At 69.3% G+C, this 56,816-nt stretch carries 52 protein-coding genes, 1 pseudogene and 1 riboswitch (2 of these 54 only partly in view); of the genes and pseudogenes, 30 read left to right on the forward strand and 23 right to left on the reverse strand.

The window, feature by feature from the left end; genetic code table 11:
• On the forward strand, nucleotides 1-139 hold the 3' portion of the coding sequence (locus tag AB0I77_RS24470; RefSeq protein ID WP_363284796.1) for a PP2C family protein-serine/threonine phosphatase. It extends 1,493 nt beyond the left edge of the window; 139 of the gene's 1,632 nt are visible here — the last part of the coding sequence; its start codon lies off the left edge, out of view; the stop codon is at nucleotides 137-139.
• 127 nt (nucleotides 140-266) lie between these two features.
• The gene (locus tag AB0I77_RS24475; RefSeq protein ID WP_363284797.1) at nucleotides 267-1,763 is read left to right on the forward strand and encodes an aminopeptidase P family protein; all 1,497 of its coding nucleotides are present in this window, start codon (nucleotides 267-269) and stop codon (nucleotides 1,761-1,763) included.
• A 223-nt stretch (nucleotides 1,764-1,986) separates the two neighbouring features.
• Here the strand turns inward: AB0I77_RS24475 and AB0I77_RS24480 are convergent.
• A pseudogene (locus AB0I77_RS24480) lies at nucleotides 1,987-2,780 on the reverse strand (triphosphoribosyl-dephospho-CoA synthase).
• A 199-nt stretch (nucleotides 2,781-2,979) separates the two neighbouring features.
• A complete protein-coding gene (locus AB0I77_RS24485; RefSeq protein ID WP_363284798.1) occupies nucleotides 2,980-3,435 on the reverse strand; it encodes an ATP-binding protein in 456 nt (151 codons plus the stop codon).
• A gap of 240 nt (nucleotides 3,436-3,675) precedes the next feature.
• Between AB0I77_RS24485 and AB0I77_RS24490 the strand changes: the two genes are divergently transcribed.
• The 9 genes from AB0I77_RS24490 to AB0I77_RS24530 all read left to right on the forward strand — a co-directional run bounded on the left by AB0I77_RS24490 (nucleotide 3,676) and on the right by AB0I77_RS24530 (nucleotide 13,637).
• Nucleotides 3,676-4,548: a hypothetical protein gene (locus tag AB0I77_RS24490; protein ID WP_363284951.1), complete on the forward strand. Its 873-nt coding sequence runs from the start codon at nucleotides 3,676-3,678 to the stop codon at nucleotides 4,546-4,548.
• A 186-nt stretch (nucleotides 4,549-4,734) separates the two neighbouring features.
• On the forward strand, nucleotides 4,735-5,475 hold the full coding sequence (locus AB0I77_RS24495) for a YcnI family protein (RefSeq protein WP_363284799.1): 741 nt from the start codon (nucleotides 4,735-4,737) through the stop codon (nucleotides 5,473-5,475).
• Nucleotides 5,476-5,578: 103 nt separating this feature from the next.
• On the forward strand, nucleotides 5,579-6,232 hold the full coding sequence (locus AB0I77_RS24500; protein WP_363284800.1) for an SCO family protein: 654 nt from the start codon (nucleotides 5,579-5,581) through the stop codon (nucleotides 6,230-6,232).
• On the forward strand, nucleotides 6,229-6,687 hold the full coding sequence (locus tag AB0I77_RS24505; protein ID WP_363284801.1) for a copper chaperone PCu(A)C: 459 nt from the start codon (nucleotides 6,229-6,231) through the stop codon (nucleotides 6,685-6,687). Before AB0I77_RS24500 ends, AB0I77_RS24505 begins: the two co-directional genes overlap by 4 nt.
• Before the next feature lie 12 nt (nucleotides 6,688-6,699).
• Complete coding sequence (locus AB0I77_RS24510; protein ID WP_363284802.1) at nucleotides 6,700-8,688, forward strand: copper resistance protein CopC; 1,989 nt, start codon at nucleotides 6,700-6,702, stop codon at nucleotides 8,686-8,688.
• Between the two features lie 9 nt (nucleotides 8,689-8,697).
• Entirely contained in the window at nucleotides 8,698-10,014 is a 1,317-nt protein-coding gene (gene efeB / locus AB0I77_RS24515) for an iron uptake transporter deferrochelatase/peroxidase subunit (protein WP_363284803.1), read from the forward strand.
• 72 nt (nucleotides 10,015-10,086) lie between these two features.
• Nucleotides 10,087-11,019 (forward strand): prephenate dehydratase, encoded by a 933-nt coding sequence (gene pheA / locus AB0I77_RS24520; protein WP_363284804.1) that lies wholly within the window; start codon nucleotides 10,087-10,089, stop codon nucleotides 11,017-11,019.
• A gap of 540 nt (nucleotides 11,020-11,559) precedes the next feature.
• Entirely contained in the window at nucleotides 11,560-12,837 is a 1,278-nt protein-coding gene (gene serS, locus AB0I77_RS24525) for a serine--tRNA ligase (RefSeq protein WP_363284805.1), read from the forward strand.
• Entirely contained in the window at nucleotides 12,834-13,637 is an 804-nt protein-coding gene (locus tag AB0I77_RS24530; protein WP_363284806.1) for an HAD family hydrolase, read from the forward strand. Before serS ends, AB0I77_RS24530 begins: the two co-directional genes overlap by 4 nt.
• 387 nt (nucleotides 13,638-14,024) lie before the next feature.
• On the opposite strand, the gene AB0I77_RS24535 is transcribed toward AB0I77_RS24530, so the two are convergent.
• The 5 genes from AB0I77_RS24535 to AB0I77_RS24555 form a co-directional block, all read right to left on the reverse strand.
• Nucleotides 14,025-14,264, reverse strand: coding sequence for a hypothetical protein (locus AB0I77_RS24535; RefSeq protein WP_363284807.1), 240 nt, complete (start codon nucleotides 14,262-14,264; stop codon nucleotides 14,025-14,027).
• Between the two features lie 113 nt (nucleotides 14,265-14,377).
• Nucleotides 14,378-15,097 (reverse strand): ABC transporter permease, encoded by a 720-nt coding sequence (locus AB0I77_RS24540; protein WP_363284808.1) that lies wholly within the window; start codon nucleotides 15,095-15,097, stop codon nucleotides 14,378-14,380.
• 10 nt (nucleotides 15,098-15,107) lie between these two features.
• On the reverse strand, nucleotides 15,108-16,019 hold the full coding sequence (locus AB0I77_RS24545) for an ABC transporter ATP-binding protein (RefSeq protein WP_363284809.1): 912 nt from the start codon (nucleotides 16,017-16,019) through the stop codon (nucleotides 15,108-15,110).
• The gene (locus tag AB0I77_RS24550) at nucleotides 16,016-16,924 is read right to left on the reverse strand and encodes an ABC transporter permease (RefSeq protein ID WP_363284810.1); all 909 of its coding nucleotides are present in this window, start codon (nucleotides 16,922-16,924) and stop codon (nucleotides 16,016-16,018) included. Before AB0I77_RS24550 ends, AB0I77_RS24545 begins: the two co-directional genes overlap by 4 nt.
• On the reverse strand, nucleotides 16,914-17,891 hold the full coding sequence (locus AB0I77_RS24555; RefSeq protein ID WP_363284811.1) for an ABC transporter ATP-binding protein: 978 nt from the start codon (nucleotides 17,889-17,891) through the stop codon (nucleotides 16,914-16,916). The genes AB0I77_RS24550 and AB0I77_RS24555 overlap by 11 nt, the downstream gene beginning before the upstream one ends.
• 276 nt (nucleotides 17,892-18,167) lie before the next feature.
• Here AB0I77_RS24555 and AB0I77_RS24560 point away from each other — a divergent pair, with 276 nt between their 5' ends.
• From AB0I77_RS24560 to AB0I77_RS24585, 6 genes are all read left to right on the forward strand, one after another.
• Complete coding sequence (locus AB0I77_RS24560; protein ID WP_363284952.1) at nucleotides 18,168-18,836, forward strand: M24 family metallopeptidase; 669 nt, start codon at nucleotides 18,168-18,170, stop codon at nucleotides 18,834-18,836.
• Nucleotides 18,770-20,605 (forward strand): SDR family oxidoreductase, encoded by a 1,836-nt coding sequence (locus AB0I77_RS24565; protein ID WP_363284812.1) that lies wholly within the window; start codon nucleotides 18,770-18,772, stop codon nucleotides 20,603-20,605. The genes AB0I77_RS24560 and AB0I77_RS24565 overlap by 67 nt, the downstream gene beginning before the upstream one ends.
• The gene (locus AB0I77_RS24570) at nucleotides 20,602-21,363 is read left to right on the forward strand and encodes a metal-dependent hydrolase (protein WP_363284813.1); all 762 of its coding nucleotides are present in this window, start codon (nucleotides 20,602-20,604) and stop codon (nucleotides 21,361-21,363) included. Before AB0I77_RS24565 ends, AB0I77_RS24570 begins: the two co-directional genes overlap by 4 nt.
• Nucleotides 21,360-22,316 (forward strand): MerR family transcriptional regulator, encoded by a 957-nt coding sequence (locus AB0I77_RS24575; protein WP_363284814.1) that lies wholly within the window; start codon nucleotides 21,360-21,362, stop codon nucleotides 22,314-22,316. Before AB0I77_RS24570 ends, AB0I77_RS24575 begins: the two co-directional genes overlap by 4 nt.
• A gap of 352 nt (nucleotides 22,317-22,668) precedes the next feature.
• Complete coding sequence (locus tag AB0I77_RS24580) at nucleotides 22,669-23,571, forward strand: LLM class flavin-dependent oxidoreductase (RefSeq protein WP_363284815.1); 903 nt, start codon at nucleotides 22,669-22,671, stop codon at nucleotides 23,569-23,571.
• Nucleotides 23,572-23,649: 78 nt separating this feature from the next.
• The gene (locus AB0I77_RS24585; RefSeq protein WP_363284816.1) at nucleotides 23,650-24,519 is read left to right on the forward strand and encodes a Cof-type HAD-IIB family hydrolase; all 870 of its coding nucleotides are present in this window, start codon (nucleotides 23,650-23,652) and stop codon (nucleotides 24,517-24,519) included.
• A gap of 21 nt (nucleotides 24,520-24,540) precedes the next feature.
• On the opposite strand, the gene AB0I77_RS24590 is transcribed toward AB0I77_RS24585, so the two are convergent.
• The 5 genes from AB0I77_RS24590 to hisC all read right to left on the reverse strand — a co-directional run bounded on the left by AB0I77_RS24590 (nucleotide 24,541) and on the right by hisC (nucleotide 33,183).
• Nucleotides 24,541-25,614, reverse strand: a complete 1,074-nt coding sequence (locus AB0I77_RS24590) for a M23 family metallopeptidase (RefSeq protein ID WP_363284817.1) — start codon at nucleotides 25,612-25,614, stop codon at nucleotides 24,541-24,543.
• Between the two features lie 186 nt (nucleotides 25,615-25,800).
• On the reverse strand, nucleotides 25,801-29,301 hold the full coding sequence (cydD, locus tag AB0I77_RS24595; RefSeq protein ID WP_363284818.1) for a thiol reductant ABC exporter subunit CydD: 3,501 nt from the start codon (nucleotides 29,299-29,301) through the stop codon (nucleotides 25,801-25,803).
• 70 nt (nucleotides 29,302-29,371) lie between these two features.
• On the reverse strand, nucleotides 29,372-30,379 hold the full coding sequence (gene cydB / locus AB0I77_RS24600) for a cytochrome d ubiquinol oxidase subunit II (protein ID WP_363284819.1): 1,008 nt from the start codon (nucleotides 30,377-30,379) through the stop codon (nucleotides 29,372-29,374).
• Nucleotides 30,380-30,399: 20 nt separating this feature from the next.
• Nucleotides 30,400-31,908 carry a cytochrome ubiquinol oxidase subunit I gene (locus tag AB0I77_RS24605; RefSeq protein WP_363284820.1) on the reverse strand — a complete coding sequence of 503 codons (1,509 nt, stop codon included), beginning with the start codon at nucleotides 31,906-31,908 and terminating at the stop codon, nucleotides 30,400-30,402.
• 192 nt (nucleotides 31,909-32,100) lie between these two features.
• Complete coding sequence (gene hisC, locus AB0I77_RS24610) at nucleotides 32,101-33,183, reverse strand: histidinol-phosphate transaminase (protein WP_363284821.1); 1,083 nt, start codon at nucleotides 33,181-33,183, stop codon at nucleotides 32,101-32,103.
• Between the two features lie 451 nt (nucleotides 33,184-33,634).
• On the opposite strand from hisC, the gene AB0I77_RS24615 reads away from it, so the two are divergent.
• The 3 genes from AB0I77_RS24615 (at nucleotide 33,635) to AB0I77_RS24625 (ending at nucleotide 37,131) form a co-directional block, all read left to right on the forward strand.
• Nucleotides 33,635-34,747, forward strand: coding sequence for a LacI family DNA-binding transcriptional regulator (locus tag AB0I77_RS24615; protein WP_363284822.1), 1,113 nt, complete (start codon nucleotides 33,635-33,637; stop codon nucleotides 34,745-34,747).
• Nucleotides 34,748-34,991: 244 nt separating this feature from the next.
• Nucleotides 34,992-36,074, forward strand: a complete 1,083-nt coding sequence (locus tag AB0I77_RS24620; RefSeq protein WP_363284823.1) for a metallophosphoesterase — start codon at nucleotides 34,992-34,994, stop codon at nucleotides 36,072-36,074.
• Between the two features lie 193 nt (nucleotides 36,075-36,267).
• A complete protein-coding gene (locus AB0I77_RS24625; protein ID WP_363284824.1) occupies nucleotides 36,268-37,131 on the forward strand; it encodes a hypothetical protein in 864 nt (287 codons plus the stop codon).
• A gap of 210 nt (nucleotides 37,132-37,341) precedes the next feature.
• Here AB0I77_RS24625 and thiC read toward each other — a convergent pair whose 3' ends face one another.
• Nucleotides 37,342-39,150 (reverse strand): phosphomethylpyrimidine synthase ThiC, encoded by a 1,809-nt coding sequence (gene thiC / locus AB0I77_RS24630; RefSeq protein WP_363284825.1) that lies wholly within the window; start codon nucleotides 39,148-39,150, stop codon nucleotides 37,342-37,344.
• Nucleotides 39,143-39,332, reverse strand: a riboswitch (TPP riboswitch). (Overlaps the previous gene by 8 nt.)
• Before the next feature lie 71 nt (nucleotides 39,333-39,403).
• Between thiC and AB0I77_RS24635 the strand changes: the two genes are divergently transcribed.
• Nucleotides 39,404-40,999, forward strand: coding sequence for a YibE/F family protein (locus AB0I77_RS24635; protein ID WP_363284826.1), 1,596 nt, complete (start codon nucleotides 39,404-39,406; stop codon nucleotides 40,997-40,999).
• A 258-nt stretch (nucleotides 41,000-41,257) separates the two neighbouring features.
• Here AB0I77_RS24635 and AB0I77_RS24640 read toward each other — a convergent pair whose 3' ends face one another.
• From AB0I77_RS24640 to AB0I77_RS24655, 4 genes are all read right to left on the reverse strand, one after another.
• Nucleotides 41,258-41,695: an SsgA family sporulation/cell division regulator gene (locus AB0I77_RS24640; RefSeq protein WP_363284827.1), complete on the reverse strand. Its 438-nt coding sequence runs from the start codon at nucleotides 41,693-41,695 to the stop codon at nucleotides 41,258-41,260.
• 98 nt (nucleotides 41,696-41,793) lie between these two features.
• Entirely contained in the window at nucleotides 41,794-42,528 is a 735-nt protein-coding gene (locus AB0I77_RS24645) for an IclR family transcriptional regulator C-terminal domain-containing protein (protein WP_363284953.1), read from the reverse strand.
• A 416-nt stretch (nucleotides 42,529-42,944) separates the two neighbouring features.
• On the reverse strand, nucleotides 42,945-43,157 hold the full coding sequence (locus AB0I77_RS24650; protein WP_363284828.1) for a DUF5326 family protein: 213 nt from the start codon (nucleotides 43,155-43,157) through the stop codon (nucleotides 42,945-42,947).
• 209 nt (nucleotides 43,158-43,366) lie between these two features.
• Complete coding sequence (locus AB0I77_RS24655; RefSeq protein WP_363284954.1) at nucleotides 43,367-43,684, reverse strand: cupin domain-containing protein; 318 nt, start codon at nucleotides 43,682-43,684, stop codon at nucleotides 43,367-43,369.
• Nucleotides 43,685-43,742: 58 nt separating this feature from the next.
• On the opposite strand from AB0I77_RS24655, the gene AB0I77_RS24660 reads away from it, so the two are divergent.
• From AB0I77_RS24660 to AB0I77_RS24680, 5 genes are all read left to right on the forward strand, one after another.
• Nucleotides 43,743-44,120: a phage holin family protein gene (locus tag AB0I77_RS24660; protein WP_030665982.1), complete on the forward strand. Its 378-nt coding sequence runs from the start codon at nucleotides 43,743-43,745 to the stop codon at nucleotides 44,118-44,120.
• Nucleotides 44,121-44,125: 5 nt separating this feature from the next.
• Nucleotides 44,126-44,620: a low molecular weight protein-tyrosine-phosphatase gene (locus tag AB0I77_RS24665; protein WP_363284829.1), complete on the forward strand. Its 495-nt coding sequence runs from the start codon at nucleotides 44,126-44,128 to the stop codon at nucleotides 44,618-44,620.
• A complete protein-coding gene (locus AB0I77_RS24670) occupies nucleotides 44,617-45,771 on the forward strand; it encodes a cystathionine gamma-lyase (RefSeq protein ID WP_363284830.1) in 1,155 nt (384 codons plus the stop codon). The genes AB0I77_RS24665 and AB0I77_RS24670 overlap by 4 nt, the downstream gene beginning before the upstream one ends.
• Before the next feature lie 229 nt (nucleotides 45,772-46,000).
• A complete protein-coding gene (locus AB0I77_RS24675; protein WP_363284831.1) occupies nucleotides 46,001-47,014 on the forward strand; it encodes a LysR family transcriptional regulator in 1,014 nt (337 codons plus the stop codon).
• A 134-nt stretch (nucleotides 47,015-47,148) separates the two neighbouring features.
• A complete protein-coding gene (locus tag AB0I77_RS24680; RefSeq protein WP_363284832.1) occupies nucleotides 47,149-47,631 on the forward strand; it encodes an NUDIX hydrolase in 483 nt (160 codons plus the stop codon).
• Nucleotides 47,632-47,645: 14 nt separating this feature from the next.
• Here the strand turns inward: AB0I77_RS24680 and AB0I77_RS24685 are convergent, their stop codons facing one another.
• Together AB0I77_RS24685 and AB0I77_RS24690 are read right to left on the reverse strand one after the other, a co-directional pair.
• On the reverse strand, nucleotides 47,646-49,262 hold the full coding sequence (locus AB0I77_RS24685) for a globin domain-containing protein (RefSeq protein ID WP_363284833.1): 1,617 nt from the start codon (nucleotides 49,260-49,262) through the stop codon (nucleotides 47,646-47,648).
• 420 nt (nucleotides 49,263-49,682) lie between these two features.
• The gene (locus tag AB0I77_RS24690; RefSeq protein WP_363284834.1) at nucleotides 49,683-50,315 is read right to left on the reverse strand and encodes an HAD-IB family phosphatase; all 633 of its coding nucleotides are present in this window, start codon (nucleotides 50,313-50,315) and stop codon (nucleotides 49,683-49,685) included.
• 196 nt (nucleotides 50,316-50,511) lie between these two features.
• Here AB0I77_RS24690 and AB0I77_RS24695 point away from each other — a divergent pair, with 196 nt between their 5' ends.
• Together AB0I77_RS24695 and AB0I77_RS24700 are read left to right on the forward strand one after the other, a co-directional pair.
• The gene (locus AB0I77_RS24695; protein ID WP_363284835.1) at nucleotides 50,512-51,378 is read left to right on the forward strand and encodes a GNAT family N-acetyltransferase; all 867 of its coding nucleotides are present in this window, start codon (nucleotides 50,512-50,514) and stop codon (nucleotides 51,376-51,378) included.
• Nucleotides 51,378-51,830, forward strand: a complete 453-nt coding sequence (locus AB0I77_RS24700; protein WP_363284836.1) for a GNAT family N-acetyltransferase — start codon at nucleotides 51,378-51,380, stop codon at nucleotides 51,828-51,830. Before AB0I77_RS24695 ends, AB0I77_RS24700 begins: the two co-directional genes overlap by 1 nt.
• Before the next feature lie 91 nt (nucleotides 51,831-51,921).
• Here the strand turns inward: AB0I77_RS24700 and AB0I77_RS24705 are convergent, their stop codons facing one another.
• Nucleotides 51,922-53,307 carry a serine hydrolase domain-containing protein gene (locus AB0I77_RS24705; protein ID WP_363284837.1) on the reverse strand — a complete coding sequence of 462 codons (1,386 nt, stop codon included), beginning with the start codon at nucleotides 53,305-53,307 and terminating at the stop codon, nucleotides 51,922-51,924.
• 294 nt (nucleotides 53,308-53,601) lie between these two features.
• On the opposite strand from AB0I77_RS24705, the gene AB0I77_RS24710 reads away from it, so the two are divergent.
• Complete coding sequence (locus tag AB0I77_RS24710) at nucleotides 53,602-54,165, forward strand: dihydrofolate reductase family protein (RefSeq protein ID WP_363284838.1); 564 nt, start codon at nucleotides 53,602-53,604, stop codon at nucleotides 54,163-54,165.
• Nucleotides 54,166-54,422: 257 nt separating this feature from the next.
• On the forward strand, nucleotides 54,423-55,127 hold the full coding sequence (locus AB0I77_RS24715) for a hypothetical protein (protein WP_363284839.1): 705 nt from the start codon (nucleotides 54,423-54,425) through the stop codon (nucleotides 55,125-55,127).
• Between the two features lie 231 nt (nucleotides 55,128-55,358).
• Here AB0I77_RS24715 and AB0I77_RS24720 read toward each other — a convergent pair whose 3' ends face one another.
• The 3 genes from AB0I77_RS24720 to dnaB form a co-directional block, all read right to left on the reverse strand.
• Nucleotides 55,359-55,709 carry a hypothetical protein gene (locus AB0I77_RS24720; RefSeq protein WP_363284840.1) on the reverse strand — a complete coding sequence of 117 codons (351 nt, stop codon included), beginning with the start codon at nucleotides 55,707-55,709 and terminating at the stop codon, nucleotides 55,359-55,361.
• A 6-nt stretch (nucleotides 55,710-55,715) separates the two neighbouring features.
• Entirely contained in the window at nucleotides 55,716-56,075 is a 360-nt protein-coding gene (locus AB0I77_RS24725) for a hypothetical protein (protein ID WP_363284841.1), read from the reverse strand.
• Between the two features lie 210 nt (nucleotides 56,076-56,285).
• Nucleotides 56,286-56,816 carry the 3' end of a replicative DNA helicase gene (gene dnaB / locus AB0I77_RS24730; RefSeq protein WP_363284842.1) on the reverse strand. 948 nt of this gene lie beyond the right edge of the window, so the window shows 531 of its 1,479 coding nt (coding positions 949-1,479); its start codon lies off the right edge, out of view; the stop codon is at nucleotides 56,286-56,288.

The raw sequence follows: 56,816 nt of genomic DNA on the forward strand, positions 1-56,816 counted from the left end.
GGCGGCCGGCGTGCCGAAGGCGGTCCGCCGCGACCCGGACGCCGTCGTCGACCACGTCCTGCGGACCGTGCTGCCCGACGGGCTGGACGCGGCGGACTCCGCGGAGGACGTCGTGCTTCTCGCGGCTCACTTCGAGTAGCCGCTCACTCGAGTAGCGGCTCACTTCGAGTAGCGGTCGGCGAGGCTGTCGGTAACAGACCTTCCGGCCCTGGGCCCCCTTCCGTACGACCGTACGATGGAGGAGGTCCAGTGCCGTATCGAGGAGGATGACCGTGGCCGACGAGCTCAATCCGGCAGCATCTGATGATGCTGCCACCGCAGCGGGCCCGGAAGCCGAGTCCGAAGCGCCCATCAAGAAGCGGAAGAACGGACTGTACCCGGGCGTGTCCGACGAGCTGGCCGAGAACATGAAGTCCGGCTGGGCCGACACGGAACTGCGCGACCTGGAGCCGATCGAGCAGGCCGCCGAGACCGCCGCCCGCCGGGCCGAGCTCTCCGCGCGCTTCCCCGGCGACCGCCTGGTGATCCCCGCGGGCAACCTGAAGACCCGCTCGAACGACACCGAGTACGCCTTCCGGGCGTCGGTCGAGTACGCGTACCTCACCGGCAACCAGACTGAGGACGGCGTACTCGTCCTGGAGCCCACCGCCGACGGCCACAAGGCGACGATCTACCTCCTGCCGCGCTCCGACCGCGAGAACGGAGAGTTCTGGCTCTCCGGACAGGGCGAGCTGTGGGTCGGCCGCCGGCACTCCCTCACCGAGGCCGAGAAGCTGTACGGCATCCCCGCCTCCGACGTGCGCGAGCTGCCCGGCCAACTGCGCGAGGCCGCCGGACCGGTGCGGGTCGTGCGCGGGTACGACGCCGACGTCGAGGCCGCGCTGACCGACAAGGTCACCGCCGAACGCGACGAGGAACTGCGGGTCTTCCTGTCCGAGGCGCGACTGGTCAAGGACGAGTTCGAGATCGGCGAGCTCCAGAAGGCGGTCGACTCGACCGTGCGCGGCTTCGAGGACGTCGTACGCGTTCTGGACAAGGCCGAGGCCACCTCCGAGCGGTACATCGAGGGCACGTTCTTCCTCCGCGCGCGCGTGGAGGGCAACGACGTCGGCTACGGCACCATCGCCGCCGCCGGACCGCACGCCTGCACCCTGCACTGGGTGCGCAACGACGGGCCGGTGCGGTCCGGTGAGCTGCTGCTGCTCGACGCGGGCGTCGAGACGCACACGTACTACACCGCCGACGTCACGCGCACACTGCCGGTCAACGGCCGCTTCAGCGAGATCCAGAAGCAGATCTACGACGCCGTGTACGAGGCCCAGGAGGCCGGTATCGCGGCGGTGAAGCCGGGCGCGAAGTACCGGGACTTCCATGACGCCGCCCAGCGTGTGCTGGCCGAGAAGCTCGTGGAGTGGGGGCTGGTCGAGGGGCCGGTCGAGCGGGTGCTGGAGCTGGGGTTGCAGCGCCGGTGGACGCTGCACGGCACGGGTCACATGCTGGGCATGGACGTCCATGACTGCGCTGCCGCGCGCGTGGAGTCGTACGTGGATGGGGTTCTCGAGCCCGGCATGGTGCTGACCGTTGAGCCGGGGTTGTACTTCCAGGCCGACGATCTGACGGTGCCGGAGGAGTACCGGGGGATCGGTGTGCGGATCGAGGACGACATTCTGGTGACGGAGGGTGGGAACCGGAATCTGTCCGACGGGTTGCCTCGTCGGTCGGATGAGGTCGAGGTGTGGATGGCGTCTGTGAAGGCCGGCTGATCATTCGTCTGCTGATCATTCGTCTGCGGGTGATCCGTTGCGGGTGATCCGTGGCTGATCGCTCCCACGCGGCGGAGCCGCATATGTCACCGATGTCACCGGGCCGGCGTCGGACACGCGCGCGGTGCGGCGATGGGGATGCCGGCGGCGTGCGCGGTGTTCGCGTCGGCGGCGCCCTACGCGATGGGCCCGGCGACCCGCCGGGCCCATGACCGGGCGGACCTCAGGCAGCCTGCCCTCGTGAACTGACCGGCGCCGGCAGGGAGTCCAGGAAGAGCGCGCCCGCCAGCAGCCCCGCACTCCCCCGCGGGCTCCACGCGCGCGCGTGCAGGTCGGCGTCGAGGGCGTGCAGGGCTTCCCGGCCCGCCTGGACGTGGCGCAGGCCGAAGGGTCCCGCGGTGTGCAGGAGTTCGGTGTCCTGGAGCGTGGACATCACGGTGAGCAGGGCGTTCAGACGGGCCTCGGTCTCCGTGGCGCCGGTCGAGCGAGCGACGGTGAGCGCGTCCAATGCCCGCCATATGTGCGGGAATCCGGCTCGTGCCTCGCCCCGCGCCCCGGTGGCTCCGTAGTTCGCCGAGACCGTCGAGCCGCGCGAGGGGCGCCGCGGGACCCGTCGGTCGGGGTGCGCGGCGATCCGCTTGGCGCTCGCGGCCACCTCCCGGGCTGCGGCGCGCGGATCGAGGGCGGCCGCGGCGACCAGCAGGCCGAGCGCCCACAGTGCGCCCCGATGGCCGCCGCCCGCCAGGGACACCGAGTGCTCGGTGCAGCGGCCGATCGCGCCCAGTTCCGTACGGAGCCCGGGCGTCGGCTCGCCGGTGCGGCGGGCGGCAGCCGCCATCGCCGCCAGGCCGGGCGCGAGCTCCTTGGCCGACCAGCGCAGGGAGCAGTGGTCCACCCGGGTCGTACGGGCGCCGAGGTCGCGCGGGTCGGGCAACCCGGGCTTGGGGGCGAGCGCCAGCTGCCCGGTCAGCGCGTCCACGCGGACTGCGCGAGCGTGTCGTCCTCGCGGCTCCTCATGGTCGTACTTCTGTTGCTGCTCATGGTTGACATCAGCATTGGGAAGTGCTTCTGCGGCTGCTCATGGTCGTGCCTCTCAGGAGGACGCCGAGGCCGACGCTGACGGGCTGTCGCTCGGGGCGCCACTCGAGGGTGTGCCGCCCTCGCCGCCACCTCCGCTGCCCGCGCCGGTGTTCCATCAGAAGCCCGTGCCGAAGCTCTATACCGCCATCAACGGCGCGTCCTTCTTCCACTTGAGGATCTTGTCGAAGCTCACCACCGCGCCGCGCCGGCCGGGCTTGTTGCCGATGTGGACGTGGTCGGCGAGTTCCCGGATGAGGTAGAGGCCGCGGCCGTGCTCGTCCTCGGCGGGCACGGAGCGGAGCGCGGGCCGGGGGCGGCCGGCGGGGAAGCCGGGGCCCGAGTCGGCGACCTCGATGCGGCACTTCTCACCGTCGAGGTAGGCGGTGACGCGGAACGCCTCCGAGTAGCCGCCGTACGCGGTGTCCCCGCCGTGCGCCACGGCGTTGGTGCAGGCCTCGGTGAGGGCGACGGAGAGGTCGTAGGAGACGTCGGGATCGACGCCCGCGGTCTCCATGGTGCCGAGCAGCAGGCGCCGGGCGAGCGGCACGCTGGCGGCTTCGCGCCGCAGATGGAGTGACCACCAGATGCTCATGCTCCAGCCTCCTGGCCGCGGCTCGACATACCGTTACGTATTGCCGCGAGTGCCCCGGCGTAAGCACAGAGTTGACGTGATGCCGCCCATATGGGGGATGTGCCGCGAGCGGCGACCGGTGTATGCGGGACGGCTTGTGACAGAAGGTGATCTTCCGGTCGTACAACCCGTACGTCATCTTGTGGACCTGCCGTATGGCGCCCATAAGGCCAGTGCGATGATGAGCCCGCCATGCCCGCCATGACTGTCCCCCACCCACGCACGGCGCGCTCCGGAGGAGACCTCCGGGTGCTGCGGGCCGCGGTGTTCGCCGCGGTCTGCGTCGTGCTGGCCGCGGCCGGTCACGCGCTCGCCTCCTGCGCCACGGTTCCGCTGTGGACGCTGGGCGCGGGCTTCCTGGGCGTCCTCCTTGTCGTGGCGCCGTTCGCCGGACGCGAACGCTCGCTGCCCGGGATCGCGACGCTGCTCGCGGTCGGACAGTCCGTGCTGCACGTGTTGTTCGGGCTGGGGCAGCACGGTGCGGCGTCGGCGTCCGCGGCCTCATCGGTGACGGCGATGCCGTCGACGTCCGGTGCCTCGTTGCCCGATGCCTCGCTGGTCGAGCAGGCCGCGCGGCTCCTGTGCGGGACCACCGCCGCGGCGATCAGCCCCGCGCAGGCCCACAAGCTCCTCGTCGACGCCCGGATCTACCCGCGCGCGGTGACCGCCACCGGCGCGGACACCGGCGCGACGCACCACCCGGCGGACGCCCTGTCCACCGCCGCGGGTTCCTCCATGTCGCTGCTGCCGTCCCTGCCGATGCTGCTGGGCCACGTCCTCGCGGCGATCGCCGCCGGCTGGCTGATGCGGCGCGGCGACATGGCACTGCTGCGACTCTTCGAAATGTCCGCACCGTCGGCGCACTCGGTCGCCGAAGGGGCGCTCGTACGGTCCCTGCGCGGGGCGCTCGGACTGGTGCGCGCCCTGCGTGCCGGGCTGCCGGGTACGCCCGAGGCCGGTCCGCGGCTGCCGCGTACCGGCCTGCTCACACCGCCGAAGCCACGTACCACCGCACTCCAGCACACGGTGACCAGGCGCGGCCCGCCCGCCGCCGCCCTCGTCCTCGCCGCCTGACACGACGCGACCAGCACTCCACACCCGGGCTCCGGACTTCCCTGAGCCGGACATCCTGAGCCGGACTTCTGTGGAGGGGGCCGCCGTCGTGCGGCACGCGCGCGTGCCCGTGCTCTCCAGTGATCGCTCACGCACGCGCACGCGTACCCCTCCTCATCGGAAACCCATTGAAGTGGAGTGCTTTCCATGAAGGCTTCTCGTCTGGCCGTCGTCGGCGCTATCGCCGCCTCGGCCGTCGTCGTCCTGTCCTCGCCCGCGTTCGCGCACGTCACCGTCCAGCCCGAAGGCACCGCCGCCAAGGGCGGCTACGCGACCGTGAACTTCCAGGTCCCCAACGAGCGCGACAACGCCTCGACCACGAAGCTCGTGATCAACTTCCCGACCGACCACCCGCTGGCCTCCGTGATGCCGGAGCAGGTCGACGGCTGGAAGATCGTCCCCACGAAGACCAAGCTCGACAAGCCGGTCGAGGTACACGGCCGGCAGATCTCCGAGGCCATCACCAAGGTCACCTGGACCGCCGAGGACAAGGGCATCGGCGCCGGCTTCGCCCAGCGGTTCCCGGTCGTCCTCGGCCCGCTGCCCGAGGACGCCGACGAGCTCGTCTTCAAGGCCATCCAGACGTACTCCAACGGCGAGGTCGTGCGCTGGATCGAGGAGCAGCAGGAGGGCCAGGAGGAGCCCGAGGACCCGGCCCCGGTGCTGGAACTGGCCGCTGCCTCCGAGGACGGCCACCACGACTCGTCGGCGACCGAGGAGACCTCCGACAAGGCGGCGGCCGACACCGAGAACGCTTCCGCCGAAACCGCCGCCCCCGCCGACAGCAGTGACACCACCGCCCGCGTCCTCGCCGTGGTCGGCATCGTCGTCGGCGTGCTCGGCGTGGCCTACGGCGTGCTCGCCGGGCGTCGGCGTACCACCGCCTGAGGTCCATTCCTCCGGCTGTGCACCGGGGTTCGCACGACTGTCCGCGCGACCGCCTGTACGACCCCGGTGCACACCGGCACCATCACATCTGGGACATTTTTCTATGCGCAAGAAGACGTTCGCCGCGGCCGCACTGCTCGCCGCTGCCACTCTGACCCTCTCCGCCTGCGGCAGCAGCGACGACAGCGGTTCGCCCGTCTCCGTGGTCTCCGAGGCCGCCGGCTCGGACAAGGCAGCCACGGTCCTCGACCAGCCGTTCGAGAAGCCGGACCTGGTCCTCACCGACACCCAGGGCAAGAAGTACGACCTCCGCAAGGAGACCGCGGGCAAGCCGACGCTGATCTACTTCGGCTACACCCACTGCCCCGACGTCTGCCCCCTGACGATGAACAACATCGCCGTCGCCACGAAGCAGCTGCCCAAGTCCGAACAGGACCAGCTGCGCGTGGTGTTCGTCACCACCGACCCGGGCCGCGACACCCCGTCCGAGCTCGGCAAGTGGCTCAAGGGCATCGACTCCCAGTTCATCGGCCTGACCGGCGACTTCGCCACCATCCAGGCGAGCGCCCGCACCCTGGGCATCTCCATCGAGCCGACGCACAAGGACAAGAACGGCAAGGTCGTCTCCGTACACGGCACCCAGGTCGTCGCGTTCTCCCCGAAGACCGACGCGGGCTACCTCCTCTACGGCGAGGACGCCACGGTCGACGACTACACCAAGGACCTCCCCAAGATCATCAAGGGACAGAAGCCGTGAACCGTCTCACCGTCCCCGTCGCGGTGCTCGCCGGAGCACTGGTCCTGGCCGGGTGCGGCTCGGGGTCCGGCAGCGACAGTGGTGGCGGCCTCTCCGTCACCGGCGCCTACATGCCGCAGCCGATGTCCGCCGACATGGCGGCCGGCTTCCTGACGATCGTCAACGACAGCGGTACGAAGGACGAGCTGACCTCGGTCACGAGCGACGAGGCGGGCTCCGTCACCGTGCACGAGACGGTCGGCGGCGCCATGGAGGAGGTCGCTCGGCTCCCCGTCCCCGCGGACGGTCAACTCGTGTTCAAAAGCGGCGGCAACCACCTGATGTTCGAGAAGCTGAAGCGCAAGCCCGAGCAGGGCCAGACGGTCTCGGTCGAACTGCACTTCGCCAAGTCCGACCCGGTCGTCGTCACGATGCCGGTCAAGTCGGCGACGTACACCCCGAAGACCGGACACTGAGGGAGGACCCCCTTGACGCAGACCATCGCCCCCCGTGTCCGCACGCTGGTGCTGCTGCTCCTGGCCGCCACCGGACTGCTCCTCGCAGCGGCCGGGCCGGCTTCCGCGCACGCCGCGCTGACCGGCAGCGACCCCCAGCAGGGGGGAGTGGTCGAACAGGCACCCACTCGGATATCGCTGACCTTCTCCGAGCAGGTCGCCATGTCCGCCGACTCGCTACGCGTGCTCGACCCCAGCGGCAAGCCCGTCCAGAGCGGCAAACCGTCCAACGTGAGCGGCACGACGTACGCCGTGCGACTGCACAGCGGCCTGCCCGACGGCACGTACACCGTCACCTACCAGGTCGTGTCCGCCGACAGCCACCCCGTGTCCGGCGCCTACACCTTCTCCATCGGCGCCCCCTCGAAGTCCAGCGTCTCGGTGTCCGCCGAGACGGCGGGCGGCGGAGTCGTCGGCTGGCTGTACGGGTTCGGGCGGTACATGTCGTACGCCGGCTTCGTGGTCCTGGTCGGCGGCGCCGCCTTCGTCCTGGCCTGCTGGCAGCGCGGCTCCGGAGTGCGGGCCATGCAGCGGCTCGTCGTCTCCGGATGGCTCACGCTCACCGCGTCGACGCTCCTGCTGCTGCTTCTGCGCGGCTCCTACACCAGCTCCGGGAAGGTGGGCGACGTCTTCGATCTGAGCCTGCTCGGACAGGTGCTCCAGACGAAGACGGGCGCGGCACTGGTCTCCCGGCTGCTGCTGCTCGCCGCGGCGGCGCTGTTCATCGCGGTGCTCTTCGGGGCCTACGACAAACGCGAGGACGAGGAGAAGCGGGACCTGAGCTTCGGGCTCGCGATCGGCGGGACCGTCGTGGCCGCCGGGCTCGCCGCGAGCTGGGCGATGTCCGAGCATGCCTCGGTCGGGCTCCAGGCGGGCATCGCGATGCCGGTCGACGTCGTGCACCTGCTGGCCGTCGCGACCTGGCTCGGCGGGCTCACCGCCCTGCTCGTCGCGCTGTACAAGGCGCCCGCCGACACACCCGTCGACACGGTCGCCGTACGCCGGTTCTCGACCCTCGCCTTCGGCAGCGTCGTCGCACTGGTCGCGACCGGGACCTACCAGTCGTGGCGCCAGCTCGGCTCCTGGTCGGCGTTCACCGACACGCGGTACGGACAGCTGCTGCTCGTCAAGATCGGGCTCGTGGCGCTGCTGGTCGGCCTCGCGTGGATCTCACGGCGGTGGACGGCACAGCTGGCGGATGCGGTGCCGGTCGTGGCGCGTCAGCGGGAGAAGGAGCGTCAGGGGGAGAAGGGGCTTCAGCGGGAGAAGGAGCTTCAGCGGGAAAAGGAGCAGGTCGGGGCCGGTACCGGGAGCTCCAAAGACGCTGGTGGCTCCAAGGGTGCCGGCTCAGGTGAGTCCAAGGGCACCGGCGGCTCCAAGCGGGCCGCTCAGCTCGCCCGGCAGCAGGCCGCGATGGACACGGCGCGGCAGAAGCGGGCACGGGACGCCGACCCGCACCGGTTCGGGCTGCGCCGCTCGGTGCTCGCCGAGGCCGGTGTAGCCGTCGTCGTGCTCGCCGTCACCACCGTGCTGACGCAGACCGAGCCGGGGCGCACGGAGCTGGAGGCCAAGGCGGCCACGTCGTCCTCCTCCTCGTCCTCCGCGTCGACCCCGTCGGGCGGAGCGCTGACCCTGGACATGTCGTTCGACACGGGCGGCGCGGACGGCAAGGGCGTCGTGACGGTCGACCTCGACCCCGCGCGCGTGGGCGGCAATGAGATGCACGTCTACGTACAGCGGCCCAACGGTCGTGCCTTCGACATCCCCGAGGTGAAGGTCGCCTTCACCCTCAAGGCCAAGGACATCGGGCCGCTGCCCGTCGTCCCCGACCACATCACCACCGGTCACTGGTCGGCGAACGGAGTGCAGATCCCCATGGCGGGCGACTGGCAGGTCGAGGTGACCGTTCGGACCTCCGACATCGACCAGACAACCGTGTCCAAGAACGCGCAGATCGGCTGACCCATCACCATGCCTGACCAGTCCATCCCGGAGGCCCGTACCCCCGCGCTCGATGAGAGTGCCTCCGAAACGGCCCCCACTGTGGAGGGCCTCACGCGGCGGAAGCTGCTCGGAACCGCCGGCGCCACCGGGCTCGTGCTCGGTGCGGCCGGCGGGGCCGTGGGGTACGCCGCCCAGCCCGCCGCCGCCACACCGCTCACTTCCTTGGGCGCCGGCCAGGTGATGTTTCACGGGAAACATCAGCCCGGCATCACCGAGGGCCTCCAGGCCCGCGGCCACCTCGTCGCCTTCGACCTGACGGCGGGCGCGGGCCGCAAGGAGGCGGCCACGCTGCTGCGCCGCTGGTCGGAGACGGCCCGGCGGCTGATGGCGGGCGAGGCCACGGCGCACGACGACACGGATGTCGCCCGGGACGCGGGGCCGTCCTCACTGACGATCACCTTCGGCTTCGGCCACAGCTTCTTCGGCAGGACCGGCCTGGAGAAGCAGCGACCGGCCTCCCTGGACCCGCTGCCCGCCTTCTCCTCCGACCACCTCGACACGAAGCGCAGCGACGGCGACCTGTGGGTTCAGATCGGCGCCAACGACGCCCTCGTCGCCTTTCATGCCTTGCGCGCGATCCAGAAGGACACGGGCAGCGCGGCCCGGGTCCGCTGGCAGATGAACGGCTTCAACCGCTCGCCGGGCGCCACCGCCCACCCCATGACGGCCCGCAATCTGATGGGCCAGATCGACGGCACCCGCAATCCGAAGCCGACCGACTCCGACTTCGACCAGCGGATCTTCGTGGCCGGCTCCGACGAGGCCGGCTCCAACGATCCGGCCACGAACGACCCGGCCTGGATGGCGAACGGTTCCTACGCCGTCGTACGCCGTATCCGCATGCTCCTCGACGACTGGGAGCAGCTCTCGCTCACCGCCCAGGAGAACGTCATCGGGCGCCACAAGTCCGACGGGGCGGCGCTGTCCGGGGGCACCGAGACGACCGCGATGGACCTGGAGAAGACGGACTCCAAGGGCAATCTGGTGGTCCCCATCAACGCGCACGCCCGCATCACCCGCCCCGACCAGAACGGCGGCGCCGCCCTGCTCCGCCGCCCGTTCTCCTACCACGACGGCTTCGACGCGGACGGCGTGCCCGACGCGGGCCTGCTGTTCATCTGCTGGCAGGCCGACCCGCTGAGGGGCTTCGTCCCGGTACAGCGCAAGCTCGACCGGGGCGACGCCCTGTCCCAGTTCATCCGCCACGAGGCAAGCGGTCTGTTCGCGGTGCCGGGCGGGGCGGCGGAGGGGGAGTACGTGGGGCAGCGGTTGCTGGAGGGGTGACGCCGGCGCTCTGTGGGGTGGCTGTCATGAGATGCATGCGCTGGGTTTGGCAAGGCCCATTAGGGTGAGGTCATGCCAGCGAGCTATGCGTATCTCGGTCCCGAAGGCACCTTCACCGAAGTCGCCCTGCGCACACTTCCCGAGTCGGCGACGCGGGAGCTGCTCCCCTACGTGTCCGTGCAGTCCGCGCTCGACGCGGTGCGCGGCGGCGAGGCCGAGGCCGCGTTCGTGCCGATCGAGAACTCCGTCGAGGGCGGCATCACGACCACCCTCGACGAACTGGTCGCGGGCAAACCCCTGATGATCTACCGCGAGGTGCTGTTGTCGATCACCTTCGCGCTGCTGGTCAGACCGGGCACGAAGCTCTCCGACATCAAGACGGTCACCGCCCATCCGGCCGCCCAGCCGCAGGTGCGCAACTGGCTGAAGGCGAACCTCCCGGACGCGCTCTGGGAATCGGCCGCCTCGAACGCGGACGGCGCCCGACTGGTCCAGGAGGGCCGCTACGACGCCGCCTTCGCGGGTGAGTTCGCGGCCGCCCGGTACGGCTTGGAGGCCCTGGAGACCGGCATCCACGACGCGGAGAACGCCCAGACGCGGTTCGTACTGGTCGGCCGGCCCGCCCGGCCCGCCGCGCCGACCGGTGCGGACAAGACGTCCATCGTGCTGTGGCAGCGCGACGACCACCCCGGCGGGCTGCGCGACCTGCTCGGTGAGTTCGCCACGCGAGGCATCAACCTGATGCTGTTGCAGTCCCGGCCCACTGGCGAGGGCATCGGCAACTACTGCTTCTGCGTCGACGCCGAGGGGCACATCTCCGACCGCCGGGTCGCCGATGCGCTGATGGGCCTCAAGCGGATCTGCCTCCAGGTGCGCTTCCTCGGCTCGTACCCCCGTGCGGACGTGGGGGTGGAGGGCGTGCGCACCCTGCTGCGGGGGACCTCGGACGAGGAGTTCGTATCGGCGGCGGACTGGGTGGCGCAATGCCAGGACGGACGTTTCTAGAACGTTTCCGACCGCTCCTACCTGCATATTTTAGTTATCCACAGAAGTTATCCACAGGCTTGCTTCTCGACCTGGGGACAAGTCGACAAGGAAGCGTCACCCAGTCGACAAATCGGCCTGTGGGCCACGAACTCGTCCACAAGCCCGTAGGTCACCCTTCGTCCACTCGTTTCCTTCGGTCAATCCTTTGGAGCGACGCATTTCCACCCGAAAGTGGGCGTGAGGCTCGTTTAGGACGGGAATTCTTCGCCCGGCACGCTCCTTCCGGAATGATCATTTCCGATATCCACAGATCTTCCGCACAGCCTGTGGATAACTCTTCGGAGGGTGTGGATGCCTGTGGACAACGCAAGCTCAAGTCCCGTTCCCCACAAGGAAATCGAGTCAACTCACAGCCCGGCGCGTGCCCCGTTCCAGGGAGTGAGACGCCTTTTACTGACAGGTCTGAACACATAGGGCAATTCGCCCATAACTGAACGTAAGGCGCGTTTCGCAATACTGAGTCGTGAGGCGTCACCGCGCACCGGTAGCCTTGAGCGCGTGATTGACCTTCGCCTGCTCCGTGAGGACCCCGACCGTGTGCGTGCGTCGCAGCGCGCCCGTGGAGAGGACGTCGCGCTCGTCGACTCCCTCCTGTCTGCCGACGAGCGGCGCAGGTCGTCCGGCGTCCGCTTCGACGAGCTGCGTGCCGAGCAGAAGGCACTCGGCAAGCTCATCCCCAAGGCCTCCGGGGACGAGAAGGCCGAGCTGCTGAAGAAGGCGAGCCAGCTCGCCGCCGACGTCAAGGTGGCCGACGCGGAGCGCGACGCGGCCGACACCGAGACCCAGGAACTGCTCGTCCAGCTCAGCAACCTCGTACACCCGGACGTTCCGGTGGGCGGCGAGGAGGACTTCGTCACGCTGGAGACGCACGGCACGATCCGCGACTTCGGCGCCGAGGGCTTCGAACCCAAGGACCACCTGGAGCTCGGCCAGATCCTCGGCGCGATCGACGTCGAGCGCGGCGCGAAGGTGTCCGGCTCGCGCTTCTACTTCCTCACCGGCATCGGCGCCCTGCTGGAGCTGGCCCTGGTCAACGCGGCGATCGCGCAGGCCACGGCGGCCGGCTTCACACCGATGCTGACGCCCGCCCTGGTCCGCTCCCAGTCGATGGCCGGCACCGGCTTCCTCGGCCAGGCCGCCCAGGACGTCTACCACCTCGACAAGGACGACCTCTACCTGGTCGGCACATCCGAGGTGGCGCTGGCGGCCTACCACATGGACGAGATCCTCGACGCCGACCGCCTCCCGCTGCGCTACGCGGGCTTCTCGCCCTGCTTCCGCCGCGAGGCCGGCTCGCACGGCAAGGACACCCGCGGCATCTTCCGCGTCCACCAGTTCGACAAGGTCGAGATGTTCTCGTACGTCGCTCCGGAGGACTCGCAGGCCGAGCACCAGCGCCTGCTGGAGTGGGAGAAGCAGTGGCTGACGTCGCTGGAGCTGCCGTACCGGGTCATTGACGTCGCTTCGGGCGACCTGGGCTCCTCGGCCTCGCGCAAGTTCGACTGCGAGGCGTGGATTCCGACCCAGGGCAAGTACCGCGAGCTGACCTCGACCTCGGACTGCACCGAGTTCCAGTCCCGCCGCCTCCAGATCCGCGTCCGCGACGGCAAGCAGGTCAGGCCGCTGGCGACGCTCAACGGCACGCTGTGCGCCGTACCGCGCACGATCGTGGCGATCCTGGAGAACCACCAGCAGGCCGACGGCTCCGTGCGCGTGCCCGAGGTGCTGCGTCCCTACCTCGGCGGCCGGGAGATCCTGGAACCGGTCGCCAAGTGACGACCCCTTTCCCCTATCGACTCGTCGCCACAGACCTCGACGGAACGCTCCTGCGCTCCGACGAGTCGGTCTCGCGCCGCACCCGTGAAGCGCTCGCCGCGGCCACCGCGGCGGGCGCCGCGCACATCGTCGTCACCGGCCGCGCGGTCCCATGGACACGACACATCCTCGACGACCTCGGCTACAACGGCCTCGCGGTCTGCGGCCAGGGCGCACAGGTGTACGACGCCGGCGAGCACCGCCTGCTGACGTCGGTGACCCTGGACCGGCAGCTGGCCGGGGTCGCGCTGGCCAAGATCGAGGCCGAGGTCGGCCCGCTGTTCCTCGCGGCGAGCCGCGACGGCCTGGACGGTGAGGTGCTGGTGGGTCCCGGTTACGCGGTCACCGGCGCGCTTCCGGCGACGCCCTTCACGGAGGCGTCCGACCTCTGGATCGCGCCGCTGAACAAGATCTACATTCAGCATCCCGAGCTGTCGGACGACGAGCTCGCCGAGGCGGCCCGCCGGGCGGCGGGCGGCTTCGTCACCGTCGCGATGGCCGGCGAAGGCATCGTCGAACTTCTCCCCCTCGGCCTGTCCAAGGCGACGGGACTGTCCCTGGCGGCCCGCCGCCTGGGCATGAAGGCCGCCGACACCATCGCCTTCGGCGACATGCCCAACGACATCCCGATGTTCGCCTGGGCCTCGCACGGCGTGGCGATGGCCAACGCCCATGAGGAACTCAAGGCGGTGGCCGACGAGGTGACGTCCTCCAACGAGGAGGACGGGATCGCGGTGGTGCTGGAGCGGTTGCTGGGCTGACGCCGGCTGACCGACGTGGGAAAGGGCGGCCGCAGCGCTGCTACCGCTGTGGGCAGTCGTTCCGCAGGGGCGGAACAGGTGGGCACAGCCTTGCAGCGCCGGGCGTCTTTCGACGTAACTCCCAGACCTGCGGACCGGCCTCGTCACAGCGACAACGTCTTGCGGCCGCCCCGGGCAGCTCCCCGTATGGGGCGGGCTCGACGGAGGAGTAACTACTCCGGAATCCGCCGCGGGCTGCCCTGAAGGGAGCTGGACGTACTGTCGTGCATGGACATCGCCCGGCTCCTCTCCCGGCACGTGGCGCCGGCTCGATCCGGCGTCGTGAACACAACCACTGTGCCTGTACGCCGACTTGGGCGCCACTGATTAAAAACGGCCGAATGTCCCCTACCGGCGCCGCCACCTGCGCCGTCGCTTGCTGAAGAACCACCCCGCGGGCGGCTCGTCGGAGCGCCACGGCTGGGGCTCGGGTTCCTCGGTGCGCCAGCGCGCGGCGAGCATCCGGGCCCGCGCGGACGGCTCGGCCGCCTCGGCGGACCGGATGAAGTCCTCGTCCAGGAGGAGGTCGTCCCAGACCTCGTCCCCGGACCGCTCGCGACCATCGCTCTCCGACGTTTCGCCTGCCATCCCCATCCTCCCAACCATGCGCTTCCGGCCGCCCCGCGCGTCCCCTTTTGCCCAGTGTGCCCGGACAGAGGTGAAGCCCCTGTCAAGAACCTCCTCTGTCGGGGAATCGGGCGCTACTCCTCACCCGCGAGCGTCAATGACCGCAGCTTCTGTCCGGCGTACCAGGTGGCGAGCACGGTGACCGCGACCAGCAGTACCGTCGCCGTCGTCAGTCCGACGTCCGAGGTCACCAGGTCCCCGCCGGTGACCTTGTGGGCCACGGCCAGCGACCACTGCTGGACGCTGAGCGTGCGCGCCCCGGCCACCAGGGAGCCGAACAGGGCCTCCCAGACGAGCGCGTAGACGAGCCCGAACACCACCGCGTGCCGCGACACCGTGCCAAGCAGCAGGAAGAGCGCCGCGTACGCGATGGAGGCGACCAGCGCGGCCACCGTGTAGGCGACGGCGATCTGCTGGCCGTTGCCGTTGAGGATGAAGCCCGCGATCAGGGTCGGCACCGCCGAGAACACCATCGTCACGGCGACCGCCACGATCAGCTTGGTGAAGATGATCGTCGACCGTTTGATGGGCTTGGACAGCAGGTACACCACCGAACCGTCGTCGATCTCCGGGCCGATCGCGCCGGTGCCCGCGATGACGCCGATGATCGGAACCATCGTGGCGAGTGCGATTCCGCCCAGCAGGTCCGACGCCGTCTGGTCGTCGGCGCCGGCGAGGCCGCGCACCACCAGGGAGATCGCGATCAGCAACAGCGGCAGCGCGCTCAGGATGAGGGCCCGGCGTCGGCCGAGCAGGGCTCGGTAGGTGAGTCGGGCGACTGTGGGGTCGTACATCTTCGGCCTCCTACGCCGCGACAAGATACGAGAAGACGGACTCGAGCGACTCGTCGGACGGCGAGACCGTGAGCAGGCGGATGCCGTGGTCCCTGGCCACCTTGGGCAGCAGGACCGTGAACCGGCCGAAGTCGACCGCCTGGATGCGCAACGCGCCCTCCGCGAGGTCGACTTCGATGCCGGACGTCGACGGGTCGGCGATCAGCGCGGCCGCGAGGGCGCGGTCGTCGCTGGAGCGCACCAGGTAGCGGTGCGGGCGGTCGGTCATCAGGCGGCGGATCTTGCGGAAGTCACCGCTGGCCGCATGCCGTCCGGCGACGACGACCTCGATGTGCCAGGCGAGTTGCTCGACCTCTTCGAGGATGTGGGACGAGAACAACACGGTGCGGCCCTCGTCGCCCATGCGCCTCAGCAGGTCCATGAGCTGCATGCGCTGGCGCGGGTCCATGCCGTTGAAGGGCTCGTCCAGCAGGAGCAGCGACGGGTCGTGGACGAGGGCGCTCGCCATCTTCACGCGCTGGCGCATGCCCTTGGAGTACGTCGAGATCTTGCGGTCCTGCGCGTACTCCATCTCGACCGTGGCCAGGGCCTTCTGGGCGGCCTTGGCGCCGAGGCCGTGCAACTCGGCGTTGGCGACGACGAATTCGCGTCCGGTGAGGAAGTCGTACATCGCCTCCCGCTCCGGGACGATGCCGATGTGCTGGTAGATCTTCTCGTTGCGCCACACCTGCTGCCCGTCGAGGGTGACGGTGCCGGTGGACGGGGCCAGGAAGCCGCCCATCATGTTGATGAGGGTGGACTTTCCCGCGCCGTTGGGGCCGAGGAGGCCGGTGACACCAGGGCCGACCGTCATGGTGATGTCGTTGACGGCGACCACGTTGCCGAACCAGCGCGATACGTGGTCGATGTTGAGCGTGGTCACAGTCCGACCTTTCGGTAGCGGCGCATCAGGAGGCCGTAGCAGGCGGCGATCAGGCCCAGGGAGGCGAGAACGTAGACCACGCCCTCCCCGTTCGTCGGGCCGATCCCTCCGGGGAACGCCGAACTCGCGCCCAGGAACGCGGACTGCACTCCGTCTATGAGCGTGATGGGCGAGAACAGGCCGATCCAGGCGATGGATCCGGAGCTGCTCTGCGCGTCGGCGATGGCCTGGAGTGTGGAGACGGCGCCGTAGGAGATGGTCAGCACGGCGATCACGGCCGCGATGCCGAAGCCGCGGCGCGGGGTGACCGACGCGATGACCAGGCCGAGGCCGGCGAAGAGCAGCGAGAGCAGTGCCACGGAGACGAGTCCCTGCGCGAATCCCTTGGTCTGGTCGGCGAAGTCGAGTTTGGCGAGCAGGGCGCCCACATAGAGCACCAGCAGCGGGGCCGCGGTCAGGACGAACAGTGCCGAGGCAAGCGCCGCGAACTTCGCGCGGACGTAGTCGGAGGTCTCGATGGGCCGCGAGAAGTACAGCGGGACGGTCTTGAAGCGCAGGTCGCGCGAGACGGACTGGGGGGCCTGCGAGGCGACGTACAGGCTGATGACGGCCTGCATGATGATCGCGTAGCGCGTGTAGTCGACGGGCAGGTCCTTCGCCTTGGTGGCGACGGCGACGGCGACCATGATGGCCGCGGGCACGCACATCACCACGAACAGCAGCATCGGCAGCACCTTGGACTTGACCGAGCGGCCGAGGCCGTAGGCGCCGCGCAGGGACTGCGAGTAGAGGGAGCGGCGGGCGTAGGCGCGGCCCAGGCGCGGGCCGTCGTAGCTGCGGTAGCCGATGTTGTGGATGCGGGTCTGGTCACCCGAAGGTGCTGCTACGGAGTGTTCAGTTGCCATGGCCGACCGCCTCCTTCCGCTCTGCGTCGCGCTGTTCGTCGCTGTCCGTGAAGACCTCGGAGATGTGGTGCCGGCGCTGTTCCATGCGCACCAGGCCGATGCCTAGGTCGGCGACCACGTCGCGCACCAGGTCGTACGTCTCCTCACCCTGCGCGGTGAGCAGCAGTACGTGTCCGGCGCCCGGCAGGCCGCCGCCGCTGTCGAGGACGTCCATCCCGCGCGCGTGGAGTGCGTCGCGTACCGCGCGGGTGCCGTCCGGGTGCTCGTCGGTGTCGGTCACCTCGATCGCGAGGGTCGTGGTGGTCTGGGTGAAGTCGGTGGTGGAGCTGGAGCGCAGGAGCTTGCCGCCGTCGACGACGACCACGTGGTCGCAGGTGCGTTCCAGTTCGCCCAGCAGGTGGGAGGTGACCAGGACGGAGATGCCGAAGTCGGTGTGGATGCGGCGGATCAGGCCGAGCATCTCGTCGCGGCCGACCGGGTCGAGGCCGTTGGTGGGCTCGTCCAGGAAGACCAGTTGCGGGTCGTGGACGAGCGCCTGGGCGAGCTTCACGCGCTGCTTCATGCCGGTGGAGTAGCCGCCGATGGGGCGGTAGCGCTCCTCGTACAGACCGACATGGCGCAGGGTGTCCGCGGTGCGCTCGCGGGCGGCGGTGGGCGGCAGGCCGGACATGCGCGCCATGTGGACGACGAACTCGGTGGCCGAGACGTCGGGCGGCAGGCAGTCGTGTTCCGGCATGTAGCCGACCCGTTCGCGGATGTCGGCGCCCTTGGTGGCGACATCGAGGCCGAGCACTTCGGCGCGGCCCTCGGTGGCGGGGGACAGACCCAGCAGGATCTTGATCAGTGTGGACTTGCCGGCTCCGTTGGCTCCGACGAGTCCGGTCACACCGGGCCCGACGTCCACGGAGAGCCGGTCAAGCGCGGTCACCTTGGGGAACCGCTTGCTCAGGCTTTCGGTCGCGATCACAGTCACATCTTCGAAGGTAGTGACGGGGACCACGTCAGTCGTCACTCCGCAGGGTCGTCTTGGTATCAGACTCCAGGCGTACGGGTCCCTAAGGGTCCCCCTCAGGTCGAACAACGCGGGGCCGGTTGTCCACATCCGCGAGGTTTTCCACAGCCCGGCACAGGCCCGTTGACGCAGTCGTCGACGACTGTCACATTCATCAGTGTCAAGTTACGAACACGTACCGTGATCGGCGCGAGGCAGTACGGAGTCGGCGCGGACAAGTGGGGCGGTGGCATGACTACGGCGGTGACCGCCGAACTCCCCGCGGAACTGCGGGGATTCAGGCAGGTCCAGCGGCTGGCGTACGCGTGTGCGGAAGCTGTCGCGGCCCGGTTGGAGCCGGGGGTGACAGAGCGCGAGGCGGCGCGGATGCAGCGCGTGTGGCTGCGTGAGCGGGGGGTGCGCGACTGGTTCCATCTGCCCTTCGCCTGGTTCGGCGACCGCACGGCGTTCGGCCGACTTGACGGCGCACCACTGCAGCGGCACACGGAAGGGGTCCGCCAGGGCTACGCCAACCGGCACCGCGCCTGTCCCTTCGGCGTGATCGCGCACAAGCTCGACCGGGTGAAGCAGCGCCGCTGGTCGCCGCATGTCTTCGGGTTCGGCGCACAGTCCCTCAAGGGCCTGGCGGCCGACGCGCTGCACGGCCACCGCGAGGGCTGTTCCCCGCTGTGGTCGCGGTACCGCTTCTCCGACCATCCTCCGCAGCCCGGTCTGTGGGCGGTCGAACCGCATCTGGGGTTCCGGGGCACGGGCGCGAAGTTCGAGGAGATCCTGGTCGTCACCGACTCCCGGGATCCCGAACAGAGCGCCTTCTGGCTGGACGACGACGTGCCATGGGGGTCCCCCCGCGCGAGCTCGTTCGAGCGTGGGGGAGTGCGGCGCTGGGCGGAGGACAAGTGACGGGCTTGTCGCGAGCGGGGCTGGAGGTCGCGCGGGAGCGCCGGGTGCGGACCGGCGGGGTCGAGTTGTGCGTCGCCGAGCTGGGGGACCCTTCGGCACCGACGGTCGTCCTGGTGCACGGCTATCCGGACAGCAAGGAGGTGTGGTCCGAGGTCGCACCACGCCTGGCCGAGCGCTTCCATGTCGTCCTGTACGACGTCCGGGGCCACGGCCGGTCCACCGCACCGCGGCCGCTGCGCGGCGGGTTCACGCTGGAGAAGCTGACGGACGACTTCCTGGCCGTGGCGGGCGCGGTCAGCCCGGGCAAGCCGGTGCACCTGGTGGGGCACGACTGGGGCTCGGTGCAGTCGTGGGAGTTCGTCACCGTCCGGCGCACCGAGGGCCGGATCGCCTCCTTCACCTCGATGTCCGGCCCGTCCCTCGACCACCTCGGGCACTGGATCAACAAGCGGCTCAGGCGCCCCACCCCGCGCCGGGTCGGCCAGTTGCTCGGCCAGAGTGCCAAGTCCTGGTACGTGTACCTGCTGCACACGCCCGTGCTGCCCGAGCTGGCCTGGCGCGGCCCGCTCGGCAAGTGCTGGCCGCGGATCCTGGAGCGCGTCGAAAAAGTCCCCGGCGGCGACTACCCGACCTCGTCCCTGCCGACGGACGCGGCACACGGAGCGTGGCTGTACCGGGACAACGTACGGGCGCGGCTGCGACGCCCGCGCACGGACGCGTACGCACACGCGCCCGTGCAGCTCATCACGCCCCTGGGGGACACGTTCTTCTCGGAGAAACTCTGCGACGAGCTGGAGCTGTGGGCTCCGCGGCTGACCCGGCGTGCTCTCCCGGCCAACCACTGGGTTCCGCGCACGCGCCCGGACCAACTCGCGGCCTGGATCACGGACTTCGTCACGGCCGTGGAGGGCGGGAAGCCCGCGCCGAGGGCGATCGGCCGGTACGCGGAGCGTTTCGGCGGGCAGTTGGTCCTGGTCACCGGTGCGGGCAGCGGCATCGGGCGGGCCACGGCCTTCGCGTTCGCCGAGGCCGGCGCGCGCGTGGTGGCCGTCGACCGGGACGCGGAGGCCGCGGCGCGCACCGCCGAACTGTCCCGGCTGGTCGGTGCCCCCGAGGCCTGGGCGGAGACGGTCGACGTATCGGACGAGCAGGCCATGGAGCAGCTCGCCGAGAAGGTCGCCGCCGAGTACGGCGTGGTGGACGTCCTGGTGAACAACGCCGGCATCGGCCTGTCGGGCTCCTTCTTCGACACGACCCCCGAGGACTGGAAGAAGGTCCTCGACGTCAACCTGTGGGGCGTGATCCACGGCTGTCGGCTCTTCGGAAAGCAGATGGCCGAGCGCGGACAGGGCGGCCACATCGTCAACACGGCGTCGGCGGCGGCGTACCAGCCCTCCAAGGCGCTGCCCGCCTACAGCACCTCCAAGGCAGCCGTGCTGATGCTCAGCGAGTGCCTGCGCGCGGAGCTGGCCGGCCAGGGGATCGGTGTGACGGCGATGTGCCCCGGCTTCGTCAACACCAACATCACTTCGACCGCGCACTTCGCCGGTGTCGACGCCACCGAGGAGAAGCGGCTGCGGAAGCGGACCGCCCGCCTGTACGGGCTGCGGAACTATCCGCCGGAGAAGGTCGCGGACGCGATCCTGCGGGCGGTGGTGCGCGGTGATGCCGTCGTCCCCGTGACGCCCGAGGCGCGCGGCGCCTACTTCATGTCCCGCTTCACGCCCAGGACGCTGCGGGCGATCGCACGGCTGGATCCGCCGCTGTGAGCGCCTCGCATGAGATCACTCCGCGCCGGGTGGCCTTCGACTGGTCGCGCACCCCTCTGCGCTGCATCCCCGGCGAGCCGACCGCGACGCATGTCATGGGCCAGAAGGCCACGCACAGCGTCCAGCACACGCACGTGCGCGAGCACCTGGCCGGGCAGCGGCTGGACACCGCCGACTTCACCCAGTATGTCGGCTTCCTCTTCGAACGGCTGCTCGGTGAGCGTCCGCCGCTCGGCGCGCCGATACCGGAGCGGGAACGGGTGCGCTTCCTGCTCACGGTCGTCGCCGCGATCGAACAGTTCACGGCCGTGTTCGGCGACCGGGTGCCGGCCGCCGACGGCTTGGACCGTGCCCGCGCCGATGAGGTGATGCTCGACCTGCTGCGCCGGCACGGCGCCGAGAAGGTCGAACACCGTGCGGTCGCCTTCGACAGATACCAGCACTGCGGCGGCACCGGCACGCTCCGGTGCGCCTGCCGCGTCGCCGGCATGGCCGTCGCCGCGCCGGTGATGCTCTACCTGTGGATATGGGGGACGGCGTACCTGATACGCCAAGGCCCCCGGCCGGCGGTCCTCCCGCGCCACTCCCTCGCCGACCACAACAGGATGGTACGGACAGGCCTGTTGCCTCCACGGCGCGAGCTGGGTGCGGCGATACCCCGCTATTTCCGGCGGACTCACCACCCGTCGCAGGAGGGCTCGCCGAGCCGGGCAGCGGAGTACCTGCGGGGAGCACCGACGGCGAGGGCCGCCTCATGACGGACGCGGCGGAGGGGCCCGCCGGCCCCGCCTACCGGATCGAGGATCTCGCGCACCTCAGCGGCGCCACGGTGCGCACCATCCGCGCCTACCAGGATCGCGGGCTGCTCCCGCGCCCCGAGCGCCGTGGCCGCGCCAATGTCTACGCGGACGCCCATCTCGTGCGCCTGCGCCAGATCGCCGAGCTCCTCGACCGCGGCTACACCCTGGCCTCCATCAAGGAGCTTCTGGAGGCGTGGAACGCGGGCCGGGGCCTCGGCGGAGTGCTGGGCCTGGTCGCCGAGGTCGACGGTCCGTGGACCGACGAGGAGACGGCACGGGTCTCGCGGGCGGAGTTGGACGAGCGGTTCGGCGGCATCCGGGACGACGCGGCGGTCGCCGAGGCCGTGGAGCTGGGCGTGCTGGAGCCGGTCCCCGGCGAGGACGACTCGTTCCTCGTGCCGAGCCCCCAAGAGCTCGCTGTGGCCGCCGAGTTGCACTTGGCGGGCATACCGCTGTCCGCGATCTGTGACCATCTCAGGGAGTTGAGGGGGCAGGTCGAGCACATCGCCGCCCGTTTCCTGGAGTTCACCACCGAGCAGGTCTTCGTCCGCTACCTCGACGGTCCGCACCGCCCGACCGACCCGGACGCGGCCGAGGCAGCCTCTCTCGTACGACGGCTGCGGCCGCTCGCGCAACAGACGGTGGACGCCGAACTCGTCCGGGTGATGCGTCTGTTGGCGGTACGGCATCTGCGTCTGCACTACGGCGCGGACGAGAGCCCGGAACCGCCGGACCGGGCGCGTTCCGTGGCGATCCCCGCCGAGACAATGCGGGCCGTCGAGGAGCTGGTTGGTGCGGAGCGGGCTGCCGAGTTCATCGCACTGGCCGCGGAACGAGAAGTGCGGGCCCGTGCTTTGGACCGGCTTGCCACAACTCACGGCCCATCAGGTGATCTTGGTGAAACACCCTGAATCAAAGGGTCGTTGTCCACAGAATCGCCAATTCCCCTGTGGATAACTCCACTTGGCTGTGGATCAAACATCCGGATCAAAATCATTCGCGTGATCCACGTCTCTCCCAGCACGCTGACGGGGTGGACGAGAACGGTAAGAGTAAGAACGGTATGAATGAAAGACGCACCGCTGCGCGCACCGTGAAGGTGTCGCAGTGCCGCGGGCGTCGGCGTCACCGCCGACCCGGACGGCTCTCTGCCGGCGTCCGGTGGATGGATGCCGGTGATCACCCTCAGCCCATGGCTGAGCGGCCGTGTGCGATGACCGTCCTGTTTCACGTGAAACGCGGTCGCCCGCATACGCTCGGCACATGAGTTTGCGTCTGAGCACCGTAATCCTCCCGTACCGCCGCTGGCACGAAGGGGGCCGTACGGAATGGCAGCGCGCGGAACGGCTCGGCTTCCACACCGCCTATACGTACGACCACCTGTCCTGGCGCGGCTTCCGGGACGGGCCGTGGTTCGGTGCCGTCCCGACGCTGACCGCCGCCGCGGGTGTCACCGACCGGATACGTCTGGGCACTCTGGTGACCTCGCCGAACTTCCGGCATCCGGTGACCCTTGCCAAGGAGCTGATCTCCCTCGACGACATCTCCGGCGGGCGGGTCACGCTCGGCGTCGGCGCGGGCGGGAGCGGCTTCGACGCCACCGCGCTCGGGCAGGAGCCGTGGACCCCGCGCGAGCGCGCCGACCGCTTCGCCGAATTCGTCCCGCTCCTCGACCGGCTGCTGACCGAGGACACCGTGTCCTACGAGGGCGCTTTCTACTCGGCGCACGAGGCGCGCAACATCCCGAGCTCTGTGCAGCGGCCCCGGCTACCCCTCGCGGTCGCGGCAACCGGGCCACGCGGGCTCAGGCTGGCCGCGCGCTACGGGCAGGCATGGGTGACGACGGGCGACCCCAAGCTGTACGAGAACGGCACTCCTGACCAGTCGGTTCGAGCCATTCGCGGACAGGCCGACAAGCTGGCCGACGCATGCGCAGCGCTCGGGCGGGACGCGCACGAGCTGGACAAGGTCCTGCTGACCGGCTTCACCCCGGACCGCGGCCGTCCGCTCCGCTCCCTCGACGCGTTCGTGGACTTCGCGGGTCGGCACCGGGAGCTGGGTTTCACCGAGATCGTGATCCACTGGCCCATCCCCGGCTCGGAATTCGACGCGGACCAGAAGATCTTCGAGCGGATCGCCATGGAAGCACCGGCACAGCTGGGCTGACCTGCGCAATCCCCGTCCGTGCCTCATCTGTGCGGACTCCCGCACGGCCGTGCGAGTGATCTGCGGGAGAATGGCCGGGTGACCTCAGCGACTCGACAGCCCGAGACCCCGGCCGCCACCGTCCCCACGCGGCTGATCGCCACCGATCTCGACGGCACCCTGCTGCGCGACGACAAGTCGGTCTCCCCGCGCACCATCGCGGCCCTCGCCGCCGCCGAGGAGGCAGGCATCGAGGTCTTCTTCGTCACCGGCCGCCCGGCTCGCTGGATGGACGTCGTCAGCGATCACGTCCACGGCCACGGCCTGGCGATCTGCGGCAACGGCGCCGCAGTGGTCGACCTGCACGGCGGCCCCGGCGCCCACCGGTTCGTGAAGGTGCGGGAGCTGGCCCGGAAGAACGCGCTGGACGTCGTACGGCTGCTGCGCGGGGCGGCGCCCGGAACGGTGTACGCCGTCGAGCAGACGTACGGCTTCTACCAGGAGCCGGACTATCCGAAGCTGCACCTGGAGATCCCCGACTCCCTCGCGCCGGCCGAGGATCTGCTGGCACCGGACGCCCCGGGTGCCGACGAGCCGGTCCTCAAGATCCTCGCGTACCACCCCACGGTCGACCCGGACGCCTTCCTCACCCTCGCCCGCCTCGCGATCGGCGAGCGCGCCAACGTCACCCGCTCCAGCCCCAGCGCCCTGCTGGAGATCAGCGGCCCCGGAGTCTCCAAGGCCAGCACACTCGCCCTGTGCTGCGCCGAGCGCGACATCTCCCACGAGGAGGTCGTCGCCTTCGGGGACATGCCGAACGACGTCGAGATGCTCACGTGGGCGGGCCGGTCGTACGCGATGGGCAACGCGCACCCGGATGTCATCGCCGCGGCCTCGGGTCGCACGGTCGCCAACAACGAGGACGGGGTGGCGGTCGTGATCGAGCGGCTGCTGGCGGAGCGGGTGTAGTCCGGACTGCTCTTTCGGTCCCTACCCCAGTGGCACCCCTCGCGCCCACAGCCATGACACCGGGTCCACCGCCGAACCCATCTCCGGCGTGACCCGCACCTCGAAGTGCAGGTGCGGGCCGGTGGAGTTGCCGCTCGTGCCCGACTGCCCGATCCACTGCCCGGGAGTCACACGCTCGCCCTGGTCAACGGCGACGGCGGCGAGATGGGCGTACTGCGTGTAGTAGCCGCCCGCGTGCTCGACGACGATCTCGATGCCGAAGGCGCCCCCGCACGACACCTTCACCACACGGCCCGCGCCGACCGCCCGCACCGGCGTGCCGATCGGCACCGCGAAGTCCTGCCCGGTGTGCCGGTTCGCCCAGCGCTCACCGCCGCTGCCGAAGCCGGCGGACAGCGCGTAGGTCTCCACCGGCGTGACCCACGCACTCGAGATGCCCGTCCGCGGCTGATCCAGCCGGACGGCGCCCCGGCAGGCACCCGCGGCGACGGAGGCATCCGCCTGCCCCTGCAACTGCCACCGCGCCTGTTCGAGTTTCTCCTCGATGTCCTTCTTCAGGTCGGCGAGTCCGGTGTTGCGCTTCTCCAGGTCCTGCCAGGCCGCCGCGGCCTTCGCCTCGTCCGCAGCGAGCGCGGCCTCGGCCCGACGGCTCTTGTCGATCGCGTTGTTGACGGCGAGATTCGCCTGGGAGAAGACATGCTGACCGCGCATCAGCTCATCCGGGCTCTTCGCCAGGAGGATCTGCGCGGTGAGCGGCAGACCGCCGCCGCTGCGGTACTGGGCACGCGCGATCCGGCCCAAGTCCTCGTGCATGACGGCGATCTCCCGCCGCTCGCGGTCCAGGAGCGACTCCAACCGGTGGGCCTGCGCCCGTTGCACCTCGGCCTCGCGACGCCCCGCCTCGTACTGCTGCGTCGCCACGGCCGCGTCCTCGTACAGCCGGGCCACCTGTGCGCTGATCCCCAAGTCGTCGGCGCTGTGGGTGTCCTCACCGTCCTCACCGTCGTCGGCGGCACCGGTGGGACGAGCGGCGAGCACGGCGAGCGCGCACAGCAGCGCCGGAACAAGCAGTGGGTGACGGCGAGGTGAGCGCATGTCAGCGATCGTGTCCCGGACCGGGGGGTGTGGTCCTGTTCACGTCGTGCAAGTGGGGGACGGGTTGCGGCAGATGGGTCAGTTGTGGCGTCGCCGCCGAGGCTGGGGGGCACTCGGCGCCGTCAGTTCGGCGCGTGCCACACCGCCGTCGTGCCGCGATCCGAGCCCGCTCCTAGCAAATACTCCCTACCGCACCCCCACCAGCAGGTCCGTCTCTTCCTCCCGCTCCACCATCACGCGCAATGGCCCCTCCACGGCAGCCAGTTCCGCGTACGTCCCGCGCTGCGCCACCCGGCCCTCGTCCAGCACGATCACCTCGTCCACCGCCTCCAGACCGGCCAGCCGGTGGGTGATGAGCAGCGTCGTACGGCCCTCGGTAGCGGCCAGCAGGTCGGCGGTGAGCGCGTCGGCCGTCGGCAGGTCGAGGTGCTCGGCGGGCTCGTCGAGCACCACGACGGGGAAGTCGGCCAGCAGAGCCCGAGCCAGCGCCAGCCGCTGCCGCTGCCCACCGGACAGCCGCGTGCCGTGCTCGCCGACCAGCGTGTCGAGCCCGTCGGGCAGGCCGTCGGCCCAGTCGAGCAGCCGGGCCCGCTTCAGCGCGTCCCGCAGCTCGTCCTCGGTCGCGCCTTTCTGAGCGAGGAGGAGATTCTCACGCACCGAGCTGTCGAAGAGGTGCGCGTCCTGCGCGCACAGTCCGACGAGTCGCCGTACGTCGTCGCCGTCCAGCGCGCACGCGTCCACGCCGCCCAGCGTGTAGGAGCCCGCCTCCGCGTCCAGGAAGCGCAGCAACACCTGTGCGAGCGTCGTCTTTCCGGACCCGGACGGCCCGACCACCGCGATCCGGCGCCCCTCTTCCAGACTCAGATCGAGTCCGGCGAGCGCCTCCCGGTGCTGCCCGGCGTGCCGCGCGGCCAAGCCCTTGAGGACCACCGGGAACGGCGACGCGGGCGCCTGCCGCGGCCGCTCCGGCTCCCGCACAGGTTCCGGCGCGTCCAGCACCTCGTACACGCGCTCCGCGCTCCTGCGCACCCGTTGCCGGTACTGCACGGCGAGCGGCATGCCGAGGACGGCCTCGAAGGCAGCCAGCGGGGTGAGGACGACGACGGCCATGGCCACGCCGCCCAGCCGCCCGTCGTCGACCGCCTGGGCGCCCACGAGGGCGGTCGCGGCGACCGTCAGGCCGGAGAGCAACGCGGTGAGTCCGTCGCCGAGCGCGGTGGCGGTGGCGGCCCGCGAGGCGATCCGGGTGAGGATGCCGTCGGCCCGCCGCGCCTCGGCGGTGCGTCCGGGCACGGCGCCGGCGACGGTCAACTCGGCGGTCCCGGTGAGCAGATCGGTCACCCGCGTCGCCAGTGCACCTCGGGCGGGGGCCAGCCTGTGCTCGGCTCGTCGCGCCACGGCACCGGTGACCAGCGGGACGCCGACCCCGGCCACCAGCAGCCCGGCCGCGAGCACCGCGCCGGCCTCCGGCAGCAGCCAGGCCGTGAAGCCGACGGAGGCGGCGGACACGATCACGGCGGCACCGGCGGGCAGCAGCCAGCGCAGCCAGTAGTCCTGTAGGGCGTCCACGTCGGCGACGAGCCGCGAGAGCAGATCGCCTCGGCGGGTGCCCCGCAGCCCGGCGGGCGCCAGTCGCTCCAGGCGGCGGTAGACGGCGACCCGTGTGTCGGCCAGCATCCGCAGGACGGCGTCGTGCGACACGAGCCGCTCGGCGTACCGGAAGACGGCCCGCCCGATTCCGAAGGCCCGTGTCGCGGTCACGGCCACCATCAGATACAGCACGGGCGGCTGCTGCGAGGCCCGCGAGATGAGCCACCCGGAGGTGGCCATGAGACCGACGGCGCTGCCGAGCGCGAGGCTGCCGAGCAGCAGGGCGAGGGCGAGCCGTCCGCGCCGGGCGCCGGACATGGCCCGGACGCGGGCCAGGACACCACGGAGGGCTGTCGTCGCGGGCGCCTCGGAAGCGGCCACGGCGACGGGCTGCTCCTCGATCGGGTGCACCACGGTCGCCCCGGCCCGGGCGGCCTCCGTGTGGGCGGGTGTCGCGGTCTCCTCCAGTCGCACCACCCGGTCCGCCACCCCCAGCAGGGCCGGCCGGTGCACCACCAGCAGAACCGTCCGTCCCACCGCCAGTCGTCGCACCGCCTCCACGACCTCGGCCTCGGTCGCCCCGTCGAGGGCCGCCGTCGGCTCGTCGAGCAGCAGCACCGGCCGGTCGGCGAGGAACGCCCGGGCCAGCGCGAGCCGCTGCCGCTGACCGGCGGACAGACCGGCTCCGTCCTCGCCGAGCACCGTTTCGACGCCCTCGGACAGCGCGTCCACGAACTCCAGCGCGCCCGCATCGCCCAGCGCTCGCCGTACGGCGGCGTCGTCGGCGTCGGGCCGGGCGAGCCGTACGTTGTCGGCGATCGTCCCGGCGAACAGCTGCGGCCGCTGCGGCACCCACGCGATCCGTGACCGCCACTGCTCCAGGTCGGCCTCGGCGAGATCGACTCCCCCGGCCCGGACCCGGCCCTCGCTGGGCCGTACAAACCCGAGAACCACGTTCAGCAGCGTCGACTTGCCCGCACCGCTCGGCCCGACGAGCGCGACCGTCTCCCCGGGTTCGACGGCGAACGAGACGTCTGCCACGGCATCCCCGGACCGACCGGGGTAGCGGACCGTGACCCCCTCGAAGGACAGGGCCGCCTGCGTCGGCACAACACCGGAACCGGACGTCGGCACCGGCTTCTCCAGCACCGAGAAGATCTCCTCGGCGGCGGAGAGCCCCTCCGCCGCCGCGTGATACTGCGCTCCCACCTGGCGCAGCGGCAGGTACGCCTCCGGTGCCAGCACCAGGACGACCAGGCCGTTGTACAGGTCCATCTCGCCGTGGACGAGCCGCATACCGATCGTCACGGCGACGAGTGCCACCGAGAGCGTCGAGAGCAGCTCCAGCGCGAAGGAGGAGATGAACGCGATCCGCAGCGTCCGCATGGTCGCCTGCCGGTACTCACCGGTGATGCGCCGGATCGACTCGGCCTGTGCCTTGGCCCGTCCGAACACCTTCAGGGTCGGCAGGCCGGCGACCACGTCCAGGAAGTGCCCGGACAGCCGGGACAGCAGCCGCCACTGACGGTCCATCCGGGACTGTGTGGCCCAGCCGATCAGCATCATGAAGATCGGGATGAGTGGCAGAGTCCCGACGATGATGGCCGCCGAGACCCAGTCCTCGGTGACGATCCGGGCCAGCACCGCCACCGGCACGACCACCGCGAGCCCCAACTGCGGGAGATAGCGCGAGAAGTAGTCGTCGAGGGCGTCGACTCCCCGCGTGGCGAGGGCGACCAGCGATCCGGTCCGCTGCCCGCTCAGCCACCCGGGCCCCAGAGCGACAGCTCGCTCCAGCAACCGCCCCCGCAGCTCCGACTTCACCGCCGCGCTCGCTCGGTGTGCGGCGAGCTCGGTGAGCCAGGAGACAAACGCCCGGCCAAAGGCCATGGCCACCAACAGCAGCACGGGGGTACGGAGTTCACCGACCGCCATGCCGTGTTGGAAGGCGCCGACCACCACTTCGGCGATGAGCATCGCCTGGGCGATGACCAGCCCGGCACCGACGGCACCCAGACCGACGACCGCCATCAGGAAGATCCGGGTGGCGCGGGCGTACTGGAACAGACGTGGATCGATCGGTTTCACGTGAAACATGCCCTTCGGCCCAAGGGGTGTGTTTCACGTGAAACATCGAGAACCACGGTGAAACACACCTTTGTCGGACTCAGTGAGCGGCGTCGACGGCGAGATGCTGCGTGCCGATCCGCTTGCGGAACACCCAGTAGGTCCAGCCCTGGTAGAGCATGACGATCGGTGCGGCGATCACCGCACACCAGGTCATGATCTTCAGGGTGTAGGGACTCGACGAGGCGTTGGTGACCGTGAGGCTCCACTCCTCATTGAGCGAGGACGGCATGACGTTCGGGAAGAGCGTCAGGAAGAGCATGGCCACAGTGGCCACGATGGTGACGCCGGACAGGGCGAACGCCCACCCCTCGCGGCCGACCTGGTTCGCCGCGAGCGCCGCGACCAGTGCGGCGACCGCCACCACCAGCGCGACCAGGCTCTTGCCGTCACCGCCGTGAACCTGCGTCCACAGCAGGAAGATCAGCGCCAGCACGGCGGTTGCGAGACCGACTCCCAGCGCCAGCTTCCGTGCCCGCTCCCGGATCTCCCCAACGGTCTTGAGCGCCGTGAACACCGCGCCGTGGAAGATGAACAGCGTCAGCGTCACCAGACCGCCGAGGAGCGCGTACGGGTTGAACAGGTCCCAGAAGGTGCCGACGTAGTCGAAGCTCTGGTCGATCTTCACGCCCCGCACGATGTTGGCGAAGACCACGCCCCACAGGAACGCGGGGATGAGCGAGGTCCAGAAGATCGCGTGCTCCCAGTTGCGCTGCCAGTTCTCCTCGGGCCGCTTCACCCGGTACTCGAAGGCGACACCCCGGACGATCAGAGAGACCAGGATGATCAACAGCGGCAGATAGAAGCCGGAGAAGAGCGTGGCGTACCAATCGGGGAAGGCCGCGAACGTCGAGCCGGCGGCCGTGAGCAGCCACACCTCGTTGCCGTCCCAGACGGGCCCGATGGTGTTGATCAGCACCCGCCGCTCGGGCCGGTCACGAGCCAGCAGCTTGGTGAGGATGCCGACCCCGAAGTCGAAGCCCTCCAGGAAGAAGTAGCCGGTCCACAGGAAGGCGATGAGGACGAACCAGACGTCGTGAAGTTCCATGACTGTGCAGCTCCCTTGGCCTAGTACGAGAAGGCCATCGGCTTGTCGGCGTCACGGGAGTCGCCGCCGATCTTCGTGGGCGGGTTGCGGTCGGCCTCCGAGAGCTCCGGCGGGCCGGCCTTGACGTACTTCGCGAGCAGCCTGACCTCGACGACGGCGAGGATGGCGTACAGGGTGGTGAAGACGATCATCGAGGTGATGACCTCGCCCTGGGAGACCGTGGGGGAGACCGCGTCCCGGGTCTGCAGGACGCCGTAGACCACCCAGGGCTGACGGCCCGTCTCGGTGAAGATCCAGCCCCAGGAGCTGGCGATCAGTGGGAAACCCAGGGTCCAGATCGCGATGCGCCAGTACCACCGGGTGAGCGTCGGACCGAGCGCCTTGTTCTTGAAGAGGACCAGATGCGGCACCTCGTCCTCGCCGACCCTCAGGTGCTGGGACAGCAGGAACTTCTTGCGGGTCAGCCAGAGTCCGGCCAGCCCGATGGCGAAGGACGACATGCCGAAGCCGATCATCCAGCGGAAGCCCCAGTAGGCGACCGGGATATTGGGCCGGTAGTCGCCGGGCCCGAACTTCTTCTGCTCGGCCTTGTTGACGTCGTTGATCCCGGGGACGTACGAGGTGAAGTCGTCCTTGGCCAGGAAGGACAGCAGTCCGGGGATCTCGATGGCGACCGTGTTGTGGCCGGCTTCGACATCGCCGTAGGCGAAGACGGAGAACGGCGCGGGCGACTCGCCGTCCCACAGCGCCTCGGCCGCCGCCATCTTCATAGGTTGCTGCTCGAACATGACCTTGCCGAGAGTGTCGCCGCTGACCGCGGTGAGCAGGCCACCGACGACAACGGTGACCAGGCCGAGCCGCAGCGAGGTCTTCATCTCGCGGATGTGCTTCTTGCGGAGCAGGTGGAAGGCAGAGATGCCGACCATGAAGGCGCCGCCGGTGAGGAAGGACGCGGTGAGGGTGTGGAAGGCCTGGGTGAGCGCGGTGTTCTGGGTCAGCACGAGCCAGAAGTCGGTGAGCTCGGCCCGCCCCTTCGCCTCGTTGATCTTGTAGCCGACGGGGTGCTGCATCCACGAGTTGGCCGCGAGGATGAAGTACGCCGACAGGATCGTCCCGATCGAGACCATCCAGATGCAGGCCAGATGGATCTTCTTGGGCAGCTTGTCCCAGCCGAAGATCCACAGGCCGATGAAGGTCGACTCGAAGAAGAAGGCGATCAAGGCCTCGAACGCGAGCGGGGCGCCGAAGATGTCACCGACGAAGCGCGAGTAGGCGGACCAGTTCATGCCGAACTGGAACTCCTGCACGATGCCGGTGACCACGCCCATGGCGATGTTGATCAGGAAGAGCTTGCCCCAGAACTTGGTCGCCCTGAGGTACTTCTCCTTCTCCGTGCGCACCCACGCGGTCTGCAGACCGGCCGTGAGAGCGGCCAGCGAGATCGTCAGGGGGACGAAGAGGAAGTGGTAGACGGTGGTGATGCCGAACTGCCAGCGCGCCAATGTCTCCGGCGCCAGGGCCAGGTCCACGTCGTCAGTCTCCTTACGTCGCCGTGGTACAGCGGCAGCTTGCCCCTTATGTCACGCACATCATGGGAGTAACCGGGACACGCTTGTGAACGCGTTCACATTCACAAGCAATTATGACGTACCTATTTTCGGCACACGAAGGGGGGTCCCCCTCGGAAGGGAGACCCCCTTGGCAGGACCGGTACCGAGCCCCTACAGCAGCTCCTTCCGGAACCCTTCCGCCACCTTCAGAAAGATGTCGTTCGCCTCGTTCTCCCCGACCGTGACCCGCACACCCTCACCCGGGAACGGCCGGACCACCACGCCGGCCTGTTCGCACGCCGCCGCGAACGCGACCGTGCGCTCCCCCAGCCGCAGCCACACGAAGTTGGCCTGGGTCTCGGGCACCGTCCAGCCCTGGCCGCGCAGCCCGTCGACCACGCGCGTGCGCTCGCACACCAGCGAGCCGACCCGGCCGAGCAGCGCGTCCTCGGCACGCAGCGAGGCGATCGCCGCGTCCTGTGCGAGCTGGCTCACACCGAAGGGCACCGCCGTCTTGCGCAGCGCCGCCGCCACCGGCTCGTGGGCGATGGCGAAGCCGACGCGCAGACCCGCGAGGCCATACGCCTTGGAGAACGTGCGCAGCACGCAGACGTTCGGCCGGTCCCGGTACAGCTCGACACCGTCAGGCACCTCGGCATCGCGAATGAACTCGCGGTACGCCTCATCCAGCACGACGAGCACATCACCGGGCACCCGGTCGAGGAAGCGCTCCAGTTCCGCTCGCCGGACGACGGTGCCCGTCGGGTTGTTGGGGTTGCAGACGAAGATCAGCCGGGTCCGGTCGGTGATCGCGTCCGCCATGGCGTCGAGGTCGTGCACATCGCCCGGCGTCAGCGGCACCTGCACCGACGTCGCCCCGCTGATCTGCGTGATGATCGGGTACGCCTCGAAGGACCGCCAGGCGTAGATGACCTCGTCACCGGGTCCGGAGGTCGCCTGGATCAACTGCTGGGCGACGCCCACCGAGCCGGTGCCGGTGGCCACGTGGGAGAGCGGCACGGCGAAGCGATCGGACAGCTCGCTCATCAGGACCGTGCAGGCCATGTCGGGGTAGCGGTTGAACGAGGCGACCGCGGCCGTCACGGTCTCCATCACACCGGGCAGCGGCGGATACGGGTTCTCGTTGGAGGACAGCTTGTAGGCCACCGGACCGCCGGCCGCGGCCGGCTTGCCCGGCTTGTAGGTGGGGATACCCTCCAGCTCGGCGCGCAGCTTGGGGCTCGTCTCGCTCACCGCAGTCCTCCTCGCGACCACCGGCGGCCCATCATCACCACCGGCTTCCAATACTCCTCACCTTATGAGGATTCGGCGCCGCTGCGTACAGGCGAGGAGCGACCTGGTTCCGCCGAGAGCGCGGGCCCCTCTGTCCCATCGGCTGTCCCATCGGCATCAAGCGCATCACCGTACGAAGGCAGACGAATCGGGGGGCGCGGCCACATATATCTATGCGCCGGTGGCTCGCGCCGTGGCGCGCATCCCTCGTGCAGGTGAGTTGAGACCTCTTCGAAACATCGGTGACTTGGCAGGCCGGTGCACGCCGACAAGTCACGTCCTGTCATTGCAACGTCCAACTGCCTTGTTTTCCAAGGAAATTGACCCACTATGACCTTGCAGAAACGTGCCTGTCAATGCGCGCATATGCGTCCGCCCTACCCCACCGCATGAGCCCTACTATCGGCTCGCCATGACAGCAGCAGGGAAGCACCAGGTGAGCCGCGCGGAAACCTCACGTCGAGGCAATCGGCCGGGCCGGGCGGGCATCAGAGACGTCGCCGCCGCCGCGGGAGTCTCCATCACGACCGTCTCCGACGCTCTCAACGGAAAGGGTCGGCTCCCGGATGCCACCCGACGCCATGTCCGCGAGGTCGCCGACCGGCTGGGCTATCGTCCGTCGGCCGCCGCCCGCACGCTCCGTACCGGCAAGTCGGGACTCATCGGCCTGACCGTGACGACGTACGGGGATGAACCTTTCACCTTCACCGAGTTCGCGTACTTCGCCGAGATGGCCAGGGCCGCCACCTCGGCCGCGCTCGCCCGCGGCTACGCCCTCGTCATCCTCCCGGCGACCTCCCGCCACGACGTGTGGTCGAACGTCGCGCTCGACGGGACGGTCGTCATCGATCCGTCCGACCAGGACCCAGTCGTCAGCGAACTGGTCCGCCAGGGTTTACCGGTCGTCTCCGACGGCCGCCCGGCCGGGGTGCTCCCGGTCACCGCCTGGGTCGACAACGACCACGAGGCCGCCGTCCTCGGTATCCTCGACCACCTGGCCGACGCCGGCGCCCGCCGCATCGGCCTGCTGACCGGGACCAGCACCGACACGTACACCCACCTGTCGACCACCGCATACCTGCGCTGGTGCGAGCGCGTGGGCCAGGATCCGGTGTACGAGGCCTATCCGGCGCACGATCCGTGCGCGGGCGCCGTCGCCGCCGACCGGCTGCTCGCCCGCCCCGACCGCCCCGACGCCGTCTACGGCCTGTTCGACCCCAACGGCACCGACCTGCTCGCCGCCGCCCGTCGCTACGGACTGCGCGTCCCGGACGAACTGCTTCTGGTCTGCTGCAGCGAGTCCACCGTGTACGCCAACACCGAACCGCCCGTCACCACGCTCTCCCTCAAACCGCGCCGCATCGGCACGGCGGTGGTCCAACTCCTCATCGACGCCATCGAGGGGGTGGCATCGGACCAACCAGTCGAGCAGGTGATACCGACCGAACTGATCGTGCGTACCTCGTCCCAGCGACGTCCGCCGCGCACGACGGTCAGTCCGCCGCGGTCGCCCGAGGAGAAGTAGGGCGAGGGCGGCCGAGGAGGGGTAAGCGCGTTCCGTGGGGCGGGGCAAGGGCGGTCACCCAGCGGTCGAAGCCCTGCCCAATCGGGGCGAAAGCCGCGATGAACTGGAGTCTTGCTCCGATTCACCACCCCTGGGTCATCACACGGCGCGATCCACATTCCTATGATGGGCGCACGACACCGCGGGCCGCTGCGACCAGGCAGTCCGAAGCGGTGCAGATGCGGCGCGATGGTGGAGGGGTCTGATGACTCAGGGGGCCGGTCAGGGACCCGAGGTGGAGCGTACGGCGACGCTGCGCGACTTCCGGGTACCCGCGTACGTCCACGAGACCGGGCCGTACCCCCATGGCATGCCCACCGGCGAGGCCGTCAGGCCCGTCGAGGAGCCGGTGGACCACCCGGAGGGGTACACGCCCACCCAGCGGGACCTGCCCGTCATCAAACGGGGCGACACGCCTCAGGCGGCCGTCGATCCCGCGCCCGTCCCGGCCCCGCAGCCGACGGCCGGCCCCGGGCCCCTGTACGTCGTCGGAGATGTGCACGGCTATCTCGAAGAGCTGACGGCCGCCCTCCAGGAGCAGGGGCTCATCGACACCGCGGGCCAGTGGTGCGCGGGCACCGCCCGGCTGTGGTTCCTCGGCGACTTCACCGACCGCGGCCCGGACGGCATCGGCGTCATCGATCTCGTGATGCGGCTGTCCGCGGAGGCCGCCGCGGCCGGCGGCTACTGCAAGGCGCTCATGGGCAACCACGAGCTGCTGCTGCTCGGCGCCAAGCGGTTCGGCGACACGCCCGTCAACTCCGGTGCGGGCACCGCCACCTTCCAGGCGGCCTGGCTGCTCAACGGCGGCCAGAAGACCGACATGGACCGCCTCCAGGACCACCATCTCCAGTGGATGGCCCGCCTCGACGCCATGGAGGAGGTCGACGGCCATCTGCTCGTCCACTCCGACACCACCGCCTACCTCGACTACGGCGACTCGATCGAGGCGGTCAACGACACCGTCCGCGAGACGATCACGCGCAACGACGCGGACGAGGTGTGGGATCTGTTCCGCAAGTTCACCAAGCGCTTCTCCTTCCGCGATGAGGGCGGCGCCGACCACGTACGCTCCCTGCTCGATACGTACGGCGGCACTCGGATCGTTCACGGTCACAGCCCCATTCCGTACTTGCTGGGCGAGGTCGGCTCCGAAGACGGCGAGGACACGGCCGGTCCCGTGGTGGAAGGACCACATCTCTACGCCGACGGGCTCGCCATCGCGATGGACGGCGGAGTGACCATGGCCGGAAAACTGCTGGTCCAGCAACTTCCACTGGATATCTGAGCGTTCACGGGGCAGGCGTCCCCCCGTGGCGGACCGACCGGCGACAACGCTGGCCAGAGGGCATTTTCGGTAAACCCCCTGTCACCGCGTGCCGTCATCGCTCTACCATCGGCTTATCCGTAGCAGGCTCCCCTCCGTTTCTGCCCGACGGCTCGTCAGCGTGCGAGCCACAAGCCCTACGGAGCATCGGGGGATGCACATGAACAGCGTTCCGCAGCACCTGCTGAGCGAGGACCGCCAGGAATACGAGCGGATCCTCGATGAGGCGCTGCGCTCCGCACCACAACGCCCGGAACTGGCCGCTGTCGGACAGCGGCTCAACACCGAACAGCTGCGCACCATGGCGCTCAACGCCACCGCACTCATCACGGCGGCCGCGGCGACCGAGTACCAGCACTACGTCAAGGTCCGCGAGGAACTGCGCCGGCCGGCGCCGTCCACCCCGTCGTCCACGCGCGAAACCGGCTCCGCGGAGCCGGGCACGAGCGCGATGGGGCTCGCCGCCACCATGGGTGAGGTCGCCGAGACCGCCGGCGCGGGCGCCATCGCCGTCGTCGCGGTCCTGGCACCCGTCCTCGCCGGAACCGCCGCGGCGATCTTCCTGCTCGTGGGCTACATCCTCAAGATGCTCGACCCCGAGCCGGCCTTCGCCCAGACCATGCTCACCACCGGATGGGTGTTCGGGGCCGTGACCGCGGCCGCGATCCTCGTCGCCGCCGTCGGACTGCTTATCACCGCCCTGCGCAACCGGCCCTCGCTCGAAGCCGGCCCGTACGGCGAGATGAGCGCGGAGGTGACCCAGGCCAGGGAAGCCTGGCACGAGGCACTGCTGGAGCGCGGCCTCCTGCCGTTCCTGCGGGAGGCACTCGCCGATCCCGGCAGCGCCGCACTGCACCGTGCGACACCGCCGGCGTCGACCAGTCGTATGCCGCACCTCGGCTACGACCGCCCGGGATTCAGCAGCCCGGACGACGGCGGCCGCGGCTCGCGCCCCAGGTTCACGAGCCCGGACTACAGCAGCCCGGAGTTCGGGGGGCCGGACCACAAGCCGGAGTAACCCCTCGGCTTGCGCCCCCACCCAGGGGAGCGCAAGCCGAAGACCCGGCCTTGGGCCGTCCGTTGGGTCCGTTGCGTCCGTTGCGTCCGTTGCGTCCGTTGCCAGGACGCTCAGGACATCGGAGTCCGTCACCGGCGATCAGCCCAACGATCAGCCCGATGCCGATCCAGTCCGTCGGCGATCAGTCCGCCGGCGATCAGGTCATCGCCGTCAGTCCGCGATCGGCAGATACACCCGGTTCCCGCTCTGGGCGAACTCCTTCGACTTCTGGAGCATCCCCTCAGCGACCTCCTCAGCCGTCGCCCCGGCAGCCGCTGTACCGCCGAACTGCTTTGTGATGCTTTGGCTAATCTTCATCGAGCAGAACTTCGGCCCGCACATCGAGCAGAAGTGAGCCGTCTTGGCGGGTTCGGCCGGCAGCGTCTCGTCGTGGAACTCCCGTGCCGTGTCCGGGTCGAGGGCAAGGTTGAACTGGTCCTCCCACCGGAACTCGAAGCGGGCGTCGGACAGTGCGTCGTCCCACTCCTGTGCACCTGGGTGCCCCTTGGCGAGGTCGGCCGCGTGGGCGGCGATCTTGTAGGTGATAACGCCGGTCTTGACGTCGTCACGGTTGGGCAGGCCCAGGTGCTCCTTGGGCGTGACATAGCAGAGCATGGCCGTGCCCCACCAGGCGATCATCGCGGCACCGATGCCGGAGGTGATGTGGTCGTACGCCGGAGCGACGTCCGTCGTCAGCGGCCCGAGCGTATAGAACGGAGCTTCATCACAGATCTCCTGCTGAAGGTCGATGTTCTCCTTGATCTTGTGCATCGGGACGTGGCCCGGGCCTTCGATCATCGTCTGTACGTGGAAACGCTTCGCGATCCGGTTGAGTTCCCCGAGCGTGCGCAACTCCGCGAACTGCGCCTCGTCATTGGCGTCCGCGATCGATCCGGGCCTGAGGCCGTCGCCGAGCGAGTACGTGACGTCGTAGGCGGCGAGGACCTCGCAGAGCTCCTCGAAGTTCTCGTACAGGAAGCTCTCCTTGTGGTGCGCGAGGCACCAGGCGGCCATGATCGAGCCGCCGCGGGAGACGATGCCGGTCTTGCGGTTGGCCGTCAGCGGTACGTACGGCAGGCGCACGCCCGCGTGGACCGTCATGTAGTCCACGCCCTGTTCGGCCTGCTCGATGACCGTGTCCTTGTAGATCTCCCAGGTCAGCTCCTCGGCCCTGCCGTCGACCTTCTCCAGGGCCTGGTAGAGCGGGACCGTACCGATGGGAACGGGGGAGTTGCGCAGCACCCACTCGCGGGTGGTGTGGATGTTGCGGCCGGTGGACAGGTCCATGACCGTGTCGGCGCCCCAACGGGTCGCCCAGGTCATCTTCTCCACCTCCTCCTCGATCGAGGAGGTGACCGCCGAGTTGCCGATGTTGGCGTTGACCTTCACCAGGAACCGCTTGCCGATGATCATCGGCTCGATCTCCGGGTGGTTGACGTTGGCGGGCAGCACCGCGCGCCCCGCTGCGATTTCCTCGCGTACGACCTCCGGGTCGACGTTCTCCCGGACGGCCACGAACTCCATCTCGGGCGTGATCTCCCCGCGACGTGCGTACGCGAGTTGGGTGACGGCCTTCCCGTCGTGGCTGCGACGCGGCTGCCGGGGCCGTCCCGGGAACACCGCGTCGAGGTTCCTGAGTCCCCCGCGCGGCGAGGTGTGCTTGATCCCGTCGTCCTCGGGGCGGACCGGACGGCCCGCGTACTCCACGGTGTCGCCGCGGGCGACGATCCAGTTCTCCCGCACCGGCGGCAAGCCCCTGCGGACATCGGTTTCGACGAGTGAATCGGTATACGGGCCTGACGTGTCGTACAGCGTGACCGACTGCCCGTTGGTGAGGTGCACCTGACGGACCGGCACGCGCAGATCGGGGCGTGAGCCCTCGACGTACGCCTTGTGCCAGCCGATGGACTTCCCGGTCTCCCCGTCGCTTTCGCTGGAAAGCGGGGTGGAGACAGGCGTGCGTGCGTCCTCGTTGGTCATGAGACCTACTCCCTACGCCGGCATTACCCGGTAACAGGTTCGGCGGTCGACGCAGCGGCTTCCGTCTGCCAACGCTTCGTGTGAAACATCACTCGCTTCAAGCGATGTTTCATGTGAAACATGGCTGGGACGGAGGTCAGCGCCCTCTCAGCCCGGTGCTCCGAGCTCCCGCGTGTACAAAGGTGGCTCCACGCTAGCGGCAATTCGGGCGCGGTGAACAGAGGGCCCCTGTCGTTCTTGCGATGATCGGTCGGTGACCACGACACCTCAGCCCCCGTACCCGCCGCCCGAGCCACCCCGCGGGCCCGGCTCCGGAAACGGCATGAGCCACGGCCGCGGAGACGGCCTTGGCGGCAGCCATGGAGGTGGCACAGGTCCTGGTGGTGAGCACGGCCACGGGCCTGGAGCGGGAGCCGGTGGCGGTGGCAGGGGCGGTGGCGGGCACGGTGACGGACACGGTCACGGTCCCGATGACGGACACGGACCTGGTGGCGGACACGGTCCCGGTTCCAGTGGCGGCCATTCGCACAGTCACAGTCATGGGCCGGCGGCCCCCGTCTCCCGGCACTTGCGCAAGGTCATCGCGGCCATCCTCATCCCGTTCGCCGCCGCGGTGGTGGTCGGGCTCGCGGTGCTGTGGCCCGGTGGTGCCCCGGGGCACGAACGCACGGGTGTCGGCTTCGACCGGCAGACCCAGCAGGCCACGGTCACCAAGGTCACGAGCGTGAGCTGCAAGTCGGTGAACGCCTCGGGAGAGACCCCGACCGGTGACACCTCCACCGCCGAGGGCTCGTCCGCGCAGCAGCAGGCGGACGGCACCTGCAAGCGGGCGACGATCCGGGTCGACACCGGCAAGGACAAGGGCCGTACGTTCACCGAGATCGTGCAGCCGGACCAGTCACGGCAGTTGCACGAGGGCGAGAAGGTCGTGGTCGCCTACGAGCCCTCCGCGCCTAAGGACCTGCAGTACTCGGTCACCGATGTGAACCGCCGACTGCCGATGGCGCTGCTCGCCGGCATCTTCGCGCTCGCCGTCGTGGTGGTGGGCCGACTGCGCGGCGTCATGGCGTTGGTCGCACTGGCCATCAGCTTCATGATCCTCAACTTCTTCATCCTGCCCGCGATCCTTCAGGGCTCGAACCCGCTGGTCGTGGCCGTGGTCGGGGCGAGCGCCATCATGCTGATCGCCCTGTACCTGTGTCATGGCCTCTCGGCCCGGACCTCCGTGGCGGTGCTCGGCACACTCATCTCGCTGGTGCTGATCGGTGTCCTCGGCTCGCAGTTCATCGGCTGGGCCGCGCTGACCGGGAACACGGACGACAACACCGGTCTGATCCACGGCCTGTATCCGTCGATCGACATGAGCGGTCTGCTGCTCGCCGGCGTCATCATCGGTTCGCTCGGTGTCCTGGACGATGTGACGGTCACACAGACGTCGGCGGTCTGGGAACTGCACGAGGCGAACCCGACGATGGGCTGGCGCGGGCTGTACCGCGCGGGTATCCGGATCGGCCGCGACCACATCGCGTCCGTCGTCAACACGCTCGTCCTCGCCTACGCGGGCGCCGCGCTGCCGCTGCTGTTGCTCTTCTCGATCGCCCAGAGCAGCGTGGGGACGGTCGCCAACAGCGAGTTGGTCGCGGAGGAGATCGTGCGCACGCTGGTGGGCTCGATCGGCCTGGTCGCCTCGGTGCCGGTCACCACGGCCCTCGCGGCCCTGGTGGTCGCGTCCGACCGGCCTGGGACGGAGACGGTGACACCCGCGGGGGCGACGGGAACGGAAGCAGCGGGGACCGGTGCCCGACCGGCTCCGGCGCGCGGCGGGAAGGGGCGGCGCCGCAGGCACTGAGGCGGGGAGGCCCGGTTGGCAGTCCGCAGGCACTGAGGCGAGAGACCCGGCTGACAGTCCGCAGGCACTGAGGCGGGGAGGCCCGGTCTGCGGCCCGCCGGCCGGCGCGCCGGTTCGCCCGGCCGATCGGCTGGCACGCCGGCCCACCCGACCAGTGGGCCCGCCCGACCGGGTTGATCCACCAACCCGGGCAGAAGCGTTACTGCCCACTTCCACGACCGTGACCAAGCGTTTCGCCGACCTCATTGCCGTAACGCTTCAGCCGGCGCTCTGCTCCTCCGCCAGGATGCGGTCCAGAGCCTCGTCGAGGTGGGCGTCGAAGTCGGCGAGAGCACCCTCCTGGCCCAGCGGCACCAGCTTGTCGGTGCGGTCGAGGAAGGCGACGAGCGGCGCCGTGGACGAACGGAACAGCGCCTGGTCGCTGCCGACCTGAAGCCGGATCAGCACATCTCCCAGCGAGTCGGGATCGGCGGGGGCGACCCGCACATCGCCCTCACCGCACGGCTGTCCCACTCCGTCGATCAGCAGTTCGCGGCCGAAAGCCCAGGTCACAGGGGCGTCACCCGGCAAGTGGAAGGTCAACCGAACGGCATAGGGATCGCAACTCTCGTAGCGCAGTTCCACCGGGATGCGGAAGGAGAGCTCTTCGGACACGAGAAAGCTCATCATGACCTCTGCCTGTACGGACTCGCGCATCGCCTACCCCGTCGTGTGATGTCGACTGGCTGGGAAGGTTCCCTCTGACACTGTGGCATCTTGCTGAACGTGTACGCCGGATCACAAGGAGTGAGTTTTCAGATACTGATAGAGATCGCGAGCGACCCCAGGAGCCGCCCCATGACACTCTGCAGCTCCCGCGTCGCCGCAGGCAGCCGGTCGGCCTGATGAGCAGGCAGAGAAATGGCCATGGTCGCGGCCGTGGTGCCCACCGTGATCGGGATCGCCGCACACACCGTCCCCAGCGCGTACTCCTGACGCTCCGTAACCGGGTCCGCCCTCCGCATCCGTTCGAGGCGCCGTAGCAGGGTGTGGCTGTCGCGCACCGTGTAGGGGGTGATGGACCGCACGGGGTGGCGGTCGAGATGGTCACGCCGGGCGTTCTCGTCCAACTGGGCCAGCAGGCACTGCCCGATGGCGTGCGCGTGCGCCGTCTCGCGGAAGTCGGCCCACTCCTCGACCGCCGGGTTGCCCGGGGTGTCGGAGACGCACATGACCTCGATCTCGCCGTCGCGGTACATCGCGTAGTACACCGGCACGCCGATGGCGTCGCGCCAGTGTGCGAGCGTGTCGACGACGGTGCTGCGACGTTTCTCCTGAGCTCCGCTGCTGCTCAGCCGCACGGCCGCCTCACCGAGAAAGAACAGTCCTTTGTCGCGGCGCAGATAGCCCTCGTGCACGAGGGTGCGCAGCAGGTGGTAGGCGGTGGGGAGCGCCAGGCCCGTCTCGCGGGCCAGCTGTTTGGCGGGCGCTCCGTGCTCATGGTCGGCGACGGATTCCAGCAGGCGCATCGCGCGCTGCACCGATCCGATGAGGGTCGTGGACTGCGGCTGCCCGGAGGCTTGCGTCGCCTGCCGCTGTACGGGAGGAGTCCTCGAGTGGGGCCGCGCCGACGGTGCGGGCTGCTCGGGGGGCCGGATGGAGGCTCCCGAAATGGGGACGGCGGCCGGGGCGGCAGCGGAGGGTGGGTGGGATTCTGCGGAGGCGGTGTCAACCGTGGCCAAGGGTCACTCCCGAAGCGCGAGGGGGCACCCGTGCGGGGAGACACGGGAGGGGGGTGTACGCCGCTCGCGGGGGTCACCCCCCGCGTCGAGTTCCGGACTCTAACCGTCCGCCTCCGCTCGCAGACGATCTGTCCGGAAAACTTCCCTCACGTGAGGGAACCGGTGATTCCTGTTACTGACCGCCGGTTGCCCCGAGTTGACCGCTCACCGAGTGCCCCGGTCGCTCACCAGTCGCCGCGTGACGAGGAGCTCGACATGAACTTCCGTACGACGTAAATCAGTCCGCCGACCAGTGCCACGAAGATCAGCAGCTTGAACAGCAGTCCGATGACGATGCCGACGACCGTCGCTATCAGTCCGCCGAACAGGACCAGGGCGATGATCGGCACCGCGACCCACTTCACCCACCACGGCATTCCCGCGAAGATCTCTCCCATTGCCCTCGTCCTTACCTCTCCGCCGGCTGCTTGTGCCGGTCCTGTGCGGATCGCGGCCCTGTTGCCGGGTCCTGTTGCGGACCACAGTGCTGATGCCGGGGCCCATTGATGTCCTGCACTCGATGCTAGGGCCGGGAGGGGGCCCGGCGGGGGCCTCGCATCCCTTGTCCGCCCCTGACTGATCCCCTAGGGAACCCCGAGGTCACAGGTCAGCTCTCGGGCGGAGAGAACACCACGAGCACCCGCAGATCCTCGCTGATGTGGTGGAACTTGTGGGCGACCCCGGCCGGTACGTACACCACACTGCCGCGCGCCACCTGGGTGGTCTCCAGGCCGACGGTGATCGCCGCGCGGCCGCTCACGACGAAGTACACCTCGTCCTGGTTGTGCGGCTGCTGCCGGTCGTGCTCACCGGCGTCGAGTGCGTACAGGCCGACCGACATGTTCCGTTCCCGCAGAAACTGCAGGTAGGCGCCATCGTTGGCGGCGCGTTCCGCCTCCAGCTCGTCCAACCGGAATGCCTTCATCGACTTAGTCCGCCCCTGCCCGTGCTCATAACCGATCTCGTCTGCCACGATCAGACACATGAAGAATTTCGTAGTCAAGACGATCGCCAACGCGGGCGCCCTGGCGGTCGCCGTATGGCTGCTCGACAAGATCACCCTGACCGGCGACAGCACCGGCAAGAAGGTCTGGACGCTGATACTCGTCGCCCTGGTCTTCGGCCTGGTGAACTTCCTGGTCAAGCCCATCGTGAAGGTCCTCACCTTCCCGCTGTTCATCCTGACGCTCGGCCTGATCACCCTGGTGGTCAACGCCCTGATGCTGCTGCTCACCTCGTGGCTGGCCGACAAGCTCGACCTGAGCTTCCACGTCGAGGGCTTCTGGACCGCTGTCCTGGGCGGTCTGATCATCTCGATCGTGTCCTGGGCGCTCCACGTCGTCCTGCCGGACGAGGACTGAGCCCGATGGCCTATCGCGTCTGCTTCGTCTGCACCGGCAACATCTGCCGCTCCCCGATGGCCGAGTCCGTCTTCCGGACACGAATACAGGAGGCCGGGCTCGACGGCCTGGTGGTGGTCGACAGCGCCGGCACGGGCGGCTGGCACGAGGGCGACGGCGCAGACCCGCGCACCATCACCGTCCTGGAGAACAACGGCTACGCCGGCGAGCACACCGCCCGGCAGTTCCAGGCCTCCTGGTTCTCCCGCCTCGACCTCGTCATCGCTCTCGACTCCGGCCACCTCAAGGCCCTGCGCCGCCTCGCGCCCACCGAGCAGGAGGCGGAGAAGGTGCGGCTGCTGCGTTCCTACGACCCTTCGGTCGGCGCCGACGACCTCGACGTACCGGACCCTTACTACGGGGGCATGGACGGCTTCGAGGAGTGCCTCGAGATGGTGGAGGCGGCGAGCTCGGGTCTGCTCGCCACGGTGCGCGAGCACGTGGAGGGACGGGCGGCATGAGCGGTACGAGTGGGCGGGGACTGCCTGCCGACAGCGGCGACGGTACGCGCGCCGTACGGGCCGGGCTGCCCGAGCCGGTCAAGCACGAGCCGGCTCTGCCCGGTCCGGTGTTCGCCGCCCACTACCATCTGCCCGGCGAGGTCACGGGTCCGTACGGCTACGGCCGCGACGACAACCCGACCTGGACTCTGCTGGAGCGCGCCATCGGCGAGCTGGAGGCGCCCGGGCAGGACGGCGTGGAGACACTCGTGTTCGCCTCGGGCATGGCCGCCACCTCCTCGGTGCTCTTCTCGCAGCTGAGCGCCGGGGACGCCGTCGTCCTGCCCAGCGACGGCTACCAGGCGCTGCCCCTCGTACGCGCGCAGCTAGAGGCGTACGGCATCGAGGTACGCACAGCGCCCACCGCCGGCGACGCCCAGCTGGACGTCCTCGACGGCGCGAAGCTGCTGTGGATCGAGACGCCGTCCAACCCTGGGCTCGACGTGTGCGACATACGGCGGCTCGCCGAGGCGGCACACGCGCGTGGCGCCCTGGTCGCGGTCGACAACACGCTCGCGACACCACTCGGGCAGCGCCCGCTGGAGCTCGGCGCCGACTTCTCCGTGGCCAGCGGCACCAAGCAGTTGACCGGCCACGGCGACATCCTGCTGGGATACGTCACCGGTCTCGACGCCAAGACCATGGCTGCCGTACGCCGCTGGCGCAAGATCGTCGGGGCCATCTCGGGGCCCATGGAGGCTTGGCTCGCCCACCGGTCGATCGCCACGCTCCACATGCGTGTCGATCGGCAGAACGCGAATGCGCTCAAGGTGGCAGAGGCGCTGCGCGACTGGCCCGAGGAAATTGGGGTGCGCTATCCAGGGCTCCCGGGCGATCCCTCGTACAAGATCGCCTCGCAGCAGATGCGGCACTCCGGGTGTGTGGTCTCCTTCACGCTGCCCACGCGCACGCGTGCCGACCGTTTCCTCGACGCGCTGCGGCTCGTGGACAACGCGACCAGTTTCGGCGGGGTGCGGTCCACGGCCGAACGGCGCGGGCGCTGGGGCGGTGACGCCGTGCCGGAGGGCTTCATTCGCTTCTCGGTCGGTGCCGAGGACCCCGATGACCTGGTGGCGGATGTGCTGCGCGCGCTGGAGGAGTCGGCGCACTGATCTCTTCGCGCCGGTGCCGGGCGGTGTCCGGCTACGTACGACGGACGGTCCGAGCCTCCCCCCTCGTGGCTCGGACCGTCCCGGTTCTCGCGCGCTAAGAACCGCGCGAACAAGGCTAGTTGACTCTGTGTCAGTGTCCAATCACAGTAGCGACAGGGCCCTATCGACATATTTATAGTTGGGCCCTGCCTCGGGGCCGGGAGAAGGGCAGGGATGGGGAGGCGTTGCCATGGATCTGGCCTTGCTGCGCACCTTTGTGACGGTGCACCGGGCCGGTTCCTTCACCCGGGCCGCTGCGCTGCTCGGCCTGTCGCAGCCTGCCGTCACCTCGCAGATCCGCACCCTGGAGCGCCAGTTGGGGCGCCCTCTGTTCCTGCGACAAGCCCGCGGAGTGACCCCTACGACCATCGGCGACGAGCTCGCCCACAAGGCGGCGCCGCATCTCGACGCTCTGGTGGAGATCGCCGAGACCGGGCTCGACGACGAGTCGTCCCTGCGGACGCTGCACCTCGTCGGCCCTCCGGAGTTCACCGCCGAGCGGGCGTTACCGGCACTCACGGAGCTGACCGGCGAGGACGGCCAGGGCTTCGCGCTGCGCGCCTCCTTCGGGAACGCCGAGGAGGCCCTGGAAGGGCTGGCAGCCGGGCATCATGATCTGGCCATCTCGACGGCCCGTCCGCGCGGCGCCCTGCTCACGGCGACTCCGCTCTGCGACGAGGAGCACGTCCTGGTCGCCGCCCCGCGCTGGGCCGAGCTGCTCGGCTCCGGGAAACCGCGCCGCAAGGGGGCTCACGCGCTGGAGAGCTTGCCCCTGGTCAGAGGGCCGAGGGCGCAGGAGAGCGTTTCCGCGGACGAGGGGGCACCCGTGCTCGAGAGCGTTCCCGCGGACGAGGGAATACCCGCGCTCGAGAACGTCCCTGTGATCGAGGTGCACGAGTCGTTGCCGTTCGTCTCCCGCTACTGGGCTTCCGTCTTCGACTCCCGCCCGGCCGCCCCGGGCACCGTCATCGTTCCCGATCTGCGCGCGGTCCTGGCATGCGCGGCCGCGGGTGCCGGGCTGGCGGTGCTGCCCCGCTATCTGTGCGCATCCGCACTACAGCGTGGTGACGTCGTCCCACTGCACGATCCCGCGGTCCCACCCCTGCGGACGTATTTCCTGGTGGTCCGCACCGGCACCCTGGCGATGCCGCACATCGCACGGGCTCACGAGTGGCTGCTGCGGGCGGCCGACGACTGGTGCTGAGCTGGGCTTTTACCGGCAACGGGCACGGCGCCTCGGTTGCCACGCAGGCGTTGAATCGCGAGCATCACGCCCCGAGCTCGACCGGTGACGTTTCGCGATGTTTCACGTGGAACCAGCGGGGCCACATTTCTCCCATGACCGTCCGACCCGTGGTCAAGCGCACCGCCCGTGCCGTTCTGCTGGACGGTGACGACCTGATCCTGATCAAGCGCACCAAGCCCGGCATGGATCCCTACTGGCTCACTCCCGGCGGCGGTGTCGAGCCCGAGGACACGACCGTCGTCGACGCCCTGCACCGCGAGGTGTACGAGGAACTCGGCGCCAAGATCACCGATGTGGTGCCGTGCTTCGTCGACACCGTCGAGCACATCGGCGACGACGGCGGCGCGACCGGCGTGAAAGTGCAGCACTTCTTCGTCTGCCACCTGGAGTCCATGAATCCGTCCCTGCGGCACGGACCCGAGGTGGATGAACCCATCGGCGAGTACGAGATCGTTCGGGTGCCCTTCACTCGCGTCGGAATCGCCTCCGTCCATCTCGTACCGCTGTCGCTGCGGCACTATCTGGACGGCAACATCGAGGGCGTACGCGCCATGCATGCCCCCGATCTGGGCTGATCCCCGGCGCCGGGTCACTGTCCGGCGGCGGCGAGTTCCTCTACCGAGTCATGGCGTATGCGCTCGGACGGGATTCCGATGTCCCTGAGTGTGTCCACACCGCTGCGGATCATTCCAGGCGGGCCCGAGAGGTAGGCGTCGTACTCGTGCCACGGCCCGTATGCGCGTATGGCGTCAGGGAGTTGGAGGTGCGCCTGCTGGTCGACGACCGCGCGGACCGAGAGCCAGGGGTGGGACTGCTGGAGTCTGAGCATCGTGTCGATGTCGTACAGGTCGTGGTCGGTGCGTGCGCCGTAGAACACCTCGACAGGCCGCCGCTCGCCGTGCTCGGCGACATCCTCGACCAGCGCCTTGATAGGGGCTATGCCGGTGCCTCCGCCCAAGCAGAGCAGTCCGCTGTCGGTGGTGTGGTCCACCGTCATCGAACCGGCCGGCGGGCCGAGCCGGATGATGTCGCCGGGCCGGGCGCGGTGCGTCAGGGCGTTTGAGACCCAGCCCGCGGGGACGGCCTTCACGTGAAACGACAGCAGGCCGTCGGAGCGGGGCGCCGAGGCGAAGGAGTAGTGCCGCCAGATCCGCGGCCACCAGGGCGTCTCCAGGCTCGCGTACTGCCCGGCGAGGAAGGGATAGGGCTGGTCGGGGCGGACGGTGACGACCGCGACGTCCGGGGTTCTGAGGTCGTGCGACACCACCTCCGCGTACCACCAGGCCGGGGCCCTCAGCTCGTCCGCGGCCGCCGCGTCGATCATCACCTGCGAGATCGTCGTGTACGCCCGGACCCATGCAGCCTCGGTCTCCGCGGTCCAGATGCCGGAGGCGTACTTGTTCAGGGCACCGATGAGGCACTCGCCGACGGCCGGGTAGTGCTCGGCCCGGGTGCCGTACTTGCGATGGCCGCGGCCGAGGTTCTGTAGGTAGGCGACGAGCACTTCGGTGTTGTCGATGTGCTCGGCCGCGGTGAGCAGGGCCTTGAGCAGCCGGTCCCGCTGGGTGTCCATCGCCGCCGGGAACAGTGACCGCAGGTCGGGGTGGCGCACGAAGAGCAGTGCGTAGAAGTACGAGGTGACCTTGTCGGCCACGGGGCCGATCTCGGCCATGGTCCGGCGGATGAGAACGGCGTCCGGGGAGGCAGCCGGCGAGGCGTCCGGGGGCGGGGCGGACCGCTGGGCGGGTACGCGCTGACCGGCCGGCGGGGCTTCGGTCGCCGCGGCTTCGGCCGGCTGGGTTACGGCTGACGGGGCTTCGACCGGCGGGGCTTGGGTGAGCTGCGCTGTGCCGGGAGCGGGGGGTGGTGTCGCGGGGGTCTGTATCGCGGGAGCCCGTCTCGGGGTCGTCTCTCCGCTTGCTGTCGTCGGCTGTATGTCGTCCGTTGCCTTGATGGGCCGCTGTTCGTCGGCGGTCGAGGTGGACGAGGCGGATTCCGCTATCGACGGGTTCGCGTCATTTATCGGCGGGTTCGCATCATGGCCGGTCGCGGTCCTGCCCACCGGACGTATCGCGGCCCGGCGACGCCCCTCGGTCGGCTCCTGTTCGCTGCCGGGAGTCGGCGGCGGCTGCTTGCGCGGCGTGAACCAGCCGCTCCCGCCGCCGGAAGTGCCGTTGTCGGCCGACGTGGTGGTCGGAGCGTCCATGGTGTGCCTCGCCTCGAACATCTTTCGGTCGGTCTGCGCACTTCCTCGGTCGGAAGATGCCTGCTTTCCCCCGCAGACGGCTTGTTTCCCCTGTTCGCTGCCGCAGCCAATGCGGCCACATTCAACCCGTGTTCCGGCTTCGTACGGACAAGTAAGGCGAGAGTGTGACATTGGCCGCAGTCCACTCACCGCAGCGTCCCACTCGGCATGGAGGCGCCGACCCCATAACCGGAAATGCGAGTCTTCGATCTCTCCGTCCCGTTAGGCTGCATTGCCTTGCTCTCGGTTCGCACACGGTGCACAGGATGTGCACCTCTCCTGAACACGAACCGGAGTCGACCATACCGGCCGACGCTCCGCACACAAGTCCCCCCTCCTCGGCCACGAATGGGATGGGGGACGAACCATCAATTCCTTCAATTACCGGGCGTGTCGCACCAATTCATAGGCTTCCCACAGATTCCCACCCATGTAGGAATGGGTCGATATCCCCGACAGATGGCGGTCCGCATTGACCGCGACAGAGATCGGCACCGCACTGAACAGGTCTTTGTCCGACAGCGAGTCGCCATAGGCGATGCAGTCGGCCCGGGTCACTCCGAACTCCTCACACAGCCGGTCGGCGATCCGGACCTTGGCCGCGGCACTGAGGACTCCAGCGGGGTCTACTGGCTCGGTGAAAGGCACCGCCGGAAAACGGGACCCGTACGCGGCATGCGCGCCCCAGCCGATGAGGCGCTCCACGAAGAAGGACGGGGAGAGCGACACGACGGCGCAGTAGTCACCCTCCCGTCTGATCTCCGCCCACACATCGCGGATACGGGCCAGCCACGGGGCGCCTTCGAAGGCCGCCGCCACATCAGCCTCCGTGAGTTCCGCCCACAACTCATACGCCCGTGCCGCGTACTCCGGTGGTCCGATCAGACCTGCCCCGATCGCCTGGTCCAGCGCCACCGCCTCGGCTTCCAGCCCGAGTTGCCGGGAGATCTCCACGGGCGCGGTCGTCCCGTGCAACAACGTGCCGTCGAGGTCGAAGAGATGAAGTCTCGCCATGCCCCTGAGGCTAATGGGATACGTTTCCGGCTCCTCGGCCGACCGCCGTCGGACAGGTCCCGTTCGCCGACGTTTCACGTGAAACACCCAGCGCCTCTTCTTACGCTGTGCGGTTGCCCATGACATGGCCAAAAGCTCGCACGTCCCCGCGGAAACGGGTGGACGCCGAGGGCCCGCGTCGGACAGCCTGACCTGCGTGCCGACTCCTTCCTCCACCGCTCTGCCCATCCGCCGCCTGACGCTTCGCGATCTCGCCGCCTGCGCCGACTTGTCGGAGGACCGGGGGTGGCCACGCGAGGAGCACAAGTGGGGCTTCCTCCTCACCGCCGGGAAGGGCTACGGCATCGACGACCCCGACGGCGGGCTCGTCGCCGCCTGCGTCGTCACCGAGTACGGCCTTCAGGACCGTCCCGACCTCGGGGCCATCGGGATGGTGCTGGTCGCCGAACGGCATGCCCGCCAGGGCATCGGACGCCGACTCATGCGACACATCGTCTCGGAGATGAACACCACACCCCTGACCTTGCACGCGACGCCGTACGGCCGCCCGCTCTACGAGGAACTCGGCTTCAAGGTCACCGGCCACGCCGAAATGCTGCGCGGACACTTCACGCCGGAGGAGACGAAGCCCGGGATCGCTACCCGCTCGGCCACCGCTGAGGACCTCACCACGATCCTCCAGCTCGACGAGGAGGCGTTCGGCGCAGATCGCACGCATCTCATCACCCGGCTGCCCGCCTTCGCCGACCAGTTGCGTGTCGCCGAGGAGAACGGCCGGATCATCGGATACGCGGCCGCCTGGCCCAATATGGACACCCACGTCGTGGGCCCGCTGATCGCCCGCGACACACCGACGGCCCAGGCACTGGTCGCTTCTCTCGCCGCCCACACCGACCGGCCGCTACGCACCGACATCGACGTGCGGCACGAAGAGCTTCTGGTGTGGGCGAAGGAGCACGGTCTGGCATCCGTCGACTTCAACGCGGTCATGACGTACGGCATCGGAGAACTCCCCGGCGACTGGAGCCGGCGGTTCGCTCCCCTGACGGTGGCCGCGGGCTGATGGGAGATCTTGAGATACGGTCCGCCACGTCGGACGACATCCCCGCCATCGTCGCAATGCTCGCCGACGACCCCCTGGGCTCCCAGCGGGAGTCACCGGACGACCTCACGCCGTACCTGGCGGCACTGGAGCGCCTCACGTCCGACCCCAACCAGCACCTGGTCGTCGCCATTCGTGAGGACCGTGTCGTCGGCACGCTCCAGCTCACGGTCATTCCGGGACTGTCCCGGCGCGGTTCCACCCGGTCGATCATCGAAGGCGTGCGTATCCACGCCGATGAGCGCGGCAGCGGCCTGGGGACACGGCTCATCGAGTGGGCGATCGACGAATCCCGCCGGCAGGACTGTCAGTTGGTCCAGCTGACATCCGACAACACCCGCACGGATGCCCACCGCTTCTATGAACGGCTCGGCTTCACGTCCTCACACGTGGGCTTCAAGCTCCAACTGTGAGTCGTGATGCCTCCGTGTGTGAGACCTGCGTGTTGTCAGACGGCGAAGGGTTCTGTTTCACGTGAAACAGAACCCTTGCCGGGCGGCGCGTCTAGCCGATGCCCCGCCACCCCTCGGAATCGACCCCGCCCGGCACGGAAGCACCCTCCTCGTACGGCTGACGCGTGAAAACGAACGACCCGAGGTCGAGATGGCTGACGGACCCGTCCGGGCGCCGTACGGCCTTCAGGAGCTCTCCGGCGTAGTAGCCCTCCAGACCGGTCCAAGTACCGTCGCCGTTCGCCCGGAACCGCGAGCGGCGGCCGTTGCCGGACAAGGGCTCCAGCGAGACGAGCCCATCGGCCGTCGCCCGCAGGGCGAATGCCTGCGTCCCCCAGTACCACTGGCCCGCCAACTCCAGGACAGGCGCCTCGACTTCGGACAAGGGCCGCCACGGATCGGGAATCCGCGGTTCGGCCTCGGCGACGATCCGTACGAGATCGGCGCCCACGGCCGACAGCTGCGGGCCGGAGGTGCAGTTGGCCAGAACCACCGCCGCGACATCGTCTGCCACGCTGATCGTGAGGTTCGCCAGAAAGCCCGGCAATGAGCCGGAGTGACCCACGAGCAGTCGGCCGTCCCGATGCTGGATCTGCAACCCAAGACCGTACGTGGCACCGTCCACGACATCCGCGGCCTCGGCCGGCGCCGCAGGTGTCCGCATCTCCCGCACGGTCCCCGCACTCAGCACCCGGTCGTCCCCCTTGGCCAGGAAGACCGCGAACCGCGCCAAATCTCCTGTAGTGGACCAGAGTTGGCCCGCCGGAGCCATCCGGCCGAGGTCCTCGATCGGCTCGGGCAGCATCACATCCGCCCAGGGATGCACCGCCCAGCCCCCCGCATGGGGCGCCCGCGGCCGCGTGCTCGTGCGGTCGAGGCCCAGAGGTTCGAGCACTTCACGCCGCAATACCTCCACCCACGGAGCCCCTCGCAGTTTCTCGACCAGTGCGCCCAGCAAGGTGTAGCCGGGGTTGGAGTAGTGGTGGCGGCGGCCGACCGGATGCCGGAAGGGCTTTTCGCCCAGCACGTCCGCGAGTTCGGGACGCAGGGACCCAGGGGTGCGCTCCCACCACGGCGCGGGTGACTCGGCCGCCAACCCGCTTGTGTGCGCGAGCAGTTCAGCGATGGTGGCCTCCCCCGCGCCGGTGCCCGGGACGTGCTTCTCCAGCGGGTCGCCCAGGTCGAGCACGCCCTCGTCACGCAACCGCAGTACGAGAACGGCGGTGAAGGTCTTGGTGATCGAGCCGATCCGGAACTGCACGTTCTCGTCCGGCCCGTGCCCCTCCACCGAGGTCCGCGCACCGTGCCACACGGCACGGCCCTCCCGTACGACCGCGGCGACCAGCGACGGCGCACGCCCTTCGGCCTGGGCCACGGCGATCCGGTGCAGCAATGCCCGCCGCGTGCCGGGGAGCAACTCTTCCTGAGGTGTCGTCATGGCCCCAGTCGACCCCGTCGGACGCTCGGGAGTCGAGCGCATTGGCCCACGGGTCGTGTGGGGTCTCGCCGCCGATGACATGTCGATCTTCTGTGACCTGCTGGTTCTCTGTTGTCTCACCGCGATGTCACCCAAGATCAGTCTCAGATCGATGCCATTTCCTCGGCGGAACGATGAGTCTGCGGCTGAGCCACCGAGCACGAGGACTACATGTGGGCTCAGATCGCGCACCGATGAGTTTCCCGCGCCGCGCCGGTCCGTACGCGTGAGACCGACTCAGGGAAGGCTGGCGGCATGCGGAAACTGATCTACGGCATGAACGTGACCCTGGACGGCTACATCGCCGCGCCCGGCGACGACATCGGCTGGAGCGTGCCGAGCGACGAGCTGTTCCAGTTTTGGTCCGACCAGTTGCAGGCGACCGAACTGTCGCTGTACGGGCGCAAGCTGTGGCAGACGATGAGCTCCTACTGGCCGACCGGTGACCAGCAGCCCAACACCACCCCGGCGGAGATCGAGTTCGCGCGCCGCTGGCGGGACATGTCGAAGGTGGTGTTCTCCTCGACGATCGACAAGGTCGACTGGAACACCCGCCTGGTCACCGGCGGCGCGGTCGCCGAGATCACCCGGCTCAAGGCCGAGGACGGCGGCCCGATGGACATCGGCGGCGCGACGCTCGCCGGGGCGGCCATGCGGGCCGGGCTGATTGACGAGTACGTGCTGGCCACCGCGCCGGTCCTGGTGGGCGGCGGCACGCCGTTCTTCACCGCGCTGGACAACTGGGTGAACCTGAATCTGGTGGAGACGCGGACGTTTCCCGGCGGCGTGGTCCTGACCAGGTACGAGACGAGGCGCTAAGCAGCAGCACTTCGGTGGCGATACTTCTCCGCGGTCTCGTGTTCGCCTTGCTGGGCTGACCCCGTCCGAGGCGAGGCAGGAGCGGGATGCTCGGCCCGCTGTCGCGGCGGAGCGGGAGCCGGGGTCCAGTTGTGGAGCCAGGACCGGGCGTACCGGTGCCTCGTCAAACAACAGTGATCACATAGTCGGGTTCTCGGATGGGTGCGTTGTTCCGAACCCGGGACCGGTCCCGGTCACGCCGTAGATGCTTGGGCAGCGTGAAGCAGCGCGGGAGACGGCGGCGGGCGGCGGGCGCTGCTGAGCGCGGTCCGGCCCGGCGCGGGACGTTCGTGGTTCGGTGGCGGCTGCGGATCGGTGGTCTCCTCAGCGGCGTGTTGTTGATCGCTAGCCTGGGCTGGCTGGGGTTCCTCGTGCCGACCAGCCCATGGTGGATCACCGAGGTGTTCCGGCCCGTGGACGACCTTGGCTCGTTTCTGGGGGCGCTGTTCGCCGCGGTCTTGTGGTTGGGCCTGCCCGGGATGGTCGCGGTGCTCGCCGGGATCCGCCCGGGCAACGCCGCGCTACGCCGACGCGTGCTAGCCATGGACGGCGAGGGCGTGTGGATCTACGAGTCGGCGAAATGGTGGTCCGCCCCGCGCCTGGTGCCATGGCGCGCCGCCAACCCCGTTCGCGTGTATTCCCTTGATCACACCGACATCGATCCTGCCGACACCGGGCCGGGACCAACGTTGGTGCCGTGGGACTTCCTGCAGTTTGGCGATCCCCCGCAGGCCACCATCCACCTGCTGTGGTTGACCGCGACCGCCGAGGACATCGTCGCGCAGGCCCGGCGCCGTCGACCGGATCTCACCGTCCTCGACCAGCGCACGCCCCGGTTATCGGGTCTTGGCGGTTGGGTACTACGTCGGCGTCGCCGGACCCGCTCCCGGATGATCACGCTCCGGCGTCAGCGGAGCAGATAGCCAGCGCCGCGCATGGTGTGGAGCACGGATGGTGGGCCGAGTTTTGCGGCTTAGCCCGGCGATTAGCACGTTGAGCACCTTCGACTCGGGCGGCACCAGCTCGTCCCAGGCCCGCGCGATCAGCTCGGCGCCGCGGACCGGCCAGCCCGCCATGGGGCGGCCGACCAGAGCGACATCACTGCCACGGATTCCCAAGACCGGTCCTCAACTCCGCCGCCGTGCCCACGGAAGCTAACCGTCGCTTCCATACTCACGCCCGGCCCGGAACTGGAATGATGTGCCAAGAGGGATGGTCAGGCAGACGCCCGGTTCGAGCACGACGGTCTGCTCATGGCCGTCCAAACTTCGCCACATGTCTCCGTCACCGGAGACGACGTACCAGATCTCCTGAACGCTGACGTTGAGAATCGGGCACTCAGGGCTGCAGAGTGTCTCGGGCGTTCTCGGACATCCATTGGTTCCTGCACAGCTGAAGAAGCAGTCGGCGAACTTCAGGGCGCTGTTCCATGCCCAGCTGGTGCAGCCGTGGCCGAGGCACTTTTCCGGGAAGTAGGGGTTCTCCCGCCCGAGCAACTGCAGCACCTTCTGCTATCGCTCAAGCGTTCTGGACTCCTTCGAGAGGTCCCCGCCAGCGGCCGTGATCCGCTGCCGTTCGTCCAGTTGCACTCCTGTCCGGGCTTCGGCGCCTTCGACGTGCGCGAGGTCGTCTCTTGAGGCCGTGAGGATGAACTCGTTGCCGCATGCCTCGATGAAGGCTCCGGACGCGAGCACGGAGGATGTCGCGTAGGAGCGGTGGTCCGACCTGGTACCTATGGGCGCGGTGTCTTCCTCACCGGAGCTTGGTGCCAGGGTTTCCAGTTCGCCGCACGTCCGGGAGAGAGAGCTCGTGGCGCGGGCGTGGTCCAAGGAAAAGTAGTGCCAGACCCAGATCGGTACGCCGTTGTCCACGAGGCCAAGCGTAGACACGGCGCGTCCGGATGCCGCCGTTCAGCAGGTGCCGCAGTGAGAATCCGACACCACGAATGAAAACGAGTGAGAATCCGACAGCTTTAGTGCGACAGGACACCTGCGAATCTCAGCTCGATGTCGGATCCGACATCGATCCGACATCGGCCGTGAGATTCCGACACGGGAGCTGAGATCCCACAAATCGGTAGCTCAGGTCTGTGCCATGTCCACGAACCGCGAGTAGTGGCCCTGGAAGGCGACGGTGATCGTCGCCGTCGGGCCGTTACGGTGCTTGGCCACGATCAGGTCGGCCTCGCCCGCGCGGGGTGATTCCTTCTCGTAGGCGTCCTCACGGTGCAGCAGGATGACCATGTCGGCGTCCTGCTCGATGGAGCCGGACTCGCGCAGGTCGGAGACCATCGGCTTCTTGTCCGTGCGCTGCTCGGGGCCACGGTTCAGCTGGGAGAGCGCGATGACCGGGAGCTCCAGCTCCTTGGCCAGCAGCTTGAGGTTACGGGACATGTCCGAGACCTCCTGCTGACGGCTCTCCGCCCGCTTGGACCCGCCGGACTGCATCAGCTGGAGATAGTCGATGACGACAAGCTTGAGGTCGTTGCGCTGCTTGAGGCGGCGGCATTTGGCGCGGATCTCCATCATCGACAGGTTCGGGGAGTCGTCGATGTAGAGCGGCGCGGCCGAGACGTCCGGCATCCTGCGGGCCAGCCGGGTCCAGTCCTCATC

Source organism: Streptomyces sp. NPDC050619 (assembly GCF_040654815.1).
Taxonomy (GTDB): Bacteria; Actinomycetota; Actinomycetes; order Streptomycetales; family Streptomycetaceae; genus Streptomyces.

Coding starts and splice junctions, on each gene's coding strand:
- AB0I77_RS24475 (WP_363284797.1), top strand. CDS start 267: ATGACCGTGGCCGACGAGCTCAATCCGGCAGCATCTGATGATGCTGCC.
- AB0I77_RS24485 (WP_363284798.1), bottom strand. CDS start 3,435: ATGAGCATCTGGTGGTCACTCCATCTGCGGCGCGAAGCCGCCAGCGTG.
- AB0I77_RS24490 (WP_363284951.1), top strand. CDS start 3,676: ATGACTGTCCCCCACCCACGCACGGCGCGCTCCGGAGGAGACCTCCGG.
- AB0I77_RS24495 (WP_363284799.1), top strand. CDS start 4,735: ATGAAGGCTTCTCGTCTGGCCGTCGTCGGCGCTATCGCCGCCTCGGCC.
- AB0I77_RS24500 (WP_363284800.1), top strand. CDS start 5,579: ATGCGCAAGAAGACGTTCGCCGCGGCCGCACTGCTCGCCGCTGCCACT.
- efeB (WP_363284803.1), top strand. CDS start 8,698: ATGCCTGACCAGTCCATCCCGGAGGCCCGTACCCCCGCGCTCGATGAG.
- pheA (WP_363284804.1), top strand. CDS start 10,087: ATGCCAGCGAGCTATGCGTATCTCGGTCCCGAAGGCACCTTCACCGAA.
- AB0I77_RS24535 (WP_363284807.1), bottom strand. CDS start 14,264: ATGGCAGGCGAAACGTCGGAGAGCGATGGTCGCGAGCGGTCCGGGGAC.
- AB0I77_RS24540 (WP_363284808.1), bottom strand. CDS start 15,097: ATGTACGACCCCACAGTCGCCCGACTCACCTACCGAGCCCTGCTCGGC.
- AB0I77_RS24550 (WP_363284810.1), bottom strand. CDS start 16,924: ATGGCAACTGAACACTCCGTAGCAGCACCTTCGGGTGACCAGACCCGC.
- AB0I77_RS24560 (WP_363284952.1), top strand. CDS start 18,168: ATGACTACGGCGGTGACCGCCGAACTCCCCGCGGAACTGCGGGGATTC.
- AB0I77_RS24565 (WP_363284812.1), top strand. CDS start 18,770: ATGGGGGTCCCCCCGCGCGAGCTCGTTCGAGCGTGGGGGAGTGCGGCG.
- AB0I77_RS24575 (WP_363284814.1), top strand. CDS start 21,360: ATGACGGACGCGGCGGAGGGGCCCGCCGGCCCCGCCTACCGGATCGAG.
- AB0I77_RS24580 (WP_363284815.1), top strand. CDS start 22,669: ATGAGTTTGCGTCTGAGCACCGTAATCCTCCCGTACCGCCGCTGGCAC.
- AB0I77_RS24590 (WP_363284817.1), bottom strand. CDS start 25,614: ATGCGCTCACCTCGCCGTCACCCACTGCTTGTTCCGGCGCTGCTGTGC.
- cydD (WP_363284818.1), bottom strand. CDS start 29,301: ATGTTTCACGTGAAACCGATCGATCCACGTCTGTTCCAGTACGCCCGC.
- cydB (WP_363284819.1), bottom strand. CDS start 30,379: ATGGAACTTCACGACGTCTGGTTCGTCCTCATCGCCTTCCTGTGGACC.
- AB0I77_RS24615 (WP_363284822.1), top strand. CDS start 33,635: ATGACAGCAGCAGGGAAGCACCAGGTGAGCCGCGCGGAAACCTCACGT.
- AB0I77_RS24620 (WP_363284823.1), top strand. CDS start 34,992: ATGACTCAGGGGGCCGGTCAGGGACCCGAGGTGGAGCGTACGGCGACG.
- AB0I77_RS24625 (WP_363284824.1), top strand. CDS start 36,268: ATGCACATGAACAGCGTTCCGCAGCACCTGCTGAGCGAGGACCGCCAG.
- thiC (WP_363284825.1), bottom strand. CDS start 39,150: ATGACCAACGAGGACGCACGCACGCCTGTCTCCACCCCGCTTTCCAGC.
- AB0I77_RS24640 (WP_363284827.1), bottom strand. CDS start 41,695: ATGCGCGAGTCCGTACAGGCAGAGGTCATGATGAGCTTTCTCGTGTCC.
- AB0I77_RS24650 (WP_363284828.1), bottom strand. CDS start 43,157: ATGGGAGAGATCTTCGCGGGAATGCCGTGGTGGGTGAAGTGGGTCGCG.
- AB0I77_RS24655 (WP_363284954.1), bottom strand. CDS start 43,684: ATGAAGGCATTCCGGTTGGACGAGCTGGAGGCGGAACGCGCCGCCAAC.
- AB0I77_RS24660 (WP_030665982.1), top strand. CDS start 43,743: ATGAAGAATTTCGTAGTCAAGACGATCGCCAACGCGGGCGCCCTGGCG.
- AB0I77_RS24665 (WP_363284829.1), top strand. CDS start 44,126: ATGGCCTATCGCGTCTGCTTCGTCTGCACCGGCAACATCTGCCGCTCC.
- AB0I77_RS24670 (WP_363284830.1), top strand. CDS start 44,617: ATGAGCGGTACGAGTGGGCGGGGACTGCCTGCCGACAGCGGCGACGGT.
- AB0I77_RS24675 (WP_363284831.1), top strand. CDS start 46,001: ATGGATCTGGCCTTGCTGCGCACCTTTGTGACGGTGCACCGGGCCGGT.
- AB0I77_RS24680 (WP_363284832.1), top strand. CDS start 47,149: ATGACCGTCCGACCCGTGGTCAAGCGCACCGCCCGTGCCGTTCTGCTG.
- AB0I77_RS24685 (WP_363284833.1), bottom strand. CDS start 49,262: ATGGACGCTCCGACCACCACGTCGGCCGACAACGGCACTTCCGGCGGC.
- AB0I77_RS24690 (WP_363284834.1), bottom strand. CDS start 50,315: ATGGCGAGACTTCATCTCTTCGACCTCGACGGCACGTTGTTGCACGGG.
- AB0I77_RS24700 (WP_363284836.1), top strand. CDS start 51,378: ATGGGAGATCTTGAGATACGGTCCGCCACGTCGGACGACATCCCCGCC.
- AB0I77_RS24705 (WP_363284837.1), bottom strand. CDS start 53,307: ATGACGACACCTCAGGAAGAGTTGCTCCCCGGCACGCGGCGGGCATTG.
- AB0I77_RS24710 (WP_363284838.1), top strand. CDS start 53,602: ATGCGGAAACTGATCTACGGCATGAACGTGACCCTGGACGGCTACATC.